The organism is Sporichthyaceae bacterium, from assembly GCA_036269075.1.
Lineage (GTDB): Bacteria > Actinomycetota > Actinomycetes > Sporichthyales > Sporichthyaceae > DASQPJ01.
This window is the reverse complement of record DATASX010000060.1, coordinates 1-45,781: the sequence shown is the minus strand read 5'-3', so window position 1 is coordinate 45,781 and position 45,781 is coordinate 1. Positions and strand designations below refer to the sequence as shown.

At 70.9% G+C, this 45,781-nt stretch carries 35 protein-coding genes and 2 pseudogenes; 5 read left to right on the top strand and 32 right to left on the bottom strand.

The features are described 5' to 3' along the window. The 8 genes from gltB to hisI form a co-directional block, all read right to left on the bottom strand. A partial coding sequence (gene gltB / locus VHU88_10880; GenBank protein ID HEX3612179.1) for a glutamate synthase large subunit occupies nucleotides 1-3,202 on the bottom strand: 3,202 nt, incomplete at its 3' end. 272 nt (nucleotides 3,203-3,474) lie between these two features. Then, nucleotides 3,475-4,413 carry a prolipoprotein diacylglyceryl transferase gene (gene lgt, locus VHU88_10875; GenBank protein HEX3612178.1) on the bottom strand — a complete coding sequence of 313 codons (939 nt, stop codon included), beginning with the start codon at nucleotides 4,411-4,413 and terminating at the stop codon, nucleotides 3,475-3,477. A 40-nt stretch (nucleotides 4,414-4,453) separates the two neighbouring features. Then, nucleotides 4,454-5,254 carry a tryptophan synthase subunit alpha gene (gene trpA, locus VHU88_10870; protein ID HEX3612177.1) on the bottom strand — a complete coding sequence of 267 codons (801 nt, stop codon included), beginning with the start codon at nucleotides 5,252-5,254 and terminating at the stop codon, nucleotides 4,454-4,456. A 57-nt stretch (nucleotides 5,255-5,311) separates the two neighbouring features. Continuing rightward, the gene (gene trpB / locus VHU88_10865) at nucleotides 5,312-6,514 is read right to left on the bottom strand and encodes a tryptophan synthase subunit beta (GenBank protein ID HEX3612176.1); all 1,203 of its coding nucleotides are present in this window, start codon (nucleotides 6,512-6,514) and stop codon (nucleotides 5,312-5,314) included. A gap of 56 nt (nucleotides 6,515-6,570) precedes the next feature. Beyond that, a complete protein-coding gene (gene trpC / locus VHU88_10860) occupies nucleotides 6,571-7,386 on the bottom strand; it encodes an indole-3-glycerol phosphate synthase TrpC (protein ID HEX3612175.1) in 816 nt (271 codons plus the stop codon). A gap of 76 nt (nucleotides 7,387-7,462) precedes the next feature. Further along, on the bottom strand, nucleotides 7,463-8,119 hold the full coding sequence (locus VHU88_10855; GenBank protein HEX3612174.1) for a Trp biosynthesis-associated membrane protein: 657 nt from the start codon (nucleotides 8,117-8,119) through the stop codon (nucleotides 7,463-7,465). After that, nucleotides 8,116-9,648: an anthranilate synthase component I gene (locus VHU88_10850; protein HEX3612173.1), complete on the bottom strand. Its 1,533-nt coding sequence runs from the start codon at nucleotides 9,646-9,648 to the stop codon at nucleotides 8,116-8,118. The genes VHU88_10855 and VHU88_10850 overlap by 4 nt, the downstream gene beginning before the upstream one ends. Further along, nucleotides 9,645-10,094: a phosphoribosyl-AMP cyclohydrolase gene (gene hisI, locus VHU88_10845; protein ID HEX3612172.1), complete on the bottom strand. Its 450-nt coding sequence runs from the start codon at nucleotides 10,092-10,094 to the stop codon at nucleotides 9,645-9,647. Before hisI ends, VHU88_10850 begins: the two co-directional genes overlap by 4 nt. 253 nt (nucleotides 10,095-10,347) lie before the next feature. Between hisI and VHU88_10840 the strand changes: the two genes are divergently transcribed. Continuing rightward, a complete protein-coding gene (locus VHU88_10840; GenBank protein ID HEX3612171.1) occupies nucleotides 10,348-12,057 on the top strand; it encodes an AAA family ATPase in 1,710 nt (569 codons plus the stop codon). A 24-nt stretch (nucleotides 12,058-12,081) separates the two neighbouring features. On the opposite strand, the gene hisF is transcribed toward VHU88_10840, so the two are convergent. Further along, nucleotides 12,082-12,855, bottom strand: a complete 774-nt coding sequence (gene hisF, locus VHU88_10835) for an imidazole glycerol phosphate synthase subunit HisF (protein HEX3612170.1) — start codon at nucleotides 12,853-12,855, stop codon at nucleotides 12,082-12,084. A 113-nt stretch (nucleotides 12,856-12,968) separates the two neighbouring features. Here hisF and VHU88_10830 point away from each other — a divergent pair, with 113 nt between their 5' ends. Next, nucleotides 12,969-17,855, top strand: coding sequence for a hypothetical protein (locus tag VHU88_10830; GenBank protein ID HEX3612169.1), 4,887 nt, complete (start codon nucleotides 12,969-12,971; stop codon nucleotides 17,853-17,855). A gap of 22 nt (nucleotides 17,856-17,877) precedes the next feature. Here the strand turns inward: VHU88_10830 and priA are convergent, their stop codons facing one another. From priA to hisD, 7 genes and pseudogenes are all read right to left on the bottom strand, one after another. After that, entirely contained in the window at nucleotides 17,878-18,603 is a 726-nt protein-coding gene (gene priA / locus VHU88_10825; GenBank protein HEX3612168.1) for a bifunctional 1-(5-phosphoribosyl)-5-((5-phosphoribosylamino)methylideneamino)imidazole-4-carboxamide isomerase/phosphoribosylanthranilate isomerase PriA, read from the bottom strand. Between the two features lie 43 nt (nucleotides 18,604-18,646). Next, entirely contained in the window at nucleotides 18,647-18,973 is a 327-nt protein-coding gene (locus VHU88_10820) for a hypothetical protein (protein ID HEX3612167.1), read from the bottom strand. 71 nt (nucleotides 18,974-19,044) lie between these two features. After that, nucleotides 19,045-19,677, bottom strand: a complete 633-nt coding sequence (hisH, locus tag VHU88_10815; protein ID HEX3612166.1) for an imidazole glycerol phosphate synthase subunit HisH — start codon at nucleotides 19,675-19,677, stop codon at nucleotides 19,045-19,047. Between the two features lie 13 nt (nucleotides 19,678-19,690). After that, the gene (hisB, locus tag VHU88_10810; protein HEX3612165.1) at nucleotides 19,691-20,290 is read right to left on the bottom strand and encodes an imidazoleglycerol-phosphate dehydratase HisB; all 600 of its coding nucleotides are present in this window, start codon (nucleotides 20,288-20,290) and stop codon (nucleotides 19,691-19,693) included. A gap of 4 nt (nucleotides 20,291-20,294) precedes the next feature. Beyond that, a pseudogene (locus VHU88_10805) lies at nucleotides 20,295-20,903 on the bottom strand (aminotransferase class I/II-fold pyridoxal phosphate-dependent enzyme). Nucleotides 20,904-20,915: 12 nt separating this feature from the next. After that, nucleotides 20,916-21,398, bottom strand: coding sequence for an aminotransferase class I/II-fold pyridoxal phosphate-dependent enzyme (locus tag VHU88_10800; protein HEX3612164.1), 483 nt, complete (start codon nucleotides 21,396-21,398; stop codon nucleotides 20,916-20,918). Between the two features lie 4 nt (nucleotides 21,399-21,402). Next, entirely contained in the window at nucleotides 21,403-22,728 is a 1,326-nt protein-coding gene (gene hisD, locus VHU88_10795) for a histidinol dehydrogenase (GenBank protein HEX3612163.1), read from the bottom strand. 115 nt (nucleotides 22,729-22,843) lie between these two features. On the opposite strand from hisD, the gene VHU88_10790 reads away from it, so the two are divergent. Continuing rightward, nucleotides 22,844-23,512, top strand: a complete 669-nt coding sequence (locus VHU88_10790) for an LON peptidase substrate-binding domain-containing protein (GenBank protein ID HEX3612162.1) — start codon at nucleotides 22,844-22,846, stop codon at nucleotides 23,510-23,512. Here the strand turns inward: VHU88_10790 and VHU88_10785 are convergent. From VHU88_10785 to VHU88_10765, 5 genes are all read right to left on the bottom strand, one after another. Then, on the bottom strand, nucleotides 23,408-24,109 hold the full coding sequence (locus VHU88_10785; protein HEX3612161.1) for a hypothetical protein: 702 nt from the start codon (nucleotides 24,107-24,109) through the stop codon (nucleotides 23,408-23,410). The two genes, VHU88_10790 and VHU88_10785, sit on opposite strands and share 105 nt — an antisense overlap. Nucleotides 24,110-24,640: 531 nt before the next feature. Next, nucleotides 24,641-28,192, bottom strand: a complete 3,552-nt coding sequence (gene dnaE / locus VHU88_10780) for a DNA polymerase III subunit alpha (protein ID HEX3612160.1) — start codon at nucleotides 28,190-28,192, stop codon at nucleotides 24,641-24,643. A gap of 79 nt (nucleotides 28,193-28,271) precedes the next feature. Then, the gene (locus tag VHU88_10775; GenBank protein HEX3612159.1) at nucleotides 28,272-29,216 is read right to left on the bottom strand and encodes an RluA family pseudouridine synthase; all 945 of its coding nucleotides are present in this window, start codon (nucleotides 29,214-29,216) and stop codon (nucleotides 28,272-28,274) included. Between the two features lie 10 nt (nucleotides 29,217-29,226). After that, a complete protein-coding gene (locus VHU88_10770; GenBank protein HEX3612158.1) occupies nucleotides 29,227-29,799 on the bottom strand; it encodes a signal peptidase II in 573 nt (190 codons plus the stop codon). A gap of 87 nt (nucleotides 29,800-29,886) precedes the next feature. Beyond that, the gene (locus VHU88_10765; GenBank protein HEX3612157.1) at nucleotides 29,887-31,053 is read right to left on the bottom strand and encodes a TraR/DksA C4-type zinc finger protein; all 1,167 of its coding nucleotides are present in this window, start codon (nucleotides 31,051-31,053) and stop codon (nucleotides 29,887-29,889) included. A 270-nt stretch (nucleotides 31,054-31,323) separates the two neighbouring features. On the opposite strand from VHU88_10765, the gene ileS reads away from it, so the two are divergent. Next, entirely contained in the window at nucleotides 31,324-34,476 is a 3,153-nt protein-coding gene (gene ileS, locus VHU88_10760) for an isoleucine--tRNA ligase (GenBank protein ID HEX3612156.1), read from the top strand. Nucleotides 34,477-34,646: 170 nt separating this feature from the next. On the opposite strand, the gene VHU88_10755 is transcribed toward ileS, so the two are convergent. From VHU88_10755 to ftsW, 10 genes and pseudogenes are all read right to left on the bottom strand, one after another. Further along, nucleotides 34,647-35,426: a DivIVA domain-containing protein gene (locus VHU88_10755; GenBank protein HEX3612155.1), complete on the bottom strand. Its 780-nt coding sequence runs from the start codon at nucleotides 35,424-35,426 to the stop codon at nucleotides 34,647-34,649. Between the two features lie 48 nt (nucleotides 35,427-35,474). Beyond that, nucleotides 35,475-35,759 carry a YggT family protein gene (locus tag VHU88_10750; protein ID HEX3612154.1) on the bottom strand — a complete coding sequence of 95 codons (285 nt, stop codon included), beginning with the start codon at nucleotides 35,757-35,759 and terminating at the stop codon, nucleotides 35,475-35,477. A 150-nt stretch (nucleotides 35,760-35,909) separates the two neighbouring features. Further along, nucleotides 35,910-36,185, bottom strand: a pseudogene (gene sepF, locus VHU88_10745) (cell division protein SepF). Nucleotides 36,186-36,484: 299 nt separating this feature from the next. Further along, complete coding sequence (locus tag VHU88_10740) at nucleotides 36,485-37,195, bottom strand: YggS family pyridoxal phosphate-dependent enzyme (protein HEX3612153.1); 711 nt, start codon at nucleotides 37,193-37,195, stop codon at nucleotides 36,485-36,487. A 34-nt stretch (nucleotides 37,196-37,229) separates the two neighbouring features. Then, complete coding sequence (pgeF, locus tag VHU88_10735; GenBank protein HEX3612152.1) at nucleotides 37,230-37,988, bottom strand: peptidoglycan editing factor PgeF; 759 nt, start codon at nucleotides 37,986-37,988, stop codon at nucleotides 37,230-37,232. 35 nt (nucleotides 37,989-38,023) lie between these two features. Beyond that, nucleotides 38,024-39,253, bottom strand: a complete 1,230-nt coding sequence (gene ftsZ, locus VHU88_10730; protein HEX3612151.1) for a cell division protein FtsZ — start codon at nucleotides 39,251-39,253, stop codon at nucleotides 38,024-38,026. 197 nt (nucleotides 39,254-39,450) lie between these two features. Beyond that, nucleotides 39,451-40,218: an FtsQ-type POTRA domain-containing protein gene (locus VHU88_10725; GenBank protein ID HEX3612150.1), complete on the bottom strand. Its 768-nt coding sequence runs from the start codon at nucleotides 40,216-40,218 to the stop codon at nucleotides 39,451-39,453. Further along, nucleotides 40,215-41,651: a UDP-N-acetylmuramate--L-alanine ligase gene (gene murC, locus VHU88_10720; GenBank protein HEX3612149.1), complete on the bottom strand. Its 1,437-nt coding sequence runs from the start codon at nucleotides 41,649-41,651 to the stop codon at nucleotides 40,215-40,217. Before murC ends, VHU88_10725 begins: the two co-directional genes overlap by 4 nt. Nucleotides 41,652-41,752: 101 nt before the next feature. Further along, a complete protein-coding gene (locus VHU88_10715) occupies nucleotides 41,753-42,910 on the bottom strand; it encodes a UDP-N-acetylglucosamine--N-acetylmuramyl-(pentapeptide) pyrophosphoryl-undecaprenol N-acetylglucosamine transferase (GenBank protein ID HEX3612148.1) in 1,158 nt (385 codons plus the stop codon). A 106-nt stretch (nucleotides 42,911-43,016) separates the two neighbouring features. Continuing rightward, nucleotides 43,017-44,345, bottom strand: coding sequence for a putative lipid II flippase FtsW (gene ftsW / locus VHU88_10710; protein ID HEX3612147.1), 1,329 nt, complete (start codon nucleotides 44,343-44,345; stop codon nucleotides 43,017-43,019). 102 nt (nucleotides 44,346-44,447) lie between these two features. Between ftsW and VHU88_10705 the strand changes: the two genes are divergently transcribed. Next, nucleotides 44,448-45,584 carry a hypothetical protein gene (locus tag VHU88_10705; protein HEX3612146.1) on the top strand — a complete coding sequence of 379 codons (1,137 nt, stop codon included), beginning with the start codon at nucleotides 44,448-44,450 and terminating at the stop codon, nucleotides 45,582-45,584. Nucleotides 45,585-45,587: 3 nt separating this feature from the next. Here VHU88_10705 and VHU88_10700 read toward each other — a convergent pair. Then, on the bottom strand, nucleotides 45,588-45,781 hold a 194-nt coding region (locus VHU88_10700), incomplete at its 5' end, for a hypothetical protein (protein ID HEX3612145.1).

The following is a 45,781-nucleotide window of genomic DNA, read 5'->3' as shown; positions in this document are numbered from 1 at the left end:
CGCCGGCATGCTTGAGGGAGTTGAGCGGAGCTGCTCCAGTCCCACCGTCATGGCCGGAGATGAGGACCACATCGGCATGGGCCTTGGACACGCCGGCGGCCACCGTGCCGACGCCGACCTCGGCCACCAGCTTGACGTGCACTCGCGCCTGCGGGTTCGCGTTCTTCAGGTCGTGGATCAGCTGCTTGAGATCCTCGATCGAGTAGATGTCGTGGTGCGGCGGCGGGGAGATCAACCCGACGCCCGGCGTCGACCCTCGGGTTTTCGCAATCCACGGGTAGACCTTGTTGCCGGGAAGCTGCCCGCCCTCGCCGGGCTTCGCGCCCTGCGCCATCTTGATCTGGATGTCGTCGGCGTTGGTGAGGTAGTCGCTCGTCACGCCGAAGCGGCCGCTCGCCACCTGCTTGATCGCGCTGCGCCGGGCCGGGTCGTGCAAGCGGTCGGTGTCCTCGCCACCTTCACCGGTATTGGACTTGCCGCCGATGCGGTTCATCGCGATCGCCAGCGTTGTGTGCGCCTCAGCGGAGATCGAGCCGTAGGACATCGCGCCGGTCGCGAACCGCTTGACGATCTCGGTGACCGGCTCGACCTCGTCGATCGAGATCGGAGTACGCACGCCCTCTGCGAAGCGGAACAGACCGCGCAGCGTCATCAGCTTCGCCGCCTGCTCGTCAACCGCCGATGTGTACTCCTTGAACACGTCGTACCGACCGCTGCGCGTCGAGTGCTGGAGCTTGAAGACGGTCTGCGGGCTGAACAGATGCGGCTCGCCCTCGCGGCGCCACTGGTACTCCCCGCCGATCCACAACCGGCGATGCTTGTGGGGCACACGTGGGTACGCCTGGCGGTGCCGCGCAGCGACCTCCTCGGCGATGACGTCGAGCCCGATGCCGCCAAGCCGCGAGGTCGTACCCGTGAAGAAGTCGTCGATGACGTCCTGGCCCAGCCCGAGAGCCTCGAAGATCTGCGCGCCGGTATACGAGCTGACAGTCGAGACGCCCATCTTGCTCATGACCTTGAGGACGCCCTTGCCGAGCGCCTTGATGTAGTTGCGGACCGCCTTCTGCGGGTCGAGACCGCTGTCGATGACACCGGACCGGACGAGGTCCTCGACGGTCTCAATTGCGAGGTACGGGTTGACCGCGGCCGCGCCGTACCCGACGAGCAGCGCGACGTGATGCACCTCGCGGACGTCACCGCTCTCGACGATGAGGCCCACGCGGGTGCGCGTCTTCTCCCGGATCAGGTGGTGGTGCACGGCGCCGGTCAGCAGCAGCGACGGGATCGGCGCGAGGTCGGACTCGGAGTGCCGGTCGGACAGCACGATGATCCGCGCGCCGCCCGCGATCGCCTCGCTGACCTGCGCGCAGATCGCGTCGAGCCGCGCGGCCAGGGCCGCGCCGCCGCCGTCGACCTCGTAGAGGCCGGGAATGTTCACCGACTTCAGGCCCGGCTTGTCGCCGTCGGCGTTGATGTGGACCAGCTTCGCCAGCTCGTCGTTGTCGATCACCGGGAACGACAGGCCGACCTGCCGGCAATGGCTCGGCGTCGAGGACAGCAGGTTCACCTCGGGGCCGATCGAGGTTCCCAGCGAAGTGACGAGCTCCTCGCGGATGGCGTCCAGCGGCGGGTTGGTGACCTGCGCGAACAGCTGGGTGAAGTAGTCGAACAGCAGCCGGGAACGGCTGGACAGCACTGCGATCGGGGTGTCGGTGCCCATCGAGCCGATCGGCTCCGTGCCGGCCCGCGCCATCGGCACGAGCAGGATCCGCAGCTCCTCCTCGGTGTAGCCGAAGGTCTGCTGACGCCGCGTCACACTTGAGTGGGTGTGCACGATGTGCTCCCGCTCGGGCAGTTCGGCCAGGTGGATCATCCCGGCGTGCAGCCACTCGTCGTACGGGTGCTGCACGGCCAGGGCCGACTTGATCTCCTCGTCCTCGACAATGCGACCCTCGCGGGTGTCAACGAGGAACATGCGTCCTGGCTGCAGCCGCCCCTTGCGGACCACCGACACCGGGTCGATGTCGAGCACGCCGACCTCGCTGGCCATCACGACCAGGCCGTCGTCGGTGACCCAGTACCGCGAGGGCCGCAGGCCGTTGCGGTCGAGCACGGCGCCGACCAACGAGCCGTCGGTGAACGTGATCGAGGCGGGGCCGTCCCAGGGCTCCATCAACGCGGAGTGGAACTGGTAGAAGGCCCGCCGCGTCGGGTCCATGTCGGCGTTGTTCTCCCACGCCTCCGGGATCATCATCAGCACCGCGTGCGGCAGCGACCGCCCGCCCAGGTGCAGCAGTTCCAGGACCTCGTCGAAGCTCGCGGAGTCGGAGGCACCAGCGGTGCAGATCGGGAACAGCCGGTTCAGGTCGCCCGGGATCAGATCGGTGACCAGCTGCGATTCCCGGGCCCGCATCCAGTTGCGGTTGCCCATGACGGTGTTGATCTCACCGTTGTGCGCGATGTACCGGTACGGGTGCGCCAGCGGCCAGGACGGGAACGTGTTTGTCGAGAACCGCGAGTGGACCAACGCGATCGCGGTGGTGAACCGCCGGTCGGACAGGTCCGGGTAGAACGGCTCGAGCTGCCCGGTGGTCAGCATCCCCTTGTAGACCAGGGTGCGGCTGGACAGGCTCGCGAAGTAGGTCCCGGTCTCCCGCTCGGAGCGCTTGCGCAGCACGAACGCCTGCCGCTCCAGCCCCAACCCGCCGGGGGCGGCCGCGTACTCCACGGCCTGCGGCCCGCCGTCGGAGGCGACGAACACCTGCCGGACGTAGGGCACCGTCGCGCCGGAGGCGGCGCCGAGCAGACTCGGCGTGATGGGAACGGTGCGCCAGCCGAGGACCTTCAGGCCCTCCTCGGCGGCGACGCCGGCGATGCCGCGCTCGGCCTTGGCCCGCTCCCGCTCGTCCTGCGGCAGGAATGCCGCGCCGACCGCGTAGCTGCCCGCAGGGGGCAACTCGAAGTCGACGCAGTCCCGCAGGAAGGCGTCGGGCACCTGGGTCAGGATCCCGGCGCCGTCGCCGGAGTCGGGATCGCTGCCCGCGGCACCGCGGTGCTCGAGGTTGCGCAACGCCGTGAGCGCCTTGTTGAGGATGTCGTAGGAGGCGACACCGCTCATCGTGGCGACGAACGCGACGCCGCAGGCGTCGTGCTCGTGGCGACCGTCGTAGAGGCCCTGCGGTGCAGGAGAACCAGCAGGCAACGCGACTCCTGTCGGCTCGGAAGGGGACGACGCCGAGTGCGGTGAGGTCCGCACACGGCCGAGCGGTGCGGCGAATGGCTCGCCGCCGGTGGGACTTCCGTCGACGATGACGGTGGACCGAAGGTGCGCACCGTCGCGCTCGCGGCCGGCCGATCCGGTACGCGCGCCGCGGGTTGCCCGGCATGCGCCTGGAACCGACAGTTGGTGGCCCTCGGCGGAGCCGACCGATTTCCACCGCGGGACAGCTCTGGCCGAACGGCAGACACTTGAGCTTACCGCAGGTCGGGGCCCGGCCCGTCGTCGATCACGGGCGGGAGCGGTGCTCCGAGAGCCGGCGGATCCCCGGCGCCCACCGAAGAGGTGACCAAACCGTCCGGAACCGGTTTCGGCACCCGGTACGGCTGGGCCTCCCGCGTCGGGTGGCGGCGCCGGGACAGCACGAATGCGGTCACCGACCCGATGAACACGATCAGCGACATCCAGTCGTTCAGGCGCAGTCCGAGGATGTGCTCGGCGTCGTCCACCCGCAGCCACTCGATCCAGGCCCGGCCGACGGTGTACGCCGCGACGTACAGCCAGAACACCTGCGAGTGGCCGAGCCGGAACCGCCGGTCGGCCCACAGCACGAGCACCGCGATGCCGAGGCACCACAGCGATTCGTACAGGAACGTGGGTTGGTAGACGCCGACGTTCGGGGTGTTCTCCGGGCGGTGCGCCGCGTCGATGCGCAGCCCCCAGGGCAAGGTGGTCGGGCGCCCGTAGAGCTCCTGGTTGAACCAGTTGCCCCACCGCCCGGTCGCCTGGGCCAGCACGATTCCCGGCGCGACGACATCCGCGACGACCGGGGTCAGCAGCCCGCGCCGTCGACAACCGATGTAGGCCCCGAGACCACCCAGCGCGACCGCGCCCCAGATCCCGAGGCCGCCCTTCCAGATCTCCAGCGACCGCCATGGGTGACCGCCGTGCCCCCAGTAGGGCTCCGGGGTCGTGATCACGTGGTACAGCCGCCCGCCGGCGATCCCGAACGGCACGGCCCAGAAGGCGACGTCGGTGATCCCGCCGCGCTCGCCGCCGCGGGCGACCAGTCGCCGTTCGCCCAGCAGGATCGCGATGACGATGCCGAGGGTGATGCACATGGCGTAGCCGCGGATCGGGAACGGCCCGAGATGCCAGACGCCCTGCGACGGGCTGGGAATGTAGGCGGATCTCATGGCCCGGCCACCATATCTCCGCCCGGTCGGGGCCCCCCGGTCAGCGGCGCCGGACCCCGGCGGCCAGATCCTCGGCCAGTGCGGCGCACCCCGCGACGCCGACGGACAGGTCCGACGCGTCCAGCAGCGCCCGCACGAACGCCGAGCCGACGATCACGCCGTCGGCGAACCCGGCCACCTCGGCGGCCTGGTCTCCGTTGGACACCCCCAGGCCCACGCCGATGGGCAGGTCGGTGACCTCCCGAAGCCGGGCGACGAGGGCGGGCGCCAGGCTCGAGGTCTGGGCACGCGCCCCGGTCACGCCCATCACCGAGGTCGCATAGACGAACCCGCGGCAGGCCTCGGCAGTCATCCGCAGCCGGTGGTCGGTACTCGACGGCGCGGCCAGGAAGATGCGGTCCAGGTCGGCGGCCGCCGACGCGGCCAACCAGTCCGGCCCGGAGTCCGGAGTCAGGTCCGGGGTGATCAGACCGCTGCCACCCGCGGCGGCCAGCGCCTGGGCGAACCGCTCGACCCCGTAGCGCAGGACCGGGTTCCAGTACGTCATCACGACGACCGGGACGCCGGTGGCGGCGACCGCCTCGACGGTGTCGAGCACGTCGGCGATCCGGGTCCCGGCGGCCAGCGCCCGGTCGACGGCCTGCTGGATCGTCGGGCCGTCGAGCACCGGGTCGCTGTACGGCAGGCCGACCTCGACGAGATCGACGCCGGACGCCACCATCGCGGTCAACGCAGCGATCGCGCCGGGCTTGGTCGGGAAGCCGGCGGGCAGGTAGCCGACCAGCAGGCCACGATTCTCCTTGGCCGCGCGTTCGTACGCGGCCGCCACCTGACTGCCCATCAACAGTGCTGCCGGTGTGCTTGTCTCACTCGCTCGTTCCTCGCTCGTTCGAGTCGCTCACGTAAGCCCGAACCACTTCGCGGCGGTGTCCACGTCCTTGTCCCCGCGCCCGGACAGGTTCACCAGCACGACCGCGTCGGGGCCGAGTTCCTTGCCCACGACCATGGCCCCGGCCAACGCGTGGGCGCTCTCGATCGCCGGGATGATGCCCTCGGTGCGGCACAGCAACCGGAAGGCTTCCATCGCCTCGGCATCGGTCACCGGCCGATAGATGGCCCGGCCGCTGTCGGCCAGCCAGGCGTGCTCCGGGCCGACGCCCGGGTAGTCCAGCCCGGCCGAGATCGAGTGCGACTCGATCGTCTGGCCCTCGTCGTCCTGGAGCAGGTAGGACCGCGCGCCGTGCAGCACGCCCGGGGCCCCGCCGGTGATCGTCGCGGCGTGCCGGCCGGTCTCCAGGCCGTCGCCCCCGGCCTCGAACCCGTACAGGCGCACCGAGGCGTCCGGGATGAACTCGTGGAAGATGCCGATCGCGTTCGACCCGCCGCCGACGCAGGCGCAGACCGCATCCGGCAGGCCGCCGGTCAGTTCCCGCACCTGGGCGCGAGCCTCCTGCCCGATCACCCGGTGGAACTCGCGCACCAGGTACGGGAACGGGTGCGGGCCGGCGACGGTGCCCAGCAGGTAGTGGGTGTGCTCGACGTTGGCGACCCAGTCGCGCATCGCCTCGTTGATCGCGTCCTTCAGCGTGCGGCTGCCGGTGGTCACCGGGATGACCTCGGCGCCGAGCAACCGCATCCGGGCGACGTTCAGGGCTTGCCGCCTGGTGTCCTCCTCGCCCATGTAGACCACGCACTCCAGCCCGAGCAGGGCCGCCGCGGTCGCGGTGGCGACGCCGTGCTGGCCCGCGCCGGTCTCGGCGATGACCCGGGTCTTTCCCATCCGCCGGGTCAGCAGCGCCTGGCCGAGGACGTTGTTGATCTTGTGCGAGCCGGTGTGGTTGAGGTCCTCGCGCTTGAGCACCACCCGGGCGTTGCCGGCGTGCGCGGCGAAACGCGGCACCTCGGTGATCGGCGAGGGCCGACCGGTGTACGAACCGAGCAGCCCGGACAGTTCGGCTCGGAAGTTCGGGTCGGCCTGCGCGGCGGCGAACTCGTCGGATAGTTGGTCCAGCGCCGCCATCAAGGCCTCGGGGACGTACCGTCCCCCGTACTCGCCGAACTTGCCGTCCGCCCCCGACACCGTCGCCGCGGCCTCAGCCACAGCTCTCACCGGTGGCTTTCGAGCCACGGAGGCAGACTTCGTCCGTTCCGTGACTCTCAGCCACAGCGTGGATCCTTGAGCAAAGCCGGATGGGCGCCTGCCGCGACCAGGTCGGCGACGGCGGTGCGCGGGTCCTTGCCCGTCACCAACGTCTCGCCCACCAGCACCGCGTCCGCCCCCGCCCTGCCGTACTCGATCACGTCGTGCGGTCCGCGCACCCCGGACTCCGCGACGCGCACCACGTTCGGCGGCAGCAGCGGGGCCAACCGGCCGAAGGTGGCCCGGTCGACCTCGAGCGTATGCAGGTTGCGGGAGTTGACGCCCACCAATTTCGCCCCGGCGTCGACGGCGCGGCGGGTCTCCTCCTCGGTGTGCACCTCGACCAGCGCGGTCATCCCGAGCGACTCGGCGCGTTCGATCAGCGAGATCAGCGCGTTCTGCTCCAGCGCCGCGACGATCAGCAGCACGACGTCGGCACCGTGGGCCCGGGCCTCCCACAGCTGGTAGCTGGTGACCAGGAAGTCCTTGCGCAGAACCGGGATGTCCACCGCCGAGCGCACCGCGGTCAGGTCGTTGAGGGTGCCGCCGAAGCGTCGTTGCTCGGTCAGCACGCTGATGACCTCAGCGCCGCCGGCCTCGTACTCGGCCGCGAGACCCGCCGGATCGTCGATCGTCGCCAGGGCACCGGCCGACGGGCTGGACCGCTTCACCTCGGCGATCACGCAGACGCCAGGGCCGCGCAGTCGGGACAGTGCGTCGCGCGGGGCCGGAGCGCGCTCGGCGCGTTCCTTCAGGGCGTCCAACGAGACCGTTAGTTGACGTTCGGCGAGGTCCGCCCGGACGCCGGACAGGATCTCGTCGAGCACCGACACGAGGATTCCAATCGGTTGTGCGTAAAGGCAGGTGAGCAGCGACCCGAGTGACGCGGCGCACAGTGTGGCCCGAATGTTAGCCCGGCTCGGACGCACCCTCGGACGGGGGCTGCAGCGTCGGGTCCTCCCCGCGGTCCATCGCGCGCCAATGATCAAGCGCCGAGTCGGGGACCCCGGCCGGCGCGCTGGAAAGCCCGCTCGCGGCTGCCCGACTGTGCCGCGAGGACATCCCCGGCCAGGTCTGGCCGCGGTTCGCGGCCATGGTCGCGGCGCGGGCGAGCAGGCCCAACGCGGGCAACGTAAGCCAGAACCAGGCGCTGACCGACACGTGGTCGATGGACGCGGTCCCGGTGCCCAACGCCGCGCCGCCGCGGCCGGTCAGCCGGCCCGAGTCCCACGGGTTCAGCCCGTTCCCGATGCCGAACACCAGGACCAGGCCGAGCAGCGACATCAGGATGCCGATGATCCGCTTGGCTGTGCCGCGAGCCGCCCAGACCGCTACAGCGCCGGCCAGGAACGCGACCGCAACAGCCGGCACGGCCGGCGCGAGTGAACTTCCGCGGACCGCCAACGGCGCCTGCAGCGTCCCCTGGCTCGCGCGAGCGTGGACCCAGACCTGCTGTGCGCCCAGCAGGATCCAGACCGCACCGCCCACGCAGCACCCGAGGAAGACCGCGAAGTCGCGGCCCGGGCTTCGAGGCTCACGCAGCGGGCGCGACCGGCCCGCCCTCATGTGGGCGGGCGCAGCGTCTCGGCGACCGCGATCGCCCGCAGCACCGCCGCAGCCTTGTTGCGGCACTCCTGATCCTCGGTGGCCGGGTCGGAGTCGGCCACGATCCCGGCACCTGCCTGGACATAGGCCATCCCGTCGCGCAGCAGCGCCGTGCGGATCGCGATCGCGGTGTCGAGTTCGCCGGCGAAGTCCAGGTAGCCGACCACGCCGCCGTAGAGCCCGCGCCGGGTCGGCTCGAGCTCCTCGATGATCTCCATCGCCCGCGGCTTCGGCGCACCGGACAGCGTGCCGGCCGGGAAGCAGGAGGTCAGCGCGTCGAAGGCGGTGCGGTCGGCGGCCAACTTGCCGACCACCGTCGAGACGATGTGCATCACGTGCGAGTACCGCTCGACCGACATGAAGTCGACGACCTCGACGGTGCCGGGCGCGCAGACCCGGCCGAGGTCGTTGCGGCCGAGGTCGACCAGCATCAGGTGCTCGGCCCGCTCCTTCGGGTCGGCCAGCAGGTCCGCGGCCAGGGCGGTGTCGGACTCCGGATCCGCGCCGCGCGGTCGGGTGCCGGCGATCGGGTGCAGCATGGCCCGGCCGTCGGAGACCTTGACCAGCGCCTCGGGGCTGGACCCGACCACGTCGAAGCCACCCTCCGGCCCGCCGCCGGGGCCCGGGAAGCGCAGCAGATACAGGTACGGGCTGGGGTTGGTCAGCCGCAGCACCCGGTAGACGTCGAGCGCGCTGGCCGCGGTCGGCATCGCGAACCGCTGCGAGACCACGATCTGGAACGCCTCGCCGGCGTAGATCTCCTCGACGGCGGCGGAGACGGCGGCCATGTAGTCGGCGCGCTCGGTGCCCGAGGTGTAGTTCGGCTGCGCGGTCGGGTCGAATGCCGCCGCCGACGGGGCGTCGGGGCGGCTCAGGTCGGCCGTCATCCGGGCCAGTCGATCGACCGCGGAGTGGTAAGCAGCGTCGACGCCCGCGTCGGAGCCGTCCCAGTTGACCGCGTTGGCGATCAGCACGACCGAGCCGTCAGAGTGGTCCAGCACGGCCAGGTCGGTGGCCAGCAGCATCGCGAGTTCGGGCAGCTGGAGGTCGTCGACGGCCTTCTCGGGCAGCCGCTCGATCCGCCGCACGGCGTCGTAGCCGATGAAGCCGACCAAGCCTCCGGTCAGCGGGGCCGGCGCCGACGGCAGCGGCTCGGTGCGCAGGAACTCGACAGTGCCGCGCAGGGCCGACAGCGGGTCGCCGGTGGTCGGCACCCCGGCCGGCGGTCGACCGACCCAGGCGACCGAGCCGTCGCGCTCGGTCAGCATCGCCGGGCTGTGCACGCCCACGAACGAGTACCGGCCCCACACCCCGCCGTGCTCGGCGGATTCCAGCAGGAACGTGCCGGGCCGTTCGCCTGCCAGCTTTCGGTACAGCCCGACCGGGGTCTCGCAGTCCGCGAGCAGCCGCCGGGTCACCGGGATCACCCGGCGGTCGGCGGCAAGCTCACGGAACGTCTCCAGGCCCGGCTCGACGGCACCGGGGGTCATGAGGCCCGGCCCGCAGTGCCCATTGGGCGCTTGTGCTCCGCGCTCGTTCCTCGCTCGTCGCAGTCGCGCGCGGTGGCGGGAAGCGATCCGTCGTCGAAGCAGGTGCGGGTGCCGGTGTGGCAGGCCGGGCCCTCCTGGTCGACCTTCACCAGTAGCGCGTCGCCGTCGCAGTCCAGTGCCACCGAGCGGACCCACTGCCGGTGCCCGGACGTCTCTCCCTTGACCCAGTACTCCTGGCGACTGCGGCTGAAGTAGGTGGCGCGGCCGCTCTCGAGCGTGCGCCGCAGCGCCTCGTCGTCCATCCAACCGAGCATCAGCACCTCGCCGGTGTCCCATTGCTGGGCGATGGCGGCGATCAGGCCGTTGGCGTCGCGTTTCAGTCGGGCGGCGACGGCCGGGTCGAGGGCCGGGGCGGCCCCGGCGGGCGTTGCTTGCGTCACGGACATGCCCCAATTCTGCCGCGCCCACGAGTACCGGACGGCACACCGGGAACGGGACTACCGCAGGCCCCGCGAGCAGGCGGGCCCAGCCGGGGGCCGGGCAAGCCAAGTCTCTGTCGTCCCACCAGCGCCATCGCGACACACCGGATGCAGTAGACACACCCGTATGGATGCCCGGCTTGTCTAGAGTGTTGGTAATTCGATGACCCAGTAGCTATTTCCTCTTTGCCCAGTCATGACCCACGGTGGGAGCGTCCGCGTGAGCGTCAAGCATCCGGTCGACCCACCACCCGAGTGGGACCCGACATGGGACGATTCCCAACGGACCCCCGGCCCGCTACTGGGCCTGCTGGACCCCGAGGAGGGGCGAACCGAGATGAGCAAGCCCGTCAAGCGGCCCGGAATCCCCGGGGCATCGGGCGCGCCGGATGCGCCTGGCGGGGCCAACGCGTCCGGCGGGGCCAACGCGTCCGGCGGGGCCAACAGCCCGGAGCCCACCACCTCGCCGACCGCTCCGCGGAACGGCAACGCTCCCGGCACCACGCCCGGCACCACGACGCCCGCCGCGGCAGCCAATCCCCGCGACTGGATCTACGGGCAGCTCGGGCTCTCTCGGGACAAGTCCGACGACGACGACCCGGCGCGTCCGACCGGCCCGACCGGCCCCACCGCGAACGCGCCCCAGTTTGCGTACGACTACCAGCCGAGCGACTCGACGGATCAATCCTCCCCGTTCCCGCCGGGGTCCCTCGGCGGCGGAGGCACGGAGCCGGAGACCCGGGTCTTCCACGGCTTCCCGAAGCCGGGCACCGGAGGCGGGCTGTCCTCCGCCGAGCCGACCACGCCCACCGCGCCGAGTGCGCCGACCACGCCCAGCGTGCCGCGTCCGGCCGCTCGAGCGACCGACGCCGTCGACAACCCGTTCCGGGCCTACGACGAACGGGCCGCCACGGCGAACACACCCCTGACTCCGGCGAACAAGGCCCGGCGGGACGTGCTCCCGCCGACCCCGGCCGAGCTCAGCCAGTCGATGGCCAACACCGCCGACCGCTTGACCGCCGCCGACCTGGACCCGGAGAAGGTGCTGCGGCGTCGCCGCCGGGTCGCCCGGCGGGGCTGGCGCAAGGGTCTGCTGGCAGCCTCCGGCGGCGTGATCAACGTGGGTCCCTCGGGCCGGGAACGTCGCGACGTGGATTTCGGCGGGCGCGTCCAGACACCGATCACTGCCTGCCACCGGCTCGCGATGATCAGCCTCAAGGGCGGCGTCGGGAAGACCACGACCACTGCCGCACTGGGCTCGGTGTTCGCTGCGCTGCGGACCGACCGGGTCATCGCGGTTGACGCGAACCCGGACCGCGGCACCCTGGGCGACAAGGTGGTCACCGACCGCCCGAACGCCACGGTTCGCGACTTCGTGCGCCGGGCCCCCCAACTGGACCGCTACTCCGCGGTTCGGGAGATCACCGGGATGGCGAACTCGCGGCTGGAGGTACTGGCCTCCGAGACCGACCCGCTGGCCTCGACCCAGTTCTCCGAGCACGACTACCGGATCATCGCGGACATCCTGGAGCGCTACTACAACTTGATCCTGACCGACTGCGGGACCGGCCTGATGCACAGCGCCATGGTCGGTGTGCTCGCCAAGGCGGATCAGGTCGTGATCGTCAGCACGGCCAGCCTGGACGGGGCCCGCAGCGCGAGCGCCACTTTGGACTGGCTGGAGGCCCACGGCTACGGCGACCTGGCCCGGGAGTCGGTCACCGTGATCACGTCGGTGCGGCCGAAGGCCAGCACCGTCGACCTGGACGAGATCGTCGCGCACTTCGCCCGCCGGACCCGTGCCGTCGTCGCGATCCCGCACGACGAGCACCTGGCCGCGGGCGGGCAGATCGACCTACGGCAGATGAGCCGGGGCGCCTACGAGGCGCACCTGCAACTCGCCGCCGAGATCGCCGACGCCTTCGTCTGACGCGCCCCGCCCACCTCTCCGTGTTCAGCGGATGGGGTGGCCCGCGGCGCGCAGGGCGTCCTTCACCTGCCCGATCCGCAGGTCGCCGAAGTGGAAGACGCTGGCCGCCAGCACGGCATTCGCGCCCGCCTCGACCGCGGGCGCGAAGTCCTCGACCCGGCCGGCGCCGCCGCTGGCGATGACCGGCACCGTGACCACCTCGCGGACCTGCCGCAGCATCTCGATGTCGTAGCCGTCCTTGGTGCCGTCGGCGTCCATCGAGTTCAGCAGGATCTCCCCCGCGCCCAGTTCGCAGCCCCGGCGGCACCACTCGATCGCGTCCAGGCCGGTGCCGCGCCGCCCGCCGTGCGTGGTCACCTCGAAGCCGGACGGTGTGGGCGGTTGGCCCTCGGGCACCCGGCGCGCGTCGATCGAGAGCACCAGCACCTGGTTGCCGAAGCGGTCGGCGATCTCGGCGATCAGCGCGGGGCGGGCGATCGCCGCGGTGTTCACCCCGACCTTGTCCGCACCTGCCCGCAGCAACCGGTCGACGTCATCAGCGCTGCGCACCCCGCCGCCCACCGTCAGCGGGATGAACACCTGCTCGGCGGTCCGCGACACGACCTCGTAGGTGGTCTCCCGGGAGCCCGAGGACGCGGTGATGTCGAGGAACGTCAGCTCGTCGGCGCCCTCGGCGTCGTAGCGCTTGGCCAGCTCGACGGGGTCGCCGGCGTCGCGCAGGTTCTGGAAGTTGACGCCCTTGACCACCCGGCCGGCGTCGACATCCAGGCACGGGATCACCCGGACGGCGAGACTCACCCACTCAGCCTATCGACCACTACGCCATCAGGGTGTTCGCCCTCGGGCGGGTGCGCCGCGTCCCTAGCCTCCCGGAAGGGTGACCAGGCTCACCCGGGCCTTTGGGGGATTCCATGGACAAGCGTCGCCGCCGGTGGTTCACCGGCATAGCCATCGGCTCGGCCGTGCTGCTGGTGACCGGTGTGCTCCAGCCCCTGCCGCTGAGCTTCGGCGCGGCCCACGCGGACGACGAGATCACTGTGCCGCTGCAGAACGTGATCGACAACGTCGACGGCGACCTCGGGGACCTGCAGGACGCCCTCGATGCCGCGGCCTCGGCCTCCACGGCGTTGCAGACCAACGCGACGTCGTTCCTCAGCCAGCTCAAGTCGATCGTCGCCACCGCGCCCAGCGACCCCGCTGCCGCACTGACCGCGCTGGACAGCGCGGCGGCCGCGGAGGCGCCGGCGCTGGCCGAAACCGGTCTGACGCAGGCGCTGGAACTGGCCTCGAAGGTCGTCGCACCCAGCTGCACGACCCTCGGCGCGTTGACCGGACTGCTGTCCGGTCTCGGACTGGGCGGCCTGGGATTGTCGGGGGGACTGTTGGGGTTGTTGGACTCGCTCCTCGGTCCGTTGGCCGGGCCGGTGAACCAGCTGGATTCCGCCCTGTCCAACGCCGTGCAGAACTACTACACGCTGGCCTTCACCACCCTGCTGACCCCGGTGACCCTCCCGGCCGGGGTCTCCAGTGCCCAGCAGTACGTGACGCTGGCCCAGGAGCTGCTCAGCCTGCTCAAGATGAACTGGCACACCACGTACTACCCGCCCGGCGGGGGCACGCCGGTCGTGCGCGACACCCCCGGATTCCTGGGGCTGCCCACGGTGATCGACGTCGACGGCAAGCTCGGCCCCGACGTGTGCGGACTGATGAACTACAGCACCTCGACCGGGACGGTCACCCAGTCGATCTCCCGGCTGCCGTTGACCGCCGCGTTCCCGATGGACATCGCGGGCCAGTTCCTGGACAACACCGTCTCTGCCGGTTACCTGACCCAGGGCTCAGCGGCCCCGAGCAGCTTCCAGACCACGATCACGGTCGCCGCCCTGGCCGGTGGCTCGGGTTCGGGATCGACCACGGACACCAAGCTGTCCGGAGCGGGACCGACTTTCACACAGACGGCCGGCCTCTCCTCCGCGGTGCAGTTGAGCCTGGCCTCGACCAAGCCCCCGGCGACCTACCACTTCGCGAGCAGCACGCCCGGCGGCAGCGGCGGTAGCGGAACTCAGCTGAACTACACGGGCAGCGCCCCGTCCACCAGGTTCGCCTACTCCAGCGCCCTGGGCAGCCTGCACCTGGGCGTCGCGCAGACCCCCGGCGCAACCTCGTTCGAGTACTGCACCTCCGGCAAGGGTTTCTGCAGCAACGAGCCGGCCGCGAGCACCACTACCGAGACCGGCTCCATGCACTTCCTGGCGAACCAGCAGGTCCTGGTCGACCAGACCAGCAGCGCCGGGGCCACCACCTGTCCCGCCACTGCCCTGCTCGGCGACGCGCACCTGACCGGTACCGCGCTCTACCTCGCGCAGGACCCGACGGTCGCCGCCGGGCACGTGTGGGTGGACACGGCCAACCATCCGGTCAGTGGCTGCCTCGCCACGGCCTCGACGACCGGGACGCTGCCGGCCGGTTTCCAGGCGAGTCAGCGACTCGCTTCCTGGACCGGGGGCACGATCCTGAAGCCGGGCGCCGCGGTGAAGTCCGGAACGGTGAACTGCCCGACCGGGACCACCGTGACCGGCGGCGCCGCAGGCATCCTGTTCGGCCTGTCGCGCTACTTCTGCGCCTTCCCGCCGGTCAACACGACCGCACCGTCGATCACCGGCACGCCGCTGCGCAACCAGCCGACCGCCGGGAACCTCGGGGTCTGGACGCCCGGGGCGCCCAACACGCCGACCCTGACCGAGCAGTGGCAGCTCTGCGATTCCGCCGGCGACGCCGGCAGTTGCCAGGACATCGCCGGAGCCGGCGGCACCTCGTACACCCCGTCGGTCGGCGACTACAACGCCAAGTCCACCCTGCGGTTGAAGGTCACCGGCACCAACGCCGACGGCTCGGTGGTGGCCTACTCGGCCGTCAGCCCGCAGGTGGCCCTGCCGCCGGCCCCGACCAACACCGCCGCACCGGCGATCAGCGGCACCCTCGGTTTCGGTCAGAAGCTCACTGCGAGCTCCGGCACCTGGACGCCGCCGAACGGCCTGGGCTTCACCTACCAGTGGTACACATGCCCCGGCCAGTCGACGGCGAACTGCACCGCGGTGGCCACCGGGCCGACCTACACGACCGCCGGCGGCAACACGAACTACTACGTCATGGTCGCCGTGACGGCGACCGATGCATCGGCGCAGACCGGTACGGCGAACAGCACCTTCGCCTACATCCCGCCGACACCGACGTCGGTCACCGCCCCGGCGATCCTCGACGGAGCGACGGTGGCGACCGGCGGGCAGGTCTTCGTCGGCGACACGTTGAGCATCCAGAACCCGAGCAGCGACTGGACCAACGCGGCCGGCTTCACCTACCAGTGGCAGCACTGCGACAGCGGCAACCACTGCGCCACGGTGGCCACCACGCCGACCTACAAGGTCGCCGCGGGCGACAAGGGCGACACCCTGCTGGTCGCGGTGACCGCGACCAACCCGGACGGCACCCTGACGGTCCCGACGGCGGCCACCGGCACCGTCATCGTCAACGCACTGGCCGCGATCGCCCCGGCCCAGGTGCCGGACGGCACCGTCAACGCCTCCGCGCCCAGCAGCACCGGGACCACCTACCTCGGCGGGTCCTTCGACACCGTCGGTCCTCAGGTCGGCAACGCCGGCCAGGTCCCGGGCAGCAGCGCCACGGAGCCGACCAACTACGCCCCGAGCCTGGCCGCGATGGTCAGCGGCGGCACGGTCAACGCCGTGGCCTCCGACACCACCGGGGGTTACTTCCTCGGCGGTTCTTTCACCTCCGTGCTGGGCACCCCCTGCCCGGTGGTCGCCCACATCACCTCGGCCGGTGCGCTGGACCCGACCTACTGCGAGCCGTCGTTGGGCGGCACGGCTGACGCACTGGACTACGTGGTCAACGGGAAGATCAACTCCGCCGGCAGCGCGGTTCCGATCAACCTGCTCGCCGTGGGGGGCAATTTCGGTGCCGGCCACAGCCTGGCCCTGCTCGACAGCACCGGGCTGGCGACCTTCCCGGCCCAGCCGAACGGGACCGTCAACACGATCACCGACGACGGCAGTTCGGCGGACTTCTTCTACGGCGGTGCCTTCACGCAGATCGGTTCGGCCCCGGCGGGCAACCTGGGCGCGGTCATGCTCACCGCGGCTCCGTCGGCCGGCAGCGCGCCGCCTCTGGTGACGGGTGCCTACCCCGGGTTCGCCACCTGCGCCACCTGCACCGGGGCGGTCGTCAACACGATGACCGCGACGTTGGCCGGCCTGACGCCGGAGATCCTCTTCGGAGGCACTTTCGACACGGTGCGCACGACCGACGCGAACTACGCGGCAACCGGAACCGCGGTCGGGCGCAACAACGTCGCGGCAATCTCGGAGGCCAACCCGGGCGCGCAGGTCCTCAGCGGCTGGGCCCCGAACCCGAACGGTGCGATCACCGCGATCTCCACCGTCTCGATCTCCGGCATCGTCTACCTGGCCGGGAGCTTCAACACCCTGGTCAATGGCACGTCGACCTTCCCCGGCTACCAGGGCCTGGCCGAGTACGGCATCAAGAGCGGAGGTACCGCGGCCAACACCTCCGGTACCGCCTCGACGAGCAGCCCGAACACCATGTGGAAGCCGATGGTGGACAACGGCCAGGTTCTTTCCATGGTCACCGAGAGCAGCCTCGCCAAGGACGCCGGTGTGTACCTGGCCGGCAGCTTCACCTCGATCAGCGGCGTCTCCCGGCACCGCCTGGCGCACCTGGCAATTCCCGCCACGACCAACCCGGGCCCCGATGGCTGGAACCCGAACGCGGGCCGGACCGTGCGGGCGATCGCCCGACCGGCCTCGGGCCCGGTGATCCTGGCCGGCGGTGACTTCCAGGTCCTCGGCGGCACCACCCAGCTCAACGCGGCCGAACTGAACACCAACGGCACGTTCACCGGCTGGGCCCCGAACCCGGACGGACCGGTGAACGCGATCGCGGTCAACGGCACGACCGTCTACCTCGGTGGTTCGTTCGCCCACATCGGCGCCGGGGCCGCGACGGATCTGGCCGCGGTGACCGCCGCCGGCGCACTCGCGGCCGTAAGCCCGAACGCGGACGGGCCTGTGTCCGCGTTGACCGTGGCGAACGGGATCGTCTACGTCGGCGGATCGTTCGGCCACGTCGGCGGGGCAGCTCACAGCGACCTCGCCGCACTGAGCAGCAGCGGCACTGTCACCGGCTGGAACCCGTCGGTAGGCGGGACCAACCCGACGGTGTCGGCGATCGCGGTGAACGGCAGCACCGCCTACGTCGGCGGCAGCTTCACCTCCGCCGGCGGGCAGGCACGGAGCAATGTGGCCGCGATCGACACCGGCAGCGGCCTGGCGACGAACTGGAACCCGGGCGCGAGCGGACCGGTCGACGCGCTCGCGGTCAGCTCGAGCACGCTTTACGCGGGGGGCTCGTTCAACACGGCCGCCGGAGCCGTGGTGTCGAACGCGGCCGGGATCGACCTGGGCAGCGGCGTGGTCACCTGGAATCCGAACGCGAACGGGATCGTTCGGACGTTGGCCCTTCTCGGCCCGACCGTCCTCGCCGGCGGCGATTTCACCACGATCGGCGGCGCGAACCGGTCCTTCGTCGCTCAGTTGGACGGTTCCGGGAACGCGATCGGCTTCAACCCGGCGCCCAACGCACCGGTCTACTCGGTTCTGTCGACCACGGCCTCCGACGGCAACCCGCTGGTCGGGATCTTCGGGGCGTTCACCGCCATCGCCGGCAGCCTGACCGACGGCTACGGCTTCTTCGGCGGCTGAGGCCGGCCGGCGGCGGTGTCGCTCAGGACACCGCCGCCAACGCCTCCTCCAGCGTGAAGGCCCCGGCGTACAGCGCCTTGCCGACGATCGCGCCCTCGACGCCCAGGGGCACGAGAGCTGCGATCGCCCGGATGTCGTCCAGGCTGGAGACGCCGCCGGAGGCGACCACCGGCCGGTCGGTGCGGGAGCAGACCTCGCGCAGCAGGTCCAGATTCGGGCCGCGGAGGGTGCCGTCCTTGGTCACGTCGGTGACGACGTACCGGGCGCAGCCCTCGGAGTCCAGGCGGGCCAGCACGTCGTAGAGCTCGCCGCCGTCCCGCGTCCAACCCCGGCCGGACAACGTGGTGCCGCGGACGTCCAGGCCGATCGCCACCCGGTCGCCCCAGCGGGCGATCGCCGAGGCGCACCAGACCGGGTCCTCCAACGCGGCGGTGCCGATGTTGACCCGCGCACAGCCGGTGGCCATCGCGGCCTCCAGCGACTCGTCGTCGCGGATGCCTCCGCTCATCTCGACCTTCACGTCGAGCTTGGCCACGACCGTGTGCAGCAGGTCGCGGTTGGAGCCGCGGCCGAAGGCGGCGTCGAGGTCGACCAGGTGGATCCACTCGGCGCCGGCCGACTGCCAGGCCAGTGCGGCGGCCAACGGGTCGCCGTAGGCGGTCTCCGAACCGGCCGCGCCCTGAACCAGGCGCACCGCCTGTCCGTCGGCGACGTCGACGGCGGGAAGCAACTCCAGATGTGCTGGCATGCGAGGGAGGTTATCCAAGAGGTCGGTGTGAGCAGCGCCATGTTCAGCGGTCGAACAGCAACCGGGAGAGCACCGGCCCGGTGAGCAACGTGAACACCAGGACCAAGGCGCTGATCGCGAAGCTACGACCGAGGAACCAGGCGGCGATCTGGACCAGGCCCGCAACGGCAAGGAGCACCCGGTTGCGAGCCCGGCGGCGCGCGGCCAGCACCCCGGTCGGCCGGGACCGACCAGCCGGGAACAGCCCCCGCAGGCGGCCGATCAGTGCCTGCCGGCGAGCGGCCCGGGCGGCCCGTGCGCTGCGGTCGGCCGCCCGCGCGGCGATCTCGCGTTCGCGTTCGGCGCGCCGCTGCGCCCGCTCCTTAGCCATTCTGATGCATCGTCAGTTCTGTGTTTCAGTTCCGGCGTCGACTCGTCGCAAGCTCGGCCTCGCCGGGCCGTTCACAGGGTCCGGAGCCAGTTCTCCAGCAGGCGCGCGCCGGCGTCTCCGGACTTCTCCGGGTGGAACTGGGTCGCGCACAGCGTCCCGTTCTCCACCGCGGCGACGAACGGCTCGCCGTGCCGGGCCCAGGTCACCGTCGGCGGGACGTCCGGCGGGCTCACCGGCAGCGTCCACTCCCGGGCCGCGTAGGAGTGCACGAAGTAGAACCGCTCCCCCGCGACCCCCTCGAACAGCACGCTCTTCGCCGGAGCCTCGACGGTGTTCCACCCCATGTGCGGAAGCACCGGGGCGTGCAGGCGTTCGACCACCCCGGGCCATTCGGCGCAGCCCTCGCTGGTCACCCCGTGCTCGACGCCGCGTTCGAACAGCACCTGCATGCCCACGCAGATCCCGAGCACCGGACGCCTGCCGGCCAGTCGCCGACCGACGATCTCCGGGCCTTCCACCTTCCGCAACCCGGCCATGCAGGCCGCGTAGGCCCCCACCCCGGGCACCACCAGGCCGTCGGCGTTCTCCGCCGTGGCCCGGTCGGCCGTGACGGTGACCTGCGCACCGACGCGCTCCAACGCCCGCTGCGCGGAGCGCAGATTGCCCGACCCGTAGTCGAGCACCACAACCCGTTTCCCGCTCACCCCGCGCGCCACATCACAGGGTGCCCTTGGTCGAGGGGATGCCGGTCTCGCGCGGGTCGAGCGCGACTGCGTCGCGCAGCGCCCGGGCCACGCCCTTGAACTGCGCCTCGGCGATGTGGTGGGCGATCCGACCGCGCAGCACGTCGATGTGCAACGTGATCTGGGCGGAGTTCACGAACGACTCCCAGACGTGGCGGGTCAGGGTGGTGTCGTACTCACCGATCATCGGGGCCTGGCCCTCGGGCTCGGAGTGCACCAGGTACGGCCGGCCGGACAGGTCGAGCGCGACCTGGACCAGCGTCTCGTCCAACGGCACCAACGAGTTCGCGAACCGGCGCACGCCGACCTTGTCGCCCAGCGCCTGCCGGAACGCCGTACCCAGCGCGATCGCGGTGTCCTCGACGGTGTGGTGCGAGTCGATGTGCAGGTCGCCCTCGGTCTTCACGGTCAGGTCGAACAGACCGTGCTTGCCCAACTGGGAAAGCATGTGGTCGTAGAAGCCGATCCCGGTGGAGATCTCCAAGCGGCCCGTGCCGTCGAGGTCGACCTCGACCAGCACCGAGGACTCCTTCGTGACCCGCTCGACCCGACCGGTCCTGCGCCTACCTGACATGGCGTCAGTTTCCTTCCTGGGCGAAGAGCCCGGGCTGTGTCTTGCGCACCTGCCGTACCGCATCGAGAAACGCGTCGTTCTCGGCCGGGGTGCCCGCGGTGACCCGCAGCCAGCCGGGCAGGCCGACGTCGCGGATCAGCACGCCACGGTCGAGCACGGCCTGCCACACCGCGGCCGCGTCGGTGAGCCCCCCGAACAGCACGAAGTTGGCGTCCGAGGGCACCACGACCAGCCCGTCGCCACGCAGTTCGTCGACGAGTCGGTCGCGCTCGGTCCGCAACGCGGCCACCGTGCGCAGCAGGTCGATCCGATGCCGCAACGCGACGCGGGCGGCGACCTGGGTGAGCTCGGACAGGTGATAGGGCAGCCGGACCAGCAGCAGGCAGTCGACCAGTTCCGGGTCGGCGGCCAGGTAGCCCAGTCGCAGCCCGGCCATCGCGAACGCCTTCGACATAGTGCGCGAGACCACCAGACGCTTGCGGCCGGGCAGCAGGGTCAACGCGCTCGGGACGCCGTCGCGGGCGAACTCGGCGTAGGCCTCGTCGACCACCACGATCCCGGGCGCCGCGGCGTAGACCGCCTCGATCACCGCCAGCGGCAATGAGGTGCCGGTGGGGTTGTTCGGCTAGGTCAGGAACACCACGTCGGGCCGGTGCTGCTCGACCTGCTCCACGACCCGGGCCGGGTCGAGGGTGAAGTCGTCCTCGCGGAACCCGCTCACCCAGCCGGTCCCGGTGGCCACCGCGATCAGTCGGTGCATCGTGTAGGAGGGTTCGAAGCCCAGCGCGCTGCGCCCGGCGCCGCCGAAGGCCATCAGGATCTGCTGGATGATCTCGTTCGACCCGTTGGCCGCCCAGATCTGACGGCTGGTCAGATCGTGGCCCAGGTACTCAGCCAGCTCGGCCCGCAACGCGTCGGCGTCGCGGTCCGGGTACCGGTTCAGGGTCAGCGCCAGGTCCTGGACGGCGCTCGCCAGGTCGGCGGCCAGCGCGACCGAGGGCCCGTACGGGTTCTCGTTCGTGTTCAGCCGGACCGCGACGTCCAGCTGGGGCGCCCCGTAGGCGCTGCGTCCTCGCAGGTCGTCCCGCAGCGGCAGGGAGGTCTCCACCGGCTCAGGTCTCCCGAGCCGATTCACGGTGTGACAGCCGCACTCGAACCGCGTTGACGTGCGCGAGAAGCTTCTCGGCTCCGCCCAGGGCCTCGATGTGGCCGGCCACCTCGGTCAGGGCGGGCTTGTCGTACTCGACGATGTGCACGCTGCGCAGGAAGGAGTGCACCGACAGGCCGCCGGTGTGGCGAGCGGTTCCGCCGGTCGGCAGCACGTGGTTCGACCCGGCCAGGTAATCCCCGAGGCTCACCGGCGAGTACGGGCCCACGAAGATCGCGCCGGCGTTGCGGACCCGCCGGGCGACCGCGGCCGCGTCGGCAGTGAGGACCTCGAGGTGCTCGGCGGCCCAGTCGTCGACGACGGCCAGCCCGGCCACCAGATCGTCGACCAGGACCAGCGCCGACTGGTTGGCCAGCGCGGAGTCGACCTGGACCGTGTTCAGCGAGACCCCCCGCTGCTTGGCCACCTCGCCCTGGACGGCCTCGACCAGTTCCGCGGAGTCGGTGACCAGCATCGCGGCCGCGTTCTCGTCGTGCTCGGCCTGCGAGATCAGGTCGGCCGCGACGTACGCCGGGTCCGCGCCCGCGTCGGCCAGCACCGCGATCTCGGTGGGGCCGGCCTCGGCGTCGATCCCGATGACGCCCTTCAACAGGCGCTTGGCCGCGGCCACGTAGACGTTGCCCGGGCCGGTGACCAGGTCGACCCGCTCGCACTCCGCCGTGCCGTACGCGAACATCGCGACCGCCTGGGCGCCGCCGGCCGCGTAGACCTCCTCGACGCCGAGCAGAGCACAGGCGGCGAGCACCACCGGGTGCGGCCAGCCGTCGTTGTCGCGCTGCGGCGGCGAGGTGACCGCCAGCGACTCGACCCCGGCGACCTGGGCGGGCACGACGTTCATGACCACGCTCGACGGGTACGCAACGACACCTCCGGGCACGTACAGCCCGACGCGACGCACCGGCACCCAACGTTCGGTGACCACCCCACCCGGCGCGACCTCCACGACGGCGTCCGGGTGCCGCTGCGCGGAATGCACGATGCGGGCTCGGCGCGCGGCCTCCTCCAGCGCCAGCCGCACGACCGGGTCGAGATCGACCAGCGCCTTCTCCAGCACCTCGGCCGGGACGCGGGTGCTTGCCGGGCGGACGCCGTCGAAGCGCTCCGCATAGTCGAGCAGTGCGGCCACGCCCCGCTCGCGGACGTCGGCACAGATCGGGCGGACGGAGTCCAGGGTCGTCTCGACGTCGGCCGCGGCACGGGGCAGCAGCTCGCGGGGTACGTCGCCGGGCGTGCGGATCTGGCGGCCGCGCAGGTCGAGAACTCGGATCACCAGCCAATTCTACGGTCGCGCGGCTTCGCGAACCGGTAGCGAGGCGGACCGTCGGGCCCCCGACTGCATTTGGCGGCCATGTCCGGGCGGTCGGCGCCGCCATAGGCTGTGGGGCGTGCGCGAACGCCTCCCGCTGTTCCCGTTGGGGACGGTCCTGTTTCCCGGGTTGCTGCTGCCGCTGCACGTCTTCGAGTCCCGCTACCGCACGTTGGTGGCAGACCTGGCCCCGGACGGATCCCCCGGTGGGGTCTTCGGCGTGATAGCCATCCGGGCCGGCCGCGAGAGCGGGGCCGACGATCCGCCGGCCCTGCATCCGATCGGTTGCGCCACCCGGATCCGCGACGTGGAGTCGTTGCCCGACGGCCGCTTCGACCTGGTGACCTCGGGGACCCGACGGTTCCGGCTGCACGAGGTCGACGCCTCCGGGCGGTACCTGGTGGGCGCGGTCGAGTGGTTGCCCGAGGAGCCGGGCGACGCGTCCCCGGCCCTGTGCGCCGCAGTGGGCCGGGCCTACGGCGCCTACCGCGACCTGCTCCTGGCGGTGGCCGGACAGGTGCCCCGGATGTCCGGCCCGCTGCCGGCCGACCCGGTGGTGCTCTCCTACCTGGTGGGTGCCGCGATGCTGCTGGACGTGCGCGACAAGCAGGCCCTGCTCGAGGCTGACGACGCCGCCGAGCGACTACGCGTGGTGCTCCGCCTGCTCCACCGGGAGCGCGGAATCCTCGACCGGATCCCCTCCGTCCCCGGCACCGAGCTCCTCTCCGGCTCCACCAACCCCAACTGACGGCTGCTCCTGAGCGTCGGCGGGCTCGGTGTCGGACTGCTCGGCCTCCCCCTCCGCTTCCGCCTCGGCCGGCCGGGCCGGTCGTTCGAGGCCCGCGATCAGGCACACGTAGGACAGCAGCACGCCCACCGGCCAGGCCAGCAGGACGGCGTGCGCCTTGACGTTGATCATCGCGTGCACGGTCGACCCGTCGGCGGCGCCGAGGGCCGCCAGCGCGATCGGCGGCGGACCGGAGTCGACGCCGACATGCTTGGCGATCAGTGAGCCGAGCATCGCGGCGCCGGTGAGCCCGAGCATCGCGGGCAGCGCCCGTCGGTAGCGCCAGTAACCGAGCCCGCCGGCTATCAGACCGGCCAGCAGACCGATCGTCAGGAACCACGTGTCGTCGCCGATGAACTGGTCGGTGTCCTGGTTGTTGAGGTAGATCGAGCCGCCGAGGTTGATGTACGTCGGGGCCGGCGCGAGCTTCTCCCACAGCATGCCCACGTACGGGGCGACCCCGAGCAGCAAAGCCCCCGGGAACAGCGCGTTCCACAACACGCGGAGCACACGATTGGAGCGCAACCGGGCGACGGGGTTGCGCGCTCGGTCGCTCATCCGCCTAGTTGACCACAACGGGGGCGGTCCGACGGAGGCGACGCCCGCGCGCGGGAGATCCTCATCGCTCAACGAGCGACGGTCGACGCCCGCGACGAAGTGCCCGGGGCACCCGAATGGTCGTGCCGGGATACGGGTACCAGATTCGCGACCATCAGCGCCGCCGCGAGGACCACCACGACCGCGCAGCAGGCCAGCGCCAGACGGGTCAGCCGGCCGGCCCTCCGAGGCCTGCCGATCCGTCTGGACGCCACGGCCGTCTGAGGTGTTCGCCGGTGGTCGAGCTTCCGCTGCGGCACCACCGGCAACGACCGTTCGCGTTCGCTGCCGAGGCGATTCGGCTTGCTGACCACCGGGAACACATTGACCACTGTCCCCCCGCGCAATCGGCGACGCCAAGACGCGCCGCAGGCTTCTGGCCGCTCGACGGGCGAGTCGATCCGAACAGAGGAGTAACGAGCCCGGCGCACCGGACACTCCGGGCCTGCGCCGAACTGCCGCAGAGATCTTCCCCGCAGGTGGGAGCCCTGCTCAGCCCAGGCAGGACGAGCCGAGCAACGCCTTCAGGTCGCCCATCAGGGCCGGGGACGGCGTGACCCGCGGCCCATTTCCCAGCCGCATCACGGTCGTCCGGGCGCTGGCCTCCAGATGCAGGTGCACCTCGACCGTGCCGGGGTGGCTGGCCAGCACCTCGCGCAGCCGTTCGACCAGTGGCGGCGTGCACCGTACGGCGGGCAGCCGGACCGAGACCGGACCCGAGGCCGTGCGGGACACGTCGGGCAGGCTGAGCTCCGCGGCGACGATCCGCGGCACGTCCTCCCGCCGGTCCAGCCGACCCTTGACCGCTACCACGGTGTCCTCGGCCAGCAACTGACCCACCTGCGAGTGGACCGCCGGGAAGAACATGCACTCGATCGCACCCCCCAGGTCCTCCACGGTCGCGATCGCCCACGCGTTGCCCTGCTTCGTCAGCTTGCGTTGCAGCCCGGTCACCAGCCCGGCGACGACGATCATCGAGCCGTCGGCCCGGTCCTCAGCCTCGGTGAGCGACGCGATCGGGCAGTCGGCCACGGCAGCCAGCACGGCCTCGATGCCCAGCAAGGGGTGGTCGGACACGTAGAGCCCGAGCATCTCGCGCTCGTAGGCCAGCAGCGCCGCCTTCTCCCACTCCGCCTCGGGGATGGAGACGTCGAACGTCGTGTCAACTGTGTCGGCGTTCGAACTGTCGTCGAAGGCGCCGAACAACGAATCCTGCCCGATTGCCTCGTTGCGCTTCACGTCGATGATCGCGTCGATCGCGCGCTCGTGGACCAGCATCAGGCCGCGACGCGAGTGGTTGAGCGAGTCGAACGCCCCGCCCTTGACCAGCGACTCGATCGTCTTCTTGTTGCACACCCCGGCCGGCACCTTGCGCAGGAAGTCCTGGAAGTCGGTGAACCGGCCCTCCTTGGTGCGGGCCTCCACGATCCCGGCGACCACGTTCGCGCCGACGTTCCGGATCGCCGAGAGGCCGAACAGGATGTCCGTGCCGCGCGGGGTGAAGTTGGCGTCGGAGGAGTTCACGTCCGGCGGGAGGACCTTGATGCCCATCCGACGGCACTCGTTCAGGTACAGCGCAGACTTGTCCTTGTCGTCGCGCACGCTGGTGAGCAGGCCGGCCATGTACTCGGCCGGGTAGTTCGCCTTCAGGTAGGCGGTCCAGTAGGAGACCAGGCCGTAGCCGGCTGTGTGCGCCTTGTTGAAGGCGTAGTCGGAGAACGGGACGAGGATGTCCCACAGGGTCTTGATCGCCGCCTCGGAGTACCCGTTGGCGCGCATGCCCCCGGAGAAGGGGATGTACTCCTTGTCGAGGATCTCCTTCTTCTTCTTGCCCATCGCCCGGCGGAGCAGGTCGGCCGCGCCGAGGGAGTACCCGGCGAGCTTCTGGGCGATCGCCATGACCTGTTCCTGGTAGACGATCAGACCGTAGGTGTCGCCGAGGATCTCGGCCAACGGCTCGGCAAGCTCCGGGTGGATCGGCACCACCGGCTTGCGGCCGTTCTTGCGGTCCGCGTAGTCGTTGTGGGCGTTGGCGCCCATCGGCCCCGGCCGGTACAGCGCCAGCACCGCGGAGATGTCCTCGAAACTGTCGGGAACCATCGAGCGCAGCAGCGAGCGCATGGGGCCGCCGTCGAGCTGGAACACCCCGAGGGTGTCGCCGCGGGCCAGCAGTTCGTAGGCCTTGCGGTCGGTGAGTTCGAGCTTCTCCAGAACCAACCGCTCGCCGCCGTTGAGCGCGATGTTGAAGAGGCAGTCGTCGAGCACGGTGAGGTTGCGCAGGCCCAGGAAGTCCATCTTCAGCAGGCCGAGGGACTCGCAGGCGCCCATGTCGAACTGGGTGATGATCGCGCCGTCCTGCTCACGGCGCTGGATGGGGATGACGTCGAGCAGCGGCTCGGCGGACAGGATCACCCCGGCCGCGTGGACCCCCCACTGCCGCTTGAGCCCTTCCAGGCCCTTGGCGGTGTCGACCACCTTGCGGACGTCGGGATCCGACTCGTAGAGCGAACGGAACTCGCCGGCCTCGCCGTACCGCTTGTGGTCCGGGTCGAAGATCCCGGACAGCGGGATGTCCTTGCCCATCACGGCCGGCGGCATCGTCTTGGTGATGCGATCACCCATCGCGAACGGGTATCCGAGCACCCGGGAGGCGTCCTTGATCGCGGCCTTGGCCTTGATCGTGCCGTAGGTGATGATCTGCGCGACGTATTCCTCGCCATAGGTCGCGGTGGCGTAACGGATCATGTCGGCCCGTCGACGCTCGTCGAAGTCCAGGTCGATGTCGGGCATCGAGATGCGTTCCGGGTTGAGGAATCGCTCGAAGATCAGGCCGTGCGCCAGCGGGTCCAACTCGGTGATGCCCATGGCGTACGCGATCAGTGCACCGGCCGCCGAACCACGGCCCGGCCCGACCCGAATCCCGTTGTCCTTGGCGTACTGCACGAGATCCGCGGTGACCAGGAAGTACCCCGGGAACCCCATCTTGATGATCATGTCGACCTCGTAGGCCGCCTGATCGACGTGGGTCTGGGGAACCTGGCCGTCGAAGCGGGCCGCCAGCCCGCGCTCGACCTCCTTGCGCAGCCAGGACTCCTCGGTCTCCCCGGCGGGCACGGGGAAACGGGGCATCAGATTCCTTGCGGCGAAGGACATCTGACAGCGTTCGGCGATCAGCAGGGTGTTGTCGCACGCCTCGCGCAGGCCGTACTGGTCCTGCCACAATGCCCGCATCTCGGCCGGGCTCTTGAGGTAGAAGTCCTGCGCGTCGAACTTGAAGCGGTTCGGGTCGGCCAGCGTCTTGCCGGACTGCACGCACAGCAGCACCTCGTGCGCGGCAGCGTCCTCCGCGGCGGCGTAGTGCAGGTCGTTCGTCGCCACCAACGGCAGGTTCAGGTCCTTGGCCAGCCGCATGAGGCCGTCGTGGGCCCGCTTCTCGATGCCGATGCCGTGGTCCATCAGCTCGCAGAAGAAGTTCTCCACGCCGAAGATGTCGCGGAACTCCCCGGCGCTCTGCCGTGCCTTCTCGTAGTTGCCGATGCGCAGCCAGGTCTGGATCTCACCGGACGGGCATCCGGTGGTCGCGATCAGGCCGCGGCCGTACTTCTCCAGCAGTTCCCGGTCGGCCCGGGGCTTGTAGAAGAACCCCTCCAGGCTGGCCCGCGAGGACAACCGGAACAGGTTGTGCATGCTCTCGGTGTTGGTCGCCAGCAAAGTCATGTGCGTGTAGGAACCCGACCCGGAGACGTCGTCCTCGCCACCGTCGGCCCAGCGCACGCGGGTGCGATCGCGCCGGTCCGTGCCCGGGGTCAGGTAGGCCTCCATGCCGACGATCGGTTTGATCCCCGCCGCGTCGGCCTTCTTCACGAAGTCGTACGCGCCGAACACGTTGCCGTGGTCGGTCATGGCCAGCGCGGGCATCCCCATGCGCTCGCACCCGGCGAACAAGTCGTCGAGCCGGGCCGCGCCGTCGAGCATCGAGTACTCGGTGTGCACGTGCAGGTGCACGAACGAGTCGTTGCGACCGTTCCCGGACGGGGTACTCACGGGCGGCGGACCGGGAGTTGGTTCATGTCGCGCACATTAGTCGGCGCCCCCGACAAATGCCGTTTCGCCGGCGCGTCGCTCAACCTTGCGCGACGATCTCCAACGCGTGCGCCAGGTCGGCCGGGTAGGTGCTATCGAAGCTCATCCACTCCCCTGTGTCGGGGTGCTCGAAGCCCAGGTGCGCAGCGTGCAGCCACTGCCGTTCCAGTCCCAGCCGCGCGGACAGCGTCGGGTCGGCACCGTAGGTCGTGTCGCCTACGCACGGGTGGCGCAGCGCGGCCATGTGCACCCGGATCTGGTGCGTCCGGCCGGTCTCCAGCTTGATGCGCAGCAGGCTGGCGTGCCGGAAGGCCTCGAGCGTCTCGTAGTGGGTGACGCTGGGCTTGCCGCCCGCCTCCTCCGAGATCACCGCCCACCGCCAGTCTTGCTTGGGGTGGCGGCCGATCGGGGCGTCCACGGTGCCCCGGCTCGGGTCGGGATAGCCCTGGACCAGGGCGTGGTAGACCTTCTCGACCGTGCGTTCCTTGAACGCCCGCTTCAGCAGTGTGTAGGCGCGTTCGGACTTCGCGACGACCATCAGCCCGCTGGTCCCGACGTCCAGTCGGTGCACGACGCCCTGCCGTTCGGCGGCGCCGCTGGTGGAAACCCGGTAACCGGCCGCGGCCAGCCCCCCGATCACCGTCGGGCCCGTCCAACCCGGGCTGGGGTGCGCGGCCACGCCGACCGGCTTGTCGACCACGACCAGGTGCTCGTCGTCGTGGACGATCACCATCCCCTCGACGCGCTCGGCGACCACGTCGACGACCTCGCGGCGCGGCGCGGGCAGGGTCACCTCCAGCCAGGCCCCGGCCCGCAGCCGGTCGGACTTGGCCAGTTCGACCCCGTCCAACTGCACCTGGCCGGAGGCGGCGAGATCGGCGGCCACGGATCGGCTCAACCCGAACAGGCGCGCCAGGGCGACGTCGACCCGAACGCCGGCAAGACCGTCCGGCACCGGCATGGCCCGGTTCTCCCCCTCGCCCACGTCCGCGAGGTCAGCGTCGCCGGCGACGACCGGAGATCGGCACGTTGCGCAGGGCCAGCACGACAATGAGGATCCCGGCCAGGCAGATGGAGGCGTCGGCCAGGTTGAAGATCGGCCACCCCGGGAGGTCGATCCAGTCGACGACCCGGCCGCGCAGCGGACCGGGCGAGCGGGACAGTCGGTCGGTCAGGTTGCCCAGCGAGCCGCCGAGCAGCAGCCCGAGCGCGACCGCCCAGGGCAGGCTGCCGAGCCGGCGGGCGACCCGCAGCACGGCGCCGATCACCGCGGCTGTCACCAGCGTGAACAGCACCGTGGAGCCGAGGTCGAGGCCGAAGGCAGCGCCGGGGTTGCGAATCAAGCGCAGGCTGAGGCCGGTGTGACGGATGGGAAGCGGGCTGTCCTCGCTGAGCGAGGCCACCACCAAGAACTTGGTGACCACGTCGCACAGGTAGGCGAGCAACGCGACCCAGAGCAGGACCACGATCCGCGGCATGCGTGCAGCAGCCAGCGGCGCCACCAGGCTCAACCGCGGCGAATCGGCGGGGCGCGGCGCGGTTTCCCGGCTCAGCGCGGCGTCCGTCATGGGGTCAGAGTCTCACGCGGCGACGGGTGGCAAATATCCGGTACGTCACAAATGTTGGCCGGCTCTCACATTGGAGATCGCCGGGATTCAGCGCCGCTCCTCGCGTTGCTTGCACGCCATGCACAGGGTTGCCCGCGGGAATGCCTGGAGCCGCTCCTTGCCGATCGGCGCTCCGCAGGACTCGCAGGCGCCGTACGTGCCGTCGGCCAGCCGGGCCAGGGCCCGCTCGTCCTGCTGGAGCATGTCCATGGCGTTGTTCGCCAGGGACATCTCGTGCTCGCGCTCGAAGGTCTTGCTACCTGCGTCGGCCTGGTCCTCACCGGCGCCGTCGCCGTAGTCGACGAGCAGTGACTCACGCTCGTGCCGGGCCAGGTCTATCTCGGTCTGCAGCCGCTCGACGTCGGCCAGCAGCTCCTCGCGCACCGCCTGGATCTCGCCCCGCGACCACTTTGCCAGCGGGACCTTGACGGGTTCCGGGGGCGCCGCGGCGGGCGCGCGCGTGGCCGTCGGGACTGGCGTGCTCGGCGGCGCGGCCGCAGCCGCGCCCGACTGCTTCGCCGCGACCGCCTGAACCGGGGTCTTGGCCGAGGCGGCCTTGGTTGCTGCGGGCCTGGTCGGGGCGGTCCTGACCGGAGCCGCCTTGGTGGGGGCAGCCGCGCGGGTGGTCGACTTCGCGGGCGCCGCCTTGGCGGCAGGCTTGGCCGCAGCCTTGATCGGCGCAGCCTTGGTCGGCGCAGCCTTCTTGGCGATCGCCTTCGCGGGCGCGGCCTTCGCCGGAGCAGCCTTCGCCGGTGCCGCCTTCTTCGCGGGGGCAGCCTTCACCGGCGCCGCCTTCTTCGCGGGGGCAGCCTTCACCGGAGCAGCCTTCTTCGCCACGGCCCGCGCCGGGGCAGCCTTGACGGGGGCCGGCTTCTTCGCGACGGCCTTCGCCGGCGCCGCCTTCGCCGGAGCAGCCTTCGCCGGAGCCGCCTTCTTCGCCACCGCCTTCGCCGGCGCAGCCTTCACCGGTGCCGGCTTGGTGGGCGCCGCCTTCTTGGCGATGGCCTTGCTCGGGGCGGTCCGGGCGGCCGCTGGTCGGACGGCGGCCTTGGCGGCAGGCTTCGCTGCAGCCGACTTACCGGTCGCGGTCTTGCGCGCGGGAGCCGCCGATTTGGCCGGCGTGGACTCACTCGCCCGGGTGGCGCGCGCTGGGGCAGGACGGCCTGCCTTGGCTGCCGCGCTTCGGGTGGTAGCCCGTTCGCCGCTGCTGACCATGCCGTGACCTGCCCTTCTGGGGCGCTACCGTGCTTCCGGGTGCCGACGTGCGGGCACTATAGGTGACCCGGGAAACCGTGATCTACAACTCTGGTCACCTCATTTTTCCCGGTGTCGTCCGCCGGCTCGGACGGCCGAGCGGCGGGCGCCTCCCTGCGCTAGGGTCGAGCGCGCGTGACCGTGACCGCGCCGCGCGGTCACTCTGTGTCGCGGTCAGGGCAGCGGCGCCGACGGGCGCGCGGCAATTTCGCTCCTCGGAGGTCATCGCCTGTGTACCGCCACGTCCCCCCGCAGGTCGACCTCCCCGCCCTGGAGCATGAGGTACTCGCGTTCTGGGCTGCGCAGGACGTCTTCAACCGTTCGCTGGAGGCCACCGCCGAGGGCGCGGCGTGGACCTTCTACGAGGGCCCGCCCACCGCCAACGGAATGCCCGGCACCCACCACGTCGAGGCCCGGGTCTTCAAGGACGTCTTCCCGCGGTTCAAGACCATGAAGGGCTTCCACGTCCACCGGAAGGCCGGCTGGGACTGCCACGGCCTGCCCGTCGAGCTGGCCGTGGAGAAGGAGCTGGGCTTCTCCGGCAAGGGCGAGATCGAGGCCTACGGGGTCGCGGAGTTCAACGCGAAGTGCCGCGCCTCGGTGGTCCGCCACGTGGGCGCGTTCGCCGAGATGACCGAGCGGATGGGCTACTGGGTCGACCTGTCCACCGCCTACTGGACGATGGACAGCGCCTACGTCCAGAGCGTCTGGTGGTCGCTGGCCAAGATCTTCGACGACGGCCGACTGGTGCAGGACCACCGTGTCGCGCCGTACTGCCCGCGCTGCGGGACCACGCTGTCCGACCACGAGCTGGCCCAGGGCTACGAGACCGTCGTGGACCCCTCGGTCTACGTCCGGTTCCCGGTTACCTCAGGCCCGCACGCAGGGGCCGCGGACCTGCTGGTGTGGACGACCACCCCGTGGACGCTGGTCTCCAACACCGCCGTCGCGGTCCGTCCCGACGTCACGTACTGCCTGGTCGACGCCGGTTCGGGAACCCCGGTCGTACTCGCCGAACCGCTGGTCGAGGCGGTGCTCGGCGAGGACACCAAGACGCTGGCCCGTTTCCCGGGATCGGAGATGGAGGGCTGGCACTACAGCCGGCCGTTCGAGCTGGTGGCGTTCCCGCCGGAGGTCGACGCCCACTACGTGGTGACCGCCGACTACGTCACCACCGACGACGGCACCGGCCTGGTCCACCAGGCCCCCGCGTTCGGCGCCGAGGACCTCGAGGTGTGCCGCCGGTACGGCCTGCCGGTGGTCAATCCGATCCGCCCCGACGGCCACTTCGCCGAGGACGTCGCACTGGTCGGCGGGGTGTTCTTCAAGACCGCCGACACAGCGTTGGTCGCCGATCTGGCGGCCCGCGGCCTGCTGTTCCGGCACCTGCCGTACGAGCACCCGTACCCGCACTGCTGGCGGTGTCACACACCGCTCGTCTACTACGCCCAGCCGTCCTGGTACATCCGCACGACCGCGATCAAGGACGCCCTGCTCGCCGAGAACGAGCGCACCAACTGGTACCCCGAGACGATCAAGTGGGGCCGCTACGGCGACTGGCTGAACAACAACGTCGACTGGGCGTTGTCGCGCAACCGGTACTGGGGCACGCCGCTGCCGATCTGGCGGTGCGAGGAGAACCACCTGGTGGCGGTGCCGTCGCTGGAGCGGCTGGGCGAGCTGGCCGGGCGCGACCTGTCCGCCCTGGACCCGCACCGGCCGTACATCGACGAGGTCACGCTGCCGTGTGCGACCTGCGGCGGGACGGCGTTCCGCGTCCCGGAGGTCATCGACGCCTGGTACGACTCCGGGGCGATGCCGTTCGCGCAGTGGGGCTACCCGCACTCCGGGGCGGGGCTCGAGGGCCGCTACCCGGCCCAGTTCATCTGCGAGGCCATCGACCAGACCCGCGGCTGGTTCTACACGCTGATGACCGTCGGCACCCTGGTCTTCGACCGATCCTCGTACGAGAACGTGCTGTGTCTGGGCCACATCCTGGCCGAGGACGGCCGCAAGATGTCCAAGCACCTGGGCAACATCCTCGAGCCGCTGCCGCTCATGGAGGCGCACGGCGCCGACGCGCTGCGGTGGTTCATGGCCTGCTCCGGCTCGCCCTGGTCGGCCCGCCGGATCGGCCACACCGCGCTGTCGGACATCGTCCGCAAGACGCTGCTCACCTACTGGAACACCGTCGCGTTCCAGTCGCTGTACGCCCGGACCGCCGGGTACGAACCGACCGTCGATGTCGCCCCGGCCCGCCCGGACCGGTCCGCGCTGGACCGCTGGGCGTTGTCCGAGGCGCATCGGCTCGTCGCCGGAGTGGACGCGGCGCTGGAGGACTTCGACACCCAGAAGGCCGGACGGCTGATCGCGACCTACGTCGACGACCTGTCCAACTGGTACGTCCGACGGTCCCGGCGGCGGTTCTGGACCGGCGACGTCTCGGCGCTGGCGACCCTGCACGAGTGCCTGCAACTGGTCACGCTGGTCATGGCCCCGATCACCCCGTTCATCACGGAGCGTGTCTGGCGAGATCTGTTTGCGAGCGATGGCGAGCAAACCGATGCACGCAGCGTCCCGACCGGCGCCGCGGCCGAGTCCGTGCATCTGGCTTCCTGGCCCGAGGCCGACGCGGCGGCGATCGACGACGACCTGGCCACCCAGATGTCGCTGGTGCGCCGGCTGGTCGAGCTGGGCCGAGCCGCTCGGGCGGACAGCGGGGTGAAGACCCGGCAGCCGCTGGGGCGTGCGCTGGTCGGTGCGCAGGGCTGGGCCCGCCTGTCCGAGGAGCTTCGCGACCAGATCGCCGAGGAACTGAACGTCATGCGGTTGGAGTCGCTGGCCGAGGCCGGTGGACAGTTGGTCGACTACAGCGCCAAGGCGAACTTTCGGACGCTGGGAAAGCGGTTCGGCAAGCGGACGCCGCTGGTCGCCGTGGCGATCGCCGCTGCCGACGCCGCCGAACTGGCGGCCGCACTGCGCGCCGGGGACACGCCGAGGGTCGTCGTCGAGGGCGAGGCGCTCGAGGTGAGCTCGGAGGAGGTCATCGTCACCGAGACGCCCCGTGAGGGTTGGGCGGTGGCCCGCGAGGGCGAGACCGTTGCCCTCGACCTGACGATCACGCCGGAGTTGCGTCGAGCCGGCCTGGCCCGCGAGGCCATCCGAGCGATCCAGGAGACCCGCAAGTCCTCCGGGTTGGAGGTCTCCGACCGGATCGCGCTGTCCTGGCACGCCACCGACGTCGAGGCCGCCACGGCGATCCGGGAGCACGGCGAGCTGATCGCCACCGAGGTCCTGGCCACCTCGATCACCGAGCTGCCCGCGCCCGGCGACCAGGCCGTCGACCCGGACCTCGGCCTGACCCTGCGCCTGGCCAAGGCCTGACCCCGGCCGCTGCCGGGCGCCCCCTGACGCCCCGCGTATGAGAGTGCGCTGCCCGCGTATGAGAGTGCGCTTCCCGATCATCGATGAGCGAGCTGCACAGGCGTTTTGGGGACGTGCAAGGGCCCCGGTGGCTACGCCACCGGGGCCCTTTGCGGGTCTTGCCTGTGCGCTTAGCTCTCGTCCTCGTCGATCAGGAACCCGCGCATCGGCTGGCGCGGGGCGCCGGCGGCAGCGCGGCTCCCGGTGCCTGCCGCGGCCCGCGGCCCGTTGGAGAGGTTCTCGCTCTCCTGGGACGAGTCGAGCTGACGCAGCTGGCCCTCGAGGAAGGACTTGAGCCGGCTGCGGTACTCGCGCTCGAACTGGCGCAGCTGGTCGAGCTGGGCCTCGAGGGCGTTCCGCTGGGTCTCGAGCACACCGATGATCGAACGGTGCTTGTCCTGGGCGTCGCGCTCCAGCGCCTCGGCCTTGTTACGGGCCTCGCGCTCGATCGACTCGGCCTTGGAGCGGGCGTCTCCGACGATCTTGTTGGCCTCGCTGCGGGCCTCGGCGATCGCCTGGTCGGCGGTCTGCTGGGCCAGCGCCAGGACACGGGCGGCGCTGTCTGCGCCACTGCTGATGGTCGCCTCGGCGGGAGCGGGGGCCGGGGCGGGCGGCTCGGCAACCGCCTTGGCCGGCTCGGCCTCGGGCTCGGCCTTCTTCTCCTCCGCGACCGACTCGGCCTTCTTCTCCTCCACCACGGGCACAGGTGCAGTCGTGGAAGCCGGAGCCGCGGCGGCAGCCTTGGTTGCAGCAGCGAGCTTGGCGCGCAGTTCGTCGTTCTCACGGATGAGTCGGCGCAGCTCGGTCTCGACCTCGTCGAGGAAGGCGTCAACCTCGTCCTCGTCGTAGCCCTCGCGCAGACGGACGGTCGTGAACTGCTTGTTCCGCACGTCCTCGGGGGTCAGCGGCATCTGGTCACCTCAGAGTGATCGTCGACGTTCGGAATAGACCGTACAGGGTCATAGGCGTAGCGCGGCGTCCCGGCCGAGAATGACGATGACAAAAAGCACAAGGAACGACAGGTCAAGGCTCACTCCACCGAGTCGCAGCGGGGGGATGAACCGCCGCAAGAACTTCAACGGCGGATCGGTTGACGAGTAGAGCACTTCGAGCGCCACTACCGCTGGCCCCTTGGGCTGATAGGACCGCGCGAACATGAACACGTAGTCCATGACCATCCGCGCCACAAGCAACAGCATGAAGATGGTCAGCAGGTAGTAGAGGATCTCCCCGACTGGACTCACGCCGCAGCTCTCCGACTACTCGACGCGGCACCGGCCGCGCTCGCCGGACCCCGGACATGCCGCTGAGCAGCGCGAATGCGCTGCTCAACTGCTCCCCCGACCACCTGCGACATCCTGCCCGGCGTCTGCGGCGAGCGCAAACGCGCCCCCTCAGCTCTGGTTGAAGAATCCGCCACGCGCGATCCGCGCCTTGTCCTCGGCTGTCACATCGACATTTGCCGGCGAGAGCAAGAACACTTTCTGCGTCACCCGTTCGATGGAACCGTGACAACCGAAGACCAGGCCCGCGGAGAAGTCGACCAGACGCTTGGCGTCCACATCGTCCATCTCGGTGAGATTCATGATCACCGGTACGCCCATCCGGAACTCCTCGCCGATCGCGCGCGCCTCGTTGTACGTGCGCGGGTGCAACGTAGTGATCCGGTACGAGTCGATTGTCGCGGTCTGGGAGGGCACCGAGGAGGCGACGCGACGCTCGGCGACAGCAGTGTGCCGGGACACCGGCTCCTGCATGCTGCGGTGCTCACGCTGGGCCGGCGCGTGGTGCGGCTCGTCGTAGTCGGCGTAGCGATCGGGGTCGTCCTCGACCAGGCCCAAGTAGACGCCCATCTTGTGCATTGCGCCCATGTTGGCTGCCCTCTCAGTTCCCGTGGTCGACACCGGCGGCATGTTCGCAGTGGTACGGCTGCTCACTTGCCGCCGTGCCTGTTGCCAGTGGTGCGACGCTATCGGCTGATTGACCTCGTACCGAGCAACCCGGAGCCGACACGCACATGTGTCGCCCCGTGGGCGATCGCGGCCTCCAGATCGCCGCTCATCCCCGCCGAGATCCAGTCCGCGGCGGGGTGTGCGACCTGCACCGAGGCCGCGCATCGGGCCAACCGGGCGAACGCCGGATCGGGGTCCTCCCCCAACGGAGCAACGGCCATCAGCCCCCGCAGGCGCAGGCCCGGAGCGACCGCGACAGCGGCACACAAACCCGGTACCGACTCCGGCAGCGCACCCCCGCGGCTACGGAACCCGGCTTCTGCCGCGGCCGGGTCCAGGTCGACCTGGACAAGCACGTCGATGCTGCGGCCGGCCCGTTCGCAGGCCGCGACCAGGGCGTCGACCAGACGCTCCCGGTCCACCGACTGCACCACGTCGACGTGCTCGGCGACCGAGCGGGCCTTGTTCGTCTGCACCTGGCCGACGAAGTGCCACACCAGGCCGGACAGCCCGGCCGCGGCGCACTCGGCAACCTTGGCCGCGGTCTCGGCCTCGCGGTTCTCGGCGAAGTCGACGATGCCCAGCTCGGACAGCCGGGCGACGTCCGAGGCAGGCCACGTCTTGGTGACCGCGATCAGGGTGATCTCTTCCGGATCGCGGCCGCACGACGTGGCGGCCGCGGCGATGCGGGCCTGCACTTGTGCAAAGTTGGCCGCGAGTTCCGCCATCCGGTCGGGGCTCAGGACCGGTGCTCCGCTGTGTTCATGATCGCGCGTCCTTCGCTCCGGTCAGCCACACCAGGCCCGCGAAGCGCCCGGTGGTGCCGTCGCGACGGTAGGAGAAGAAGTCGGGGTCGTCGTTGGCGCAACCACCGACCCGCATCACCCGCTCCACGCCCAGAGCAGCCAACTGCGCAGTCACACCGTCGCGCAGGTCCAGCCCGAACTCACCCGTTCGGGTACGTCCGCCGTAGGTGACGGTGCCCGGCGCAGCGTCGGCCACCTCGGCCGCCATGTCGGCGGGCACGGCGTAGCAGCAGCCGTCGATGGCCGGGCCCAGCCAGCCGGTGATCGCCTCAGGTCGGGCGCCACAGTCGAGCATCGCCTGCACCGCAGCGGGCACCACGCCGGCCGCGACGCCCTTCCGGCCGGCATGCGCGCAGGCCACCACCGCGGCCTCCGGATCGGCCAGCAGGACCGGGACGCAGTCCGCGACCATGACCACCAGGGCCAGGTCGAAGGTCCGCGTGACCAGCGCGTCGGCGATCGGCGGCACTGCGACCGAGCCGTCGAGCAGCGCCACACAGACGCCGTGGACCTGCTCGGCGAACACCAGCCGGTCGGCAGCCAGGCCGAGCGCGGCAGCGACCCGGGCCCGGTTCTCGCGAACCGTGCCCGGGCCGTCGCCCACGTGATCACCGAGATTCAGCTCCGCGTACGGCGGGAGGCTCGCCCCACCGGCCCGGGTCGTGAACACCGCCCGCACGCCGGTCGGGCAGGCGGGGGTCAGCAGCGGGAGCATGAGCACACTTTGCCCGATACCCGGCCGCGAACGGCTCAGCGCATGAAGTCCGGGACGTCCAGGTCGTCCTTGCCCTCGACGGGACGACGGGTCGGAACGCCCCGACCGGCCTCGACCCGGACGCCCTCTCGGCGCATGACCCGCTCCGGCTCCCGGTACGGAGCCCGGTCCGGCTCACGCTGCGCCCGCTCGGCGGGGCGCTCGTGCTCGCGCGGGGCGGGCATCGGGGCGCGGTCGGCGACCGGCTCGGCCGCCTCCATCGACTCGGACTGCGTCTGTTCCTGGCGCCGCTTGTAGTGGTCGGCGAACTCGGGCGGCACGGCCGCGTCGAACCCGGCCGCGATCACGGTGACCCGGGCCTCGTCGCCGAGCGCGTCGTCGATCACCGCGCCGAAGATGATGTTCGCCTCGGGGTGCGCAACCTCGGCGACCAGTTGGGCGGCGTGGTTGATCTCGAACAGGCCGAGGTTCGACCCGCCGGAGATCGACAGCAGCACGCCACGGGCGCCCTCGATGGAGGACTCCAGCAGCGGCGAGGAGATCGCCGCCTCGGCGGCCTCGATCGCGCGGTTGTCGCCGCGGGCCGAGCCGATACCCATGAGCGCCGAGCCGGCCCCGGACATCACCGACTTCACGTCGGCGAAGTCGAGGTTGATCAGGCCCGGGGTGGTGATCAGGTCGGTGATGCCCTGGACGCCGGACAGCAGCACCTGGTCGGCGGACTTGAACGCATCCAGGACGCTGACCTGCATGTCGGAGATCGACAGCAGTCGGTCGTTCGGGATCACGATGAGGGTGTCGACCTCCTCGCGCAGGCGCTGGATGCCGTCCTCGGCCTGACCGGCCCGGCGGCGACCCTCGAAGTTGAACGGACGGGTGACCACGCCGATCGTCAGCGCCCCCAGCGAGCGGGCGATGTTCGCGACGACCGGAGCACCGCCGGTGCCGGTGCCACCGCCCTCGCCGGCGGTTACGAAGACCATGTCCGCACCGCGGAGCACCTCTTCGATCTCGTCGCGGTGGTCCTCGGCGGCCTTACGGCCCACCTCCGGGTTGGCCCCGGCGCCCAGACCGCGGGTGAGTTCGCGGCCCACGTCCAACTTGACGTCGGCGTCGCTCATCAGCAGCGCCTGCGCGTCAGTGTTGATCGCGATGAACTCCACACCCTTGAGCCCGACCTCGATCATGCGGTTGATGGCGTTGACGCCGCCGCCGCCGATGCCGACAACCTTGATCACTGCGAGGTAGTTCTGCGGAGCTGGCACGGCCGGCTGCCTCTCGTTCGCGGTCGTAGTCTCAGTGCCTCGGCGACAGACCCTCATCCTCAAGTAGAGGTTTAGAGTTATGTCAACCTGTCGACACTGCAGAAATTAGGGCCGGGATCGATCGGAACGAAGGACATCGGGCGCGTGTCGCGGTACTGCCGGATCAACTCCAGTTGACGCGCCGTCAGAAACCGGTTTCAAGGCTTGGCGATCGCCGGGGCCTCAGGTGAGCTGACGTCGTACGTCCGCCCGTTGCGCCCCAGCAGGATCGTCAGCACGTGGGCCTTGAGCACCGGCCGGCTCGAGTCGCCCCAGATGATCACCCGGCCGTCGGTCAGCTCCACCGACATGTCGTCCGGGGAGTCCGCCCGGATCACCGAGACGTCGGGCCGGACGGTCGCGGGCAAGGCCGCGAGCATGCCCGTGATCGCGGTCAGCGTGCCGGCCGGCAGGTCGGACAGGGAGGTGCGGACGACCGGCAGGTCGGGGTGATTGCCGTCCTCGTTGGCGAAGACCACGCCGGTGGCGTCGACCAGGCGCTTGCCGGCCGGGGTCTCCAGCACCATCGCCGGCGTGCGCTCGGTGACGACGATCCGCACCGTGTGCAACAACTGCCGTTCCAGGTGCACCGCGGCGACCGCCGGCAGTTCCCGCACCCGGGCCGCCGGGGCGTTGGTGTCCAGCAGGATCTCCGAACCACCGGTCGGCACGTGGGCGACCCGCAGCACCTCAGCCGGGTCGACGCGTTCCGTGCCGACCACCTTGATGCTGCGCACCGCGAGCAACGACGAGAAGCAAGCCGCCCAGACGATCGCGCCCAGCGCCGCCAGGACCAGCAGGACCAGCCCGAACCGCAGCCACCTGGTACGCCGGCGCGCCTTGGCCGCTGCTGCCGCGCGGGCGGTGGCGGCCACCGCCGCGGCCGGCGTCGACGGCCGTGCCGCGGTGACCGAGCGCGGGCTCATGCCTTCTCCCCCAAGAGGTTGAGGACCTCGGGGCCGATCATCGTGATGTCGCCCGCGCCGAGGGTGAGCACGAGGTCGCCGGGCTCGGCGGCGTCGACCAGCCGAGCCGCGACCTGCGTCCAGGACGGTTCGAAGGCCACGTCTCCGGACGGCAGCGGCACCGCCGCGGCCACCGAGGCCCCGGTGACACCCGGGATCGCGTCCTCGCCCGCTGCGTACACGTCCATCACCACCACCCGGTCGGCCAAGCCCAGCGCCATGCCCATCTCCCTGGCGAACGCCGCAGTGCGCGAGTACCGATGTGGCTGGAAGGCGGCGATCAGCCGGCCCTTCCCCTCGCCCACGACCTCGCGAGCCGCACGCAGGACGGCCTCGAGTTCGGTCGGGTGGTGGGCGTAGTCGTCGTAGACACGGACGCCGGAGACGAGGCCCTTCAGCTCGAACCGGCGCCGGGTGCCGGTGAACCCGGCCAGGCCCTCGCGCAGTTCGCCGGCCGGGAAGCCGAGGCCGAGCCCGACCGACAGCGCGGCCGCGGCGTTCAGCGCGTTGTGCGCGCCGGGCACCTGGAGCTGGACCGGCCCGAGGCGGCGGCCGTTGGCGACCGGCTCGAACTCGTATCCACCGGCCCGCACGGCCAGGCCCTCCAGGCGCATGTCGGCGTCGTCGCTACGGCCGTAGGTCCGGACGTCGATGCCGTTGGCCACGGCGATCGTGCCGAGCCGACGAGCGCCGGGGTCGTCGGCGCAGAGGACCAGGAAGCCGCCGGGCTCGACCCGCGCGGCGAAGTCCACGAACGCCTGCTCGACGGCCGCACCGGTGCCGTAATGATCGAGGTGGTCGGCCTCGACATTGGTCACGATCGCCGCGTGCGGCGTGTAGAGCAGGAACGACCCGTCGCTCTCGTCGGCCTCGGCCACGAACACGTCGCCACTGCCGTCGTGGGCGTTGGCGCCGGACTCGTTGAGGCTGCCGCCGATCGCGAAGGACGGGTCCGCCCCGCAGTGCTGCAGCGCGACAGTCAGCATCGAGGTCGTCGTGGTCTTGCCGTGGGTGCCGGCCACGGCGACCGCGCGGCGCCCGGCCATCACCGATGCCAGCGCCGCCGCGCGGGGCAGCATCCGCAGGCCCGCCTCGCGGGCCGCGGTGTACTCCGGGTTGGTCGGCCGGATCGCGGTGGAGACCACCACGGTGTCGGCCCGACCGAGGTGCTCGGCGTCGTGCCCGACGTGGACGGTCGCGCCGAGCGCCCGCAGCGCCGCCAGCGCGGTTGAGTCCTTCGCGTCGCTGCCGGAGACGGAGACCCCGCGGGCCAACAGGATGCGGGCGATGCCGGACATGCCGGCGCCGCCGATGCCGACGAAGTGGACCCGGCCCAGCTTGTCGGCAGCGGGGACCTCGGCCGCCGTCATCGCGAGCTCACGTTGCTCGCTCACACTGCGCCGATCGGATCGCTCGCCGGATCGCTCACGGTGTAGCCATCGGATCGCTCGCCGGATCGCTCACGATGTAGCCATCGGTTCGCTCGCAAGCTCGCTCACGATGGCCGACCCTTCGCCGCAACCGCTTCCATCAGCAAGTCCGCAAGTCCCTCGTCGGCGTCGCGACGACCGTGCGTGGCCGCGGCCTGGCTCATCGCTGCGACCCGGTCCGGATCCTTCAGCAACGGGACCAGGTTCGCCATCATCCACGCCGCGTCCAGCGCGGCGTCCTCGACGATCCCACCACCGCCGGCCTCCACCAGCGGCAGGGCGTTGCGGCGCTGCTCGCCGTTGCCGATCGGCAGCGGGACGTACCAGGCCGGTAGCCCGACCGCCGCGAGTTCGGCGCAGGTCATCGCGCCGCTGCGGCACAGGGCGACGTCGGCGGCGGCGTACGCCAGGTCCATCCGTTCCAGGTAGGGCACGATCACGTAAGGCGCAGCACCTTCGACGAACGGGACGGTCACCGTGGCTGCGTCCTCATTCGGCTCGCTCGGTCCGACCGTCGGGAACAGTGAACCCCGGCTCGCCCAGTTGTCGCGCCCGACCGCGTGCAGCACCTGGATCCCGGCCTCGCTCAACCCAGCGGCGGCCGCGCCGCCGGCCGTGTTCAGACTGCGGGCGCCCTGCGAACCGCCGAAGATCAGCAGGGTCGGCAGGTCCGGTTGCAGCCCGAAGTGGGCGGCCGCCGCGGCGCGGGTCGCCGGACGGTCCAGGGTCGCGATGCTGCGCCGCAGCGGCAGCCCGATGACCCGCCCGTGGGGCAGGTCGTCGGCCCGGGCCGTGGTCGCGACGAAGTCCGTCAACCGGGCCCCGATGCGGTTGGCGATCCCGGCCGGGGTGTTGGCCTCGTGGACGACGATCGGCAGCCCCGCCGAGCGCGCCGCCAGGTAGGCGGGCACGCAGACGTAACCGCCGAAGCCGACCAGGGCGTCGGCCTTCAGTTCGCGCAGCACGTCCTTGGCGGTCCGGTAGGCCCCGATCACCCGGGGCGGCAGCCGCAGCAGGTCGGCGCTCGGTTTGCGCGGCAGGGGGACCCGCGGCACGTGGGCGACCGGGTAGCCGCGGGCCGGGACCAGGGTGTTCTCCATCCCGGTCGCCGTGCCGAGCACGGTGATGCCGATCCCGGGGTCGCGGCGACGGAGCGCGTCGGCCAGTGCCAGGGCGGGTTCGATGTGACCCGCCGTACCACCGGCGGCCAGGACGACGTGCATGCCGCCTATGATCCCTCCGGTCAAGACGCTTCAATCGCCTCGGGTGCACCGAACAGGCTCGCAAGCTCGCTAGTCCGGGCACCGCTCGGCTCAATCGCGTGTCCGGTCACGCGGGCGAGCGCCGGCCGAATCGACCGCGACGACTCGGCGTCCTCCGGCCGCGGCGGACCCGCAGACGTTCCATCGGGCTGTGCCCGAACTTGGCCTTCCGGGCAGCCAGCGCCGCGGCCGCGCCGGGCTCCGATCGGGCGAACGACAACAGCATCCCGAGCGCGCACAACGTCGGCAGCAAGGCCGAACCGCCGTAGGAGACCAGCGGCAGCGGGATCCCGGTGATCGGCAGGACACCGAGCACCGCACCCATGTTGACCAGGGCCTGCACCGCGATCCAGGTGGTGATCGAGGCCGCGGCCAGCGTGGTGAACATGTCGCGACTGCGGGCCGCAATCCGGAAGCCGGCGAAGATCAGGGCACCGAAAAGGATCAGCACGCCGAGCGCGCCGATCAGGCCGAGCTCCTCGCCGATGATCGCGTAGATGAAGTCGGTGTGCGCCTCGGGCAGGTAGCCCCACTTCTCGCGGCTGGCCCCCAGCCCGACCCCGGTGAGCCCACCGGAGGACAGCCCGAAGATGCTCTGCGCGCCCTGCCAACCGGCGCCTTCGTACGTCGCGAACGGGTGCAGGAACGAGCCGACCCGGCGCATCCGGTTCGGGTCGGTGGCGATCAGCATGAGCACCATTGCGAGCACACCGGAACCGAGCGTGGTGAAGTACCGCATCGGGGTGCCGACGAAGAACAGCAGTGCGACCAGGATCGCGAGCAGCACGATCGAGGTACCGAGGTCGTGGCCCACCACGACCAGACCGATGACCACCGCAGCCACCGGCAGCAGTGGCACGCACAGGTGCATCGGCCGGGTCAGCCATTTCTGCTTGCGGGCGAGCACGTGGGCGCCGAACACGACCAGTGCCAGCTTGGCCGCCTCGGACGGCTGGATCTCGAACGGGCCGAACAAATGGATCCAGTTGCGGTTTCCGTTGACGCGGCGGCCGATGACCAGCACGGCGCACAACAGCATCAGCACGACCACCAACGACGGGAACGCCAGGCGCCGGAACACCCGGGCCGGCGTGCGTGCCGTCAGCCACATCAGCGGCAGTCCGAGCGCCACCCAGATGACCTGCTTGCGGGCGATGGCGAACACCGAACCCTGGTGGCGCAGGGCCTCCACGCTGGAGGCCGAGAACACCATCACGGTGCCCAGCGCGACCAGGAGCAGGCTGGCGATCAGCACCAGGTAGTAGGAGGTCAGGGGCCGGTCCAGGGCCCGCAGTGCAGCCCCGACGCTGATCCGTTGCGCCTGCGGCACGTTCGCCACGGCGATCGGCGGAACGTCTGCCGGACGCGCTGCGGGGCGCACGCTCGGGATCGTCACGCCGGAAACTTGCACCACATCAGTCTCGTGCGCCCGACCCTCGATGACCGGCACATCCGGTTCGTGTCGCAAGCTTGGGCAACCGAGCCGAGGGGTACCACCATGGGCCGACACCTGAGCGTCCCGGTCGCCTTCCTGGCCCTGGCCGTCGGCGGGTGCGGTTCGCACGCTGCGATGCCGGCCACGACAGCGCCGGCGAGCGCCGGGCCACTGCCGACACCGTCCGCCTCGCCCACGCGGGGCGGCCCGCTCACGCTGACCGACGCAGCTTCGTTGAACCAGTCTCGCGGCCTCGCCGAACCGTCCGCTGTCCCGGTCGACCGGCCCGGCGGAACGGCCGGAGTTCTTGCCGTGCTGCCCGACGGAGGCCTGGTCATGGTCGAGGTGCAGCAGTCGTCGCCGACGCCGGACGCGGAGTTGCACACCTCGCAGTCCAAGCTCGAGATCGTCGACCCGCACGGTGCGACCGTCCAGGTACCGGGTCACGACAGCGCACTCCCCCGCCAGGCGATCTGGGCCGCGGGCGACGCCGACACCGTGGTGTGGCTGGAGACCCCGGCCCAGGACAAGCCGGGGTACGCAGTGCTCGCGTACGACCGCAAGGCCCGCACGACCCGGGTGGTCGCCACCTCGGACGTGTTCGAACCGTTCGCAGTCGACGGCATCGGCTTCGCGGGCGGTCGCGTGTACTGGCGCGATCCGAAGTCGGCCTCCACCACCGCGCCGGTGCCGATCTACTCCCGCGACGTGCAGGCGACCGGGCCGATCCGTCGGGAGACCATTCCCGACAGCAACGTCGCCCTCTCCGACGGCAACGCGTTCTACACCGTCGCCACCTCCGCCGGGACCACGATCCACCGCCGCAGCCTGAGCAGCGGCGCGGACACCGTCGTCACAACCGTCGCGGACACCGACGTGCGCGGGCTGGTCGCCTCCGGCAACGATCTCGCCTGGAACACCGCAACGAACGTGACGCTGCGTCAGGCCGACGGGACCACGACCACGATCGACTGCGGCTCGCAAAGCCCGCCCGGCGGCCTGGTCCTCAAGTCGGACTTCCTCGGGTTCGTGACGTCCACGGGCAACAGCGTCGACGGCGAATGGGCTTTCGACCGGCACGACAATCAGTTGGTCCACCTGGCTGATGCGCCCGGCACCGCGCAGGTCTTCGCGGCCGGCTCGCGCCTGGTCTGGCGGGACGGCTCGAACTGGCAGGTGGCCGACTTCAACCGCGACTGACAGTCAGCTCAAGTGCAGTGCGGCCTGGACTTCCCAGTGCCTGTTGCGCCTGGGTCTTCGCTGCGAGTCGATCCAGGGTGGTGGGATCAAGTCCGGCCGGCCGTCGGCGGCCATCACGATCTGCCAGCCCTGGTGGTGAATGGTGTCGTGGTGGTGACTGCAGAGCAGCGCCAGATTCTCAAGATCTGTCGGTCCGT

Excerpts from the sequence above, each read along its gene's own strand:
- VHU88_10820 (HEX3612167.1), bottom strand. The coding sequence starts at position 18,973 with ATGGCTAAGGAGCGGGCGCAGCGGCGCGCCGAACGCGAACGCGAGATC.
- VHU88_10755 (HEX3612155.1), bottom strand. The coding sequence starts at position 35,426 with ATGCCGCTGACCCCCGAGGACGTGCGGAACAAGCAGTTCACGACCGTC.
- VHU88_10765 (HEX3612157.1), bottom strand. The coding sequence starts at position 31,053 with ATGGTCAGCAGCGGCGAACGGGCTACCACCCGAAGCGCGGCAGCCAAG.
- pgeF (HEX3612152.1), bottom strand. The coding sequence starts at position 37,988 with ATGCTCCCGCTGCTGACCCCCGCCTGCCCGACCGGCGTGCGGGCGGTG.
- VHU88_10705 (HEX3612146.1), top strand. The coding sequence starts at position 44,448 with ATGGGCCGACACCTGAGCGTCCCGGTCGCCTTCCTGGCCCTGGCCGTC.
- VHU88_10785 (HEX3612161.1), bottom strand. The coding sequence starts at position 24,109 with ATGAGCGACCGAGCGCGCAACCCCGTCGCCCGGTTGCGCTCCAATCGT.
- lgt (HEX3612178.1), bottom strand. The coding sequence starts at position 4,413 with ATGAGATCCGCCTACATTCCCAGCCCGTCGCAGGGCGTCTGGCATCTC.
- VHU88_10740 (HEX3612153.1), bottom strand. The coding sequence starts at position 37,195 with ATGGCGGAACTCGCGGCCAACTTTGCACAAGTGCAGGCCCGCATCGCC.
- VHU88_10715 (HEX3612148.1), bottom strand. The coding sequence starts at position 42,910 with ATGCACGTCGTCCTGGCCGCCGGTGGTACGGCGGGTCACATCGAACCC.
- priA (HEX3612168.1), bottom strand. The coding sequence starts at position 18,603 with ATGCCAGCACATCTGGAGTTGCTTCCCGCCGTCGACGTCGCCGACGGA.
- VHU88_10850 (HEX3612173.1), bottom strand. The coding sequence starts at position 9,648 with ATGACCCCCGGTGCCGTCGAGCCGGGCCTGGAGACGTTCCGTGAGCTT.
- trpA (HEX3612177.1), bottom strand. The coding sequence starts at position 5,254 with ATGGGCAGTCAGGTGGCGGCCGCGTACGAACGCGCGGCCAAGGAGAAT.
- VHU88_10770 (HEX3612158.1), bottom strand. The coding sequence starts at position 29,799 with ATGACGGACGCCGCGCTGAGCCGGGAAACCGCGCCGCGCCCCGCCGAT.
- hisI (HEX3612172.1), bottom strand. The coding sequence starts at position 10,094 with ATGTCCGTGACGCAAGCAACGCCCGCCGGGGCCGCCCCGGCCCTCGAC.
- VHU88_10855 (HEX3612174.1), bottom strand. The coding sequence starts at position 8,119 with ATGAGGGCGGGCCGGTCGCGCCCGCTGCGTGAGCCTCGAAGCCCGGGC.
- VHU88_10725 (HEX3612150.1), bottom strand. The coding sequence starts at position 40,218 with ATGAGCCCGCGCTCGGTCACCGCGGCACGGCCGTCGACGCCGGCCGCG.
- VHU88_10830 (HEX3612169.1), top strand. The coding sequence starts at position 12,969 with ATGGACAAGCGTCGCCGCCGGTGGTTCACCGGCATAGCCATCGGCTCG.
- hisB (HEX3612165.1), bottom strand. The coding sequence starts at position 20,290 with ATGTCAGGTAGGCGCAGGACCGGTCGGGTCGAGCGGGTCACGAAGGAG.